The 57,671-nt window shown below is 64.6% G+C and carries 44 protein-coding genes and 1 tRNA gene (2 of these 45 running past the window's edge); 13 read left to right on the top strand and 32 right to left on the bottom strand.

Features of this window, described 5'->3' with window-relative positions; translation table 11 throughout:
- From NX862_RS16070 to NX862_RS16060, 3 genes are all read right to left on the bottom strand, one after another.
- Nucleotides 1–750, bottom strand: partial view of an HlyD family type I secretion periplasmic adaptor subunit gene (locus NX862_RS16070; protein ID WP_264494951.1) — the 5' portion only. 549 nt of this gene lie to the left of the window's left edge; 750 of the gene's 1,299 nt are visible here — the first part of the coding sequence; the start codon lies at nt 748–750; its stop codon lies beyond the left edge, outside the window.
- A complete protein-coding gene (locus NX862_RS16065) occupies nt 747–2,906 on the bottom strand; it encodes a peptidase domain-containing ABC transporter (protein ID WP_264494950.1) in 2,160 nt (719 codons plus the stop codon). Before NX862_RS16065 ends, NX862_RS16070 begins: the two co-directional genes overlap by 4 nt.
- 84 nt (nt 2,907–2,990) lie before the next feature.
- Complete coding sequence (locus tag NX862_RS16060; protein ID WP_264494949.1) at nt 2,991–5,642, bottom strand: glycoside hydrolase family 2 protein; 2,652 nt, start codon at nt 5,640–5,642, stop codon at nt 2,991–2,993.
- Between the two features lie 86 nt (nt 5,643–5,728).
- Here NX862_RS16060 and NX862_RS16055 point away from each other — a divergent pair, with 86 nt between their 5' ends.
- On the top strand, nt 5,729–6,721 hold the full coding sequence (locus tag NX862_RS16055; RefSeq protein WP_264494948.1) for a LacI family DNA-binding transcriptional regulator: 993 nt from the start codon (nt 5,729–5,731) through the stop codon (nt 6,719–6,721).
- Here the strand turns inward: NX862_RS16055 and NX862_RS16050 are convergent.
- The 4 genes from NX862_RS16050 to NX862_RS16035 form a co-directional block, all read right to left on the bottom strand.
- Nucleotides 6,718–10,842 carry a two-partner secretion domain-containing protein gene (locus tag NX862_RS16050; protein WP_264494947.1) on the bottom strand — a complete coding sequence of 1,375 codons (4,125 nt, stop codon included), beginning with the start codon at nt 10,840–10,842 and terminating at the stop codon, nt 6,718–6,720. The two genes, NX862_RS16055 and NX862_RS16050, sit on opposite strands and share 4 nt — an antisense overlap.
- A 90-nt stretch (nt 10,843–10,932) precedes the next feature.
- Complete coding sequence (locus NX862_RS16045; protein WP_264494946.1) at nt 10,933–11,427, bottom strand: invasion associated locus B family protein; 495 nt, start codon at nt 11,425–11,427, stop codon at nt 10,933–10,935.
- Complete coding sequence (locus tag NX862_RS16040; RefSeq protein ID WP_264494945.1) at nt 11,427–13,157, bottom strand: ShlB/FhaC/HecB family hemolysin secretion/activation protein; 1,731 nt, start codon at nt 13,155–13,157, stop codon at nt 11,427–11,429. Before NX862_RS16040 ends, NX862_RS16045 begins: the two co-directional genes overlap by 1 nt.
- Before the next feature lie 146 nt (nt 13,158–13,303).
- Entirely contained in the window at nt 13,304–14,533 is a 1,230-nt protein-coding gene (locus NX862_RS16035; RefSeq protein ID WP_264494944.1) for an acyl-CoA dehydrogenase, read from the bottom strand.
- Between the two features lie 87 nt (nt 14,534–14,620).
- On the opposite strand from NX862_RS16035, the gene NX862_RS16030 reads away from it, so the two are divergent.
- Both NX862_RS16030 and NX862_RS16025 read left to right on the top strand, forming a co-directional pair.
- Entirely contained in the window at nt 14,621–15,490 is an 870-nt protein-coding gene (locus NX862_RS16030; protein WP_264494943.1) for a LysR family transcriptional regulator, read from the top strand.
- A gap of 250 nt (nt 15,491–15,740) precedes the next feature.
- Nucleotides 15,741–17,117: an NAD(P)/FAD-dependent oxidoreductase gene (locus tag NX862_RS16025; protein ID WP_264494942.1), complete on the top strand. Its 1,377-nt coding sequence runs from the start codon at nt 15,741–15,743 to the stop codon at nt 17,115–17,117.
- A gap of 323 nt (nt 17,118–17,440) precedes the next feature.
- On the opposite strand, the gene NX862_RS16020 is transcribed toward NX862_RS16025, so the two are convergent.
- The 4 genes from NX862_RS16020 to yajC are packed head-to-tail and all read right to left on the bottom strand — an operon-like array spanning nt 17,441 to nt 20,731.
- A complete protein-coding gene (locus NX862_RS16020) occupies nt 17,441–17,797 on the bottom strand; it encodes an Mth938-like domain-containing protein (RefSeq protein ID WP_264494941.1) in 357 nt (118 codons plus the stop codon).
- A gap of 12 nt (nt 17,798–17,809) precedes the next feature.
- Nucleotides 17,810–18,784 (bottom strand): protein translocase subunit SecF, encoded by a 975-nt coding sequence (secF, locus tag NX862_RS16015; RefSeq protein ID WP_264494940.1) that lies wholly within the window; start codon nt 18,782–18,784, stop codon nt 17,810–17,812.
- 3 nt (nt 18,785–18,787) lie between these two features.
- Complete coding sequence (gene secD / locus NX862_RS16010; RefSeq protein WP_264494939.1) at nt 18,788–20,455, bottom strand: protein translocase subunit SecD; 1,668 nt, start codon at nt 20,453–20,455, stop codon at nt 18,788–18,790.
- Nucleotides 20,456–20,458: 3 nt separating this feature from the next.
- Nucleotides 20,459–20,731, bottom strand: coding sequence for a preprotein translocase subunit YajC (gene yajC / locus NX862_RS16005; RefSeq protein WP_264494956.1), 273 nt, complete (start codon nt 20,729–20,731; stop codon nt 20,459–20,461).
- 235 nt (nt 20,732–20,966) lie between these two features.
- Between yajC and serS the strand changes: the two genes are divergently transcribed.
- On the top strand, nt 20,967–22,259 hold the full coding sequence (gene serS, locus NX862_RS16000) for a serine--tRNA ligase (RefSeq protein ID WP_264494955.1): 1,293 nt from the start codon (nt 20,967–20,969) through the stop codon (nt 22,257–22,259).
- A 402-nt stretch (nt 22,260–22,661) separates the two neighbouring features.
- Here serS and tdh read toward each other — a convergent pair whose 3' ends face one another.
- The 8 genes from tdh to pdxH all read right to left on the bottom strand — a co-directional run bounded on the left by tdh (nt 22,662) and on the right by pdxH (nt 29,321).
- The gene (gene tdh / locus NX862_RS15995; RefSeq protein ID WP_264494938.1) at nt 22,662–23,687 is read right to left on the bottom strand and encodes an L-threonine 3-dehydrogenase; all 1,026 of its coding nucleotides are present in this window, start codon (nt 23,685–23,687) and stop codon (nt 22,662–22,664) included.
- Nucleotides 23,687–24,886 (bottom strand): glycine C-acetyltransferase, encoded by a 1,200-nt coding sequence (locus tag NX862_RS15990; protein ID WP_264494937.1) that lies wholly within the window; start codon nt 24,884–24,886, stop codon nt 23,687–23,689. Before NX862_RS15990 ends, tdh begins: the two co-directional genes overlap by 1 nt.
- Nucleotides 24,887–25,027: 141 nt before the next feature.
- The gene (locus tag NX862_RS15985) at nt 25,028–25,585 is read right to left on the bottom strand and encodes a helix-turn-helix domain-containing protein (protein WP_264494936.1); all 558 of its coding nucleotides are present in this window, start codon (nt 25,583–25,585) and stop codon (nt 25,028–25,030) included.
- Nucleotides 25,586–25,676: 91 nt separating this feature from the next.
- Entirely contained in the window at nt 25,677–27,053 is a 1,377-nt protein-coding gene (locus tag NX862_RS15980) for a protein adenylyltransferase SelO (protein WP_264494935.1), read from the bottom strand.
- 203 nt (nt 27,054–27,256) lie between these two features.
- Nucleotides 27,257–27,333, bottom strand: a tRNA-Pro gene (locus NX862_RS15975).
- Nucleotides 27,334–27,530: 197 nt separating this feature from the next.
- Nucleotides 27,531–27,917 (bottom strand): DUF192 domain-containing protein, encoded by a 387-nt coding sequence (locus NX862_RS15970; RefSeq protein ID WP_319800890.1) that lies wholly within the window; start codon nt 27,915–27,917, stop codon nt 27,531–27,533.
- A gap of 92 nt (nt 27,918–28,009) precedes the next feature.
- Entirely contained in the window at nt 28,010–28,534 is a 525-nt protein-coding gene (locus NX862_RS15965) for a cold-shock protein (protein WP_264494933.1), read from the bottom strand.
- A gap of 160 nt (nt 28,535–28,694) precedes the next feature.
- Nucleotides 28,695–29,321, bottom strand: coding sequence for a pyridoxamine 5'-phosphate oxidase (gene pdxH / locus NX862_RS15960; protein ID WP_264494932.1), 627 nt, complete (start codon nt 29,319–29,321; stop codon nt 28,695–28,697).
- A gap of 87 nt (nt 29,322–29,408) precedes the next feature.
- Between pdxH and fabI the strand changes: the two genes are divergently transcribed.
- The 4 genes from fabI (at nt 29,409) to NX862_RS15940 (ending at nt 32,873) form a co-directional block, all read left to right on the top strand.
- A complete protein-coding gene (gene fabI / locus NX862_RS15955) occupies nt 29,409–30,230 on the top strand; it encodes an enoyl-ACP reductase FabI (protein WP_264494931.1) in 822 nt (273 codons plus the stop codon).
- On the top strand, nt 30,227–30,844 hold the full coding sequence (locus tag NX862_RS15950; protein WP_264494930.1) for a LysE family translocator: 618 nt from the start codon (nt 30,227–30,229) through the stop codon (nt 30,842–30,844). The genes fabI and NX862_RS15950 overlap by 4 nt, the downstream gene beginning before the upstream one ends.
- A gap of 12 nt (nt 30,845–30,856) precedes the next feature.
- Nucleotides 30,857–31,375 carry a xanthine phosphoribosyltransferase gene (gene gpt / locus NX862_RS15945; protein WP_264494929.1) on the top strand — a complete coding sequence of 173 codons (519 nt, stop codon included), beginning with the start codon at nt 30,857–30,859 and terminating at the stop codon, nt 31,373–31,375.
- A 403-nt stretch (nt 31,376–31,778) separates the two neighbouring features.
- Complete coding sequence (locus NX862_RS15940; protein WP_264494928.1) at nt 31,779–32,873, top strand: pyridoxal phosphate-dependent aminotransferase; 1,095 nt, start codon at nt 31,779–31,781, stop codon at nt 32,871–32,873.
- A 42-nt stretch (nt 32,874–32,915) separates the two neighbouring features.
- Here the strand turns inward: NX862_RS15940 and NX862_RS15935 are convergent, their stop codons facing one another.
- The 5 genes from NX862_RS15935 to NX862_RS15915 form a co-directional block, all read right to left on the bottom strand.
- Complete coding sequence (locus NX862_RS15935) at nt 32,916–33,389, bottom strand: DUF4177 domain-containing protein (protein ID WP_264494927.1); 474 nt, start codon at nt 33,387–33,389, stop codon at nt 32,916–32,918.
- A gap of 102 nt (nt 33,390–33,491) precedes the next feature.
- Nucleotides 33,492–34,436, bottom strand: a complete 945-nt coding sequence (locus tag NX862_RS15930; RefSeq protein WP_264494926.1) for a transglutaminase family protein — start codon at nt 34,434–34,436, stop codon at nt 33,492–33,494.
- A complete protein-coding gene (locus tag NX862_RS15925; protein ID WP_264494925.1) occupies nt 34,433–36,847 on the bottom strand; it encodes a circularly permuted type 2 ATP-grasp protein in 2,415 nt (804 codons plus the stop codon). Before NX862_RS15925 ends, NX862_RS15930 begins: the two co-directional genes overlap by 4 nt.
- Entirely contained in the window at nt 36,847–40,152 is a 3,306-nt protein-coding gene (locus tag NX862_RS15920; protein ID WP_264494924.1) for a transglutaminase family protein, read from the bottom strand. The genes NX862_RS15925 and NX862_RS15920 overlap by 1 nt, the downstream gene beginning before the upstream one ends.
- 100 nt (nt 40,153–40,252) lie before the next feature.
- Nucleotides 40,253–41,155: a DMT family transporter gene (locus tag NX862_RS15915; protein WP_264494923.1), complete on the bottom strand. Its 903-nt coding sequence runs from the start codon at nt 41,153–41,155 to the stop codon at nt 40,253–40,255.
- A 150-nt stretch (nt 41,156–41,305) separates the two neighbouring features.
- On the opposite strand from NX862_RS15915, the gene NX862_RS15910 reads away from it, so the two are divergent.
- Nucleotides 41,306–42,493, top strand: coding sequence for an NAD(P)/FAD-dependent oxidoreductase (locus NX862_RS15910; protein ID WP_264494922.1), 1,188 nt, complete (start codon nt 41,306–41,308; stop codon nt 42,491–42,493).
- A gap of 234 nt (nt 42,494–42,727) precedes the next feature.
- Here the strand turns inward: NX862_RS15910 and NX862_RS15905 are convergent, their stop codons facing one another.
- The 6 genes from NX862_RS15905 to NX862_RS15880 all read right to left on the bottom strand — a co-directional run bounded on the left by NX862_RS15905 (nt 42,728) and on the right by NX862_RS15880 (nt 48,818).
- Nucleotides 42,728–43,711 carry an aldose epimerase family protein gene (locus NX862_RS15905; protein ID WP_264494921.1) on the bottom strand — a complete coding sequence of 328 codons (984 nt, stop codon included), beginning with the start codon at nt 43,709–43,711 and terminating at the stop codon, nt 42,728–42,730.
- 7 nt (nt 43,712–43,718) lie between these two features.
- Nucleotides 43,719–44,708, bottom strand: coding sequence for a potassium channel beta subunit family protein (locus NX862_RS15900; protein ID WP_264494920.1), 990 nt, complete (start codon nt 44,706–44,708; stop codon nt 43,719–43,721).
- A gap of 1 nt (nt 44,709) precedes the next feature.
- Nucleotides 44,710–45,741: an ABC transporter ATP-binding protein gene (locus tag NX862_RS15895; protein ID WP_264494919.1), complete on the bottom strand. Its 1,032-nt coding sequence runs from the start codon at nt 45,739–45,741 to the stop codon at nt 44,710–44,712.
- A 3-nt stretch (nt 45,742–45,744) separates the two neighbouring features.
- On the bottom strand, nt 45,745–46,587 hold the full coding sequence (locus NX862_RS15890) for a carbohydrate ABC transporter permease (protein ID WP_264494918.1): 843 nt from the start codon (nt 46,585–46,587) through the stop codon (nt 45,745–45,747).
- The gene (locus NX862_RS15885; protein WP_264494917.1) at nt 46,584–47,462 is read right to left on the bottom strand and encodes a carbohydrate ABC transporter permease; all 879 of its coding nucleotides are present in this window, start codon (nt 47,460–47,462) and stop codon (nt 46,584–46,586) included. Before NX862_RS15885 ends, NX862_RS15890 begins: the two co-directional genes overlap by 4 nt.
- A gap of 81 nt (nt 47,463–47,543) precedes the next feature.
- The gene (locus tag NX862_RS15880; RefSeq protein ID WP_264494916.1) at nt 47,544–48,818 is read right to left on the bottom strand and encodes an extracellular solute-binding protein; all 1,275 of its coding nucleotides are present in this window, start codon (nt 48,816–48,818) and stop codon (nt 47,544–47,546) included.
- Between the two features lie 378 nt (nt 48,819–49,196).
- Between NX862_RS15880 and NX862_RS15875 the strand changes: the two genes are divergently transcribed.
- The 4 genes from NX862_RS15875 (at nt 49,197) to NX862_RS15860 (ending at nt 56,023) form a co-directional block, all read left to right on the top strand.
- Complete coding sequence (locus NX862_RS15875) at nt 49,197–50,153, top strand: ArsR/SmtB family transcription factor (RefSeq protein ID WP_264494915.1); 957 nt, start codon at nt 49,197–49,199, stop codon at nt 50,151–50,153.
- A gap of 78 nt (nt 50,154–50,231) precedes the next feature.
- The gene (gene arfA / locus NX862_RS15870; protein ID WP_264494914.1) at nt 50,232–51,746 is read left to right on the top strand and encodes an arabinosylfuranosidase ArfA; all 1,515 of its coding nucleotides are present in this window, start codon (nt 50,232–50,234) and stop codon (nt 51,744–51,746) included.
- Between the two features lie 123 nt (nt 51,747–51,869).
- Nucleotides 51,870–54,611 (top strand): PAS domain-containing methyl-accepting chemotaxis protein, encoded by a 2,742-nt coding sequence (locus NX862_RS15865; RefSeq protein WP_264494913.1) that lies wholly within the window; start codon nt 51,870–51,872, stop codon nt 54,609–54,611.
- A complete protein-coding gene (locus NX862_RS15860; protein WP_264494912.1) occupies nt 54,611–56,023 on the top strand; it encodes a chemotaxis protein CheW in 1,413 nt (470 codons plus the stop codon). Before NX862_RS15865 ends, NX862_RS15860 begins: the two co-directional genes overlap by 1 nt.
- On the opposite strand, the gene NX862_RS15855 is transcribed toward NX862_RS15860, so the two are convergent.
- Both NX862_RS15855 and NX862_RS15850 read right to left on the bottom strand, forming a co-directional pair.
- Nucleotides 56,011–56,694, bottom strand: coding sequence for an ABC transporter ATP-binding protein (locus tag NX862_RS15855; RefSeq protein WP_264494911.1), 684 nt, complete (start codon nt 56,692–56,694; stop codon nt 56,011–56,013). The two genes, NX862_RS15860 and NX862_RS15855, sit on opposite strands and share 13 nt — an antisense overlap.
- Nucleotides 56,687–57,671: the 3' portion of an ABC transporter permease gene (locus NX862_RS15850; protein ID WP_264494910.1), read on the bottom strand. 293 nt of this gene lie beyond the right edge of the window; 985 of the gene's 1,278 nt are visible here — the last part of the coding sequence; its start codon lies off the right edge, out of view; the stop codon is at nt 56,687–56,689. Before NX862_RS15850 ends, NX862_RS15855 begins: the two co-directional genes overlap by 8 nt.

The raw sequence follows: 57,671 nt of genomic DNA, 5'->3' as shown, positions 1-57,671 counted from the left end.
CGCATCGGAATCGAAGGCGGCCAAGCCCGCCTCGGCCGCGGCCAGGCGCGCGGTCAGCTCCTTGAGCCGCGCCTCATGGGCGGCAAGCGCTTCTTCGCTGGCGATCCGGTCCGCCTCTGCCTGCAGTTGCGCGAGGCGCGAGCCGGTTTGGCGGGCGGCCAATTCGTTGCGCATCGCCTCGACTTCGCGTGTGATATCAAGACGTTGCGCCAGACCGGGGCCTGCGAGCCTTTCGGCCGCCAATGCGTCACGGGCGGCCGCGCGCACCGCCAGCGCTTCATCCCGGCGGGCCTGGGAAAGGGCGTTCTCCTCGGCCTGAACCAAAGCCTCACGCCCAAGCGCCGGAGTGGCGGCCGCCAAGGTCGCGCCATCCAGGTCGGCCTGCAGTCGGGCGGCAGTGGCGCGCAAGGCCTCGGTCTGGGCGCGCAAGGCGGCGAGGTCGGCTGCGGGCAAGGTCGCATCAAGCCGCGCCAGCACCTGACCGGCCACGACCTGATCCCCGGGCCGCACCAGAAGTTCGCGCAGCACGGCCCGCGACATCGGCGCCAGGATCGTGGGGGGCACATCAGCAGCCAATCGCCCCTGTCCCGTCACCACGATATCCAGCCGCACCAGGGAGGCGACCGTGACAAGGGCCACGAAAAGCCCCGCCGCGAGATAGGGCCAAAGCCGCAGCACAAAGGGCGGCGGCTCTGCCACCAGCGCCACGAGATCGGGTTGAAAATCAAGGGTTGAGCGGTCGATCTTCATGTCAGATGCTCGGTCTGTTGCGCCCAAAGATGGCGGTAGATCTCACACCGGTCCAGCAGCGTCGCATGGGGCGCCATGTCGACCACGCGACCCTGGTCCAGCACCAGAATTGCATCGGCGCGCACCAGGGACGACAGGCGGTGCGAGACCACAATCACCGTCCGCCCCTTGGCAATCGCGGCCAAGTTGCGGTTCACCACGGCCTCTGATTCGGGGTCAAGCGCCGAGGTCGCCTCATCAAAGACCAGGATGCGCGGCGCGCTCATCAGGGCGCGGGCGATGGCCAGACGCTGACGCTGTCCGCCCGAGAGGTTGGCGGCGCCTTCTTCGACGGCCGTATCCAGACCCTTGGGCAGGCGCTGGATGAACTCTTCGGCGCCGGCAAGCTTGGTGGCGATCATCACCTCTTCGAGGCTGGCTTCGGGGCGCGCCATGCAGATATTGTCGCGAATCGTGCCGCGGAAGAGCAGGTTTTCTTGCAAGACCACACCCAGGGACCGGCGCAAATGGTCCAGGTCGATCTGGCGGATATCGACGCCGTCGATCTGGATCAGCCCGGATTGCGGCACCTCTATCCCTTGAACCAACCGCGTCAGCGTCGTCTTGCCAGAGCCGGAACGACCAACGACGCCAATCACTTGGCCCGGCGCAATCTCGAAACTGACGTCTTTCAGCGCGGGGGTCGCGGCGCCGGGATAGGTGAAACCCACCGTGTCGAATTTAACCCGTCCCTGGATTGTGTGACGCGCCGGTCGCGCGGTCGTCCCGCGTTCGGGCTTTTGGTTCAAAAGCCCGCCCAGCATCTTGAGCGACAAGGCCGCCTCTTGATATTCGTTGATCAGGCCGACGATCTGCAGCAAAGGCCCCGTCACCCGACCCGACAGCATGACAAAGGCCACCAGCGCGCCGGTGGACAAGCGCCCTTCAAGCACAAGCGCCGCACCATAGCCTATCACGCTGATTTGCATCAGCTTTTCCAATAGCCCCGTCGCCGAGGCCGCAAAAGCCGCCACCCCGCCCACATCCCATTGCCGGCGGATCATGCTGGCCAAGCTGTCATCCCAAGAGCGGCGCCGCGCGGGCTCCAGCACCAGGGACTTCACCGCGCGCATGTTGTGCAGGGTTTCGACCAGTTGCGCCTGACGCAAGGCTTCGGCCTGATAAAGCGCGTTCAGGCGCTTTTGAAACATCGGCAGCAAGAGGCCGATCACCCCGGCAATCGCCAGGGCAAAGCCCAAGACAACGGCGGTCAAAGGCGCGCAAAGCAGCACCAGAACGCCCAAAAGCAGGGGCAGAAAGGCCGCGTCCAACAGGGTCTGAAACAGCCGCCCCGTCAGGAAATTCCGTATCTTTTCCGTCTGTTGCAGGTTGCGCGCCAGAACGCCCGCCGGTGTCGTTTCAAACACCGACAGCGGCAGCGCCATCAGATGCGCAAAGGCCCGCGCGCCTGTCACCGCATCGACCTTGCCACCCGCAATCAGCATCAGCCTTTGCCGCGTATAGGTAAAGCCCGCGTCAAACAGCGCCATGACCACGTAAATCGCCACGATGGCGATCAGCGTGTTCCAGGCGCCGTGGCTGATGACCCGGTCGATCAGGACCTGAAACAGCAGGGGCAGCGCAAAGGCGATCAGGTTGCCCAGGATCACCGCCAGCGCGACGCCCCCCAGAAGCCGACCCTGCGCGCGCAAGGCGCCCCAAAACCAATGCAGACCAAAGGCTTGATCCTCGACCCGAACCCGGGGCCGCGCAAGGATCAGACGCCCGTCCCAATCGGCCATGAACTCTGCCGCAGGGGCGCTTTGCACGCCCTTGGCCTCTTCGGCGGGGTCCAGGAACGCCACGGCATCGCCGGGCATCAGCGCCACGATGATGACCCAGGACCCATCCGGACGCCCCGCCATCGCAGGCACCGCGGCCCCAAGGCCCGCAATCGTCTTCCACCGCGCCTTTTCGATCAGCTTGGCCTGAAAACCCGACTCCCCCAGCGCCTTCATGACCGAGGGCGTGATATCGCCCTCGACCAGGCGCGGCAAATCCTCTGCCCGCAGCGCAACACCGTGGTGGGCCGCAATCAGGAAAGTCGCGCGCAAAGCCGTCAGCTGACGGTCACGCGCCGCCAGTTCGCTGGCCAATCTGGGGTCCGAAACGCTCATGCCGGACCCTAGGCCGATCGGCCTTAACGCAAAGTGAAGCCGCGCGAGGCAAAACCCCGCGCGGCATCTTTTTTCCGCCACAATTTAGGCTTGCGGCGCGTAAGCCTCGATGACCAATGCATCAAAAAGCGCGTCGGCCAGCGGATCATCCGCCCCCATCAGCCGATAGGTCGAGGCCAGCATGTCGCCCTCCCCCACTTTCCGCCGCCCGATCATGACGGCGGGCTTGTGCACCCAGCCCACCACGACGGCCGAGATCACCGGCCCCGCGAACTCCCATTGCGCCCAGCCGTGCATGATGTGGCGCGGCACGACACCGGACCAGGCGACATCCAGCAGGGGCCCGCCGGGGATGGCGGCAAAGGCGCCCTCGCGGCGCAGCCAGGTGAAGCCCGCGATCCAGTCGCCGCGCCACATCGACCCGTGACGGGGCTGATGCGTGATGTTCGGCAGCGGGAAAATCGGCCCCACCGGCACGCCGGGCGTGTCGTCGACCACCTTGATGAAGGGCTGTTCGCGGCCCCGCGCCTCGGTCCGCAGGTTGCCGCGCGTCGGCACCGTGCCATCGGCCAGCACCAGATACCGCGCCCCCGCCTGCATGGCGCGGATATCGGGATCGGACAGCGCATGGGTCACGGTGATGTCAGCGTGATCGACGACCTGATACCCCAAGGCCCGCGCCCGGTCCGCCAGCGCACCCGTCGCCCGCACCGTAACCCTGGGCTTTGCACGCGGCGCAAAGACCAGGATTTCCAAGCGGTTGACCTGCACCACCTGACCGCCGATCACCAGCTCCAGCACCAGGGTTTCGACGCGGTTTTCCGTGGCGGTTATGGGCAAGGCGACCTCGCCCAGCGACACGACCTCCAGGGGTCCCTGCCCGGCAAAGTCCAGGCTGCCGCCCTGCCAGCGCAAAACGCCAGCCCCAAGCGTCATTTCGCCCGAGGCCACCTTGACCTGAAACCGGAAGACCTCGCCGTGACGCGCGGAATAGCGGGCGATTTCGGGAATGATGGCCACCGCGCCATTCACCTCCGGGAACCGGTCATGGAACACCCGCGGATTGCGGTTCATGTCCAAAAGCCCGTTGCTCTCCCAATGGACATCGGTGATCTCGGTGATCACATGGCCCATGATCGCGGGTTCCGCCCGCATCCGCTCGATTTCATATTTCAGGTTGCCGAACTGATACCACTGGGCGGCCGTCACAAAGGCCTCCAGCGAGCCGAAGACCCGGTCCATCCCCAGACCCGCAAAGCGATGCGCCATGCCATGCGGATAGGCCGCGCCATCGCCCCACAGCGCGCCCGTCTCCATCCACCAGGGCTCTGCCCCGTCAATTTGCACCTGCGCGGGCTGCGGCAAGCCCCAGACACCGAATTCGGAACAGATCTTGACCTCGTCGCCCTTGCGCACGCCGTCACCAAAGGGCGTCCAGGTCCAATGCGCCCCCGCGCCATGTTCGCGCACCAAGGCATCCCATTCGTCGCGCCGTTCCGGGATGGACCGGTAATAGTGGAAGTCGTCCAGATCGCCCTTCACATGGAAATTCCCCTGACAGGGCGAGTTGTCGCAGACCAGCCGCGTCGGATCGGCCTCTTTCAGCCAGTCGACCATGCCCGCCAGCCAGGCGCGGTGGGCGGGATCGTCGCAAAGACGGATGCCCCAATCCTCGTTGATCAGCGTCCAGATGATGATCGAGGGATGGTTGCCATCGCGCGTCAGCATCCCGGCCATCGTCTCTTTCAGCCGCCGCTTGCTGGCATCGGTCAGGCGGCCCGGATTGGGCAGGTCATACCAGATCGTCATGCCAAGGCGGTCGGCGACCTCCAGATACCGCGGATCGGGGACCTTGATGTGATAGCGCAGATTGTTCAGCCCCAGCGCCTTGGCCTTGCGGAACTGGTCCTCCAGCGCCTCCAGCGAGGGGGGGGTGGCGATGCCCTCGGGCCAATAGTCCTGATCCAGGGCCGAGCGCAGGTGGAAGGGCGCGCCGTTCAGATACATCTTGCCGCCCCGCGCCGTGAAAGAGCGGAAGCCGAAGCTGTGGGTCGTGACATCCTCGCCCAGCGTCACCGTCAACTGGTGCAGGTTGGGCGCATCGGGCGTCCACAGCGTCGGCGCGGGATGGGTCAGGGTCGCGGTCAGGCTCTCGGCGCCCGAGAAGGTGGCCGTCGCGGGACCGGCCTTCAGCGTCACGGGCAGGCCGCGGGCCTCGGGCGACAGGTGCAGGGTGACATGGATCGTGCCATCGGGCGCGGCCTGGATCGCGCAATGGATCAGATGCGCCGCGGGCCGCGTCTCGATCCGCACCGACTGCCAGATGCCGCCGATGGGACCATACCAGCTTTGCTTGCCATGCGGGATATCGGCAAAGTCGATGCCGCGGTCATTGGGGCGGGCATCGGGCAAGAGAACCCGCACCTCGACCTCGTTTTCCGCCTTTAGCAGACCCTCGGGCAAGGGAAACTCAAAGGGCAGATAGCCGCCCTCGTTTTCGCCAAGGCTCTGGCCGTTCAGGAAAACCTCCGACAGGTAGTTGACCGCGCCGAAGTGGATCACATGGGACCCCGCCCCCGGATGCGCGAAATGCCGGCGATAGACCGCCCGCCCCGAGGTCTGGCGCAGGTCGGCACAGGTGGCCTGCCAAGGCGCCGGAACCGTCACCTGCCGCCATTGGTCATCGGTTTCGTGACGGAACTGCCAGAACCCATCCAGGGAAATCGTCGGTCGCATCTTGGTCTCCTCCTGCCTGCTAATAATATTAGCGTATGGGATTACCACCCCATTGGCAAGAGGCCAAAGCCGCGCCATAAGGGGGCATGACCAAGAAACCGACGATGAACGATATCGCCATGGCGGCGGCGGTCAGCCAGGCCACGGTGTCCCTTGTGCTGAACGAGGTCGCCAATGCCCGCATCGCGCCCGAAACCCGCGCCCGGGTGCTGGAGGCCGCGACCGCGCTGGGATATGCGCGCCGCGCCGGGCGGTCCGAAGGGCAAAGGCTGATCGGGCTGATGATCGACGATGTCAGCTATACGCCCTTTGCCGCGCCCTTTCTGGAGGGGGCGCGGGCCGAGGCCCAGGCGGCGGGCGCCCTGGTCATGGTCGTGGTCACGGAAAACGACCCGGGCCAGGAAGAGGCCGCCTTGCGCCAGTTTGCCGCCATGGGCGCCGAAGGGGTGATCCTGGCCAGCCTTCTGACGCGGGAAATCACCCCGCCGCCGGGCCTGTCGCGCCTGCCCGCGATCCTGTTGAACGGCCATGACGCGGGCGGGGTCTTTGCCTCGGTCGTGCCGGGTGATGTGCTGGGGGGCTTTGCCGCGACCGAGGCGCTGATCAAGGCGGGCCATCGCCGCATCGCCCATATCCCCGGCGAAAGCTGGGGCGAGGCCAGCAATGACCGCTTCGAAGGCTATCGCCGCGCGCTGGCCAGCCATGACATCCCCTATGATCCGGCGCTGGTGTCGGAACCCGCCTGGACCATGTCGATTGCCCGGGCGCGGATGGCGGGGCTTCTGGCTGCGCGGCCAACGGCGGTCTTTTGCTTTTCCGACCGCGTGGCCTTTGGCGCCTATGGCGCGATCGAGGCCGCGGGGCTGCGGGTCGGGCGCGACATCTCGGTCGTGGGCTTTGACAATGACGATCTGGCGCAGCACATGGCGCCGCCCCTGACCACGGTCATCCTGCCGCATGAGGACATGGCGCGGTGGGCGGTGGCGCGGCTGTTGGAGCGGACCGGCCCCCTGCCCGCCACGCGGATGAAGATCGACTGCACCTTGGTGGAACGCGCCTCGGTCGGTGCGCCCCCCTAAGAGGCCCGCAAAAGGACGGTCGTCGTCCCAAGCACCTGACCCACCTGCGAAAACGCCACGCGGCGGCGTTCCGAACTGGCGGTTGACCGCAACAGCACCAGTTGCGTGTTGGCGATGATCGCCGCCGCCTGGGCATTGGCATCGGCCAAAAGTGCGGCATCGACCGGGGTCAGGGGCCGCGCCGTGGTCTGGCCCGCATCGCCCCGGCCAACCGACCGCGACAGGGCCTCCGAGGCGTTTTGCACCGCCAGCGCGTGAAGGTTCGCGGCCGCATCCTCCAGCGCGGCGCGGACCTCGGCATATTCGCCGGTCGCCGACAGCCCGTCGGCCACCGATTGCAGCCGGTCCGACAGGCAGTCGATGGCAAATTCCGCATCGACGAATTCACGGCAGAAACTGGTGCCGGCCTGGATATCCTCCATGATCCGGCCCGTCGTTTCGGTGTTGACCAGTTCCAAGGTGCCGCGCAGGGCCGGGGGTTCGGGGTCGGTCGGCTCTTCTTCGGCCGTCGGCGTCACCACCGGGGGCTCTTCGGGGGCCAGGATGGGCGCAGGCGCCAGGATCACGCCCGGGCCGCTGGCCTCCAGGTCCAGGACATAGTTGGCCAGGTCCGTCGCTCCCTCGGGCGCATAGGAAAACCGGGTCAGCGCCGCGGTCAGCGTCTGCGTGCCGGGATCAAGGGCGGCATAGGTCGCGGGGCCCGGGGTCAGGGTCACGGCCTCTCCGGGTGCAAGCCCCGTGACGGTGTAATTCGCGGCCGTCAGTGTCGCCGAAGTCGTGCCGTCATACAGCTTGGAGGGCGTGCCGGTGATCGACACCACAAGCGTCGCCCGGTCGATCTGCCCGCTGCCAAGGGCCAGGGTCGGCAGGCTGTAATTGGCAAAAGCCCCACCCCCGCCAAAGGCGAGATTGGCCGGGATCGACAGATCGACGCTGACCGTCCGTTCCCCGGCCCCCGCCGCATCATAAAGCCCCTGGGTCTGCAGGATGGTCAGGCTTTCGCCCGCAATCAGCCCCTGGACCAGGTAATCCGAGGCGGTCAGCACCGCAGCCCTTGTGCCGTCATAGGTCTTGGTCAGGGTGCCCGGCAGGCTGATCGTCAGCGCGGCCGGGTCGATCACCAGATCGGCGCCGCCCTCAAAGACCACATCGTAATTGCCGCTGCTGTCCAGCGCCGACAGGATCGACACCAGGTAAGACCCCGCATTGCGCCCCGATCCATCGCCGCCTGCATAGTCATAGGTCAGCGTGATCAGGCTGTCGTCATCGGTGCCCACAAAGCCCTCATAGCCCAGACTGCCCTGATAGGCCTGGCCGTCATAGGTCTTGGTCTGGTCGCCCAAAAACACCTGCAAAGTCGCGCGGTTGACGGTAAAGGTGCCGCGATCCTGCGCATAGCCCAGCACCTGCCCCGCCCCGGTGGGCGCGACCGAGGAAAACAGCGCATCGGCAAAAACCCCCGCCGCGTTGAACCCATCGGCCGTGATCGGCAAGCCGGTATAGTCGATCTCGGGCTGGACCACGAAGCCGAAGGTCGCGGCATCGACCTCGACGCCCGCCACCAGGACATGACTGGCGGTGTCCACGATGATCTCGCCATAAGTCATCGTGCCGTCATCGGTCAGGATGGTCGGTGTGACGCTGTAATACACCAGATTGCCAAGTGCGGCATTGGGGCCAAAGGGGCTGGCAGGGGCATAGGTCACGCCGTAGACCAGCGCATCGGGGTCCAGGGCGCCGATGACCTGGCTGTCCTGATCGGGCCGCGTGGCATAGATCGCCCAGCCGCCGCCGATGGGCAAAAAGGCCCCCGACCCCGCCTGATTGTCGACCGAGGCCCCCGCCAGCACCAGCCCGCCCGTCCCGTCGTTGCCATAGAAAAACAGCTCGTCCAGTGTCAGCGCGCCCGAGGTCTGCACGATCAGATCCCCCGCCGAGGTGATCGCAGGCCCTTCGGTGTCGATCAACTCGGTCGAGCCCAAAAGGCGCAGATCGCTGGCCGTGACCGTCAGCCGCACATCCCCGAAATGGGTCAGGTCGGCCCAGTCCCGGATATCAATATCCGACACCCCGTTGCCAAAGCCGATGGCATCCTCGATCTCTCCGGCCGTCACCGTGACCGGCGCGGCCGTGATCGTGCCGCCCCCCGTCGCATGGCCGATGGCGGCCACAGCCCCCGAGGCCACGCCCGGCTCGATGGCCAGCACGCCCGCCGTCAGCGTGATCGCCCCGCTGCGGTCGCCGTCCTGGATGTCGCCGAAAGGGTCGCGGTTGCCATGGCCGATCATCGCATAGGCGCCGACATCGGCCGGGTCCTCGCTGCCATGCACCCACAAAAGCCCGCCGGCATCGACCCGGATATCTCCGCCCAGGTTGACCGTGCTGGGGACCGAGAAGCCCACCGCCTCATTGCCGCCATTGCCAATCAGGGCATAGGAATTCGGACCCGAGGCGCCGCGGACCTCGATGCGCTGGACGGCGCGGACCAGGATAGAGTTCTGGACCGTGCCCAGATCGCCGCCACCAAAGCTGTGAAAGCCGATCTGGCCATGGGGGTGAAAGCCGGGATCGGCCGATCCGAAGCCGAACATCGACCCCATGACAAAGACATTCTGCCCCAGCACCGACACATCGCCAAAACGGCTGCCAAACGCGGCGCCATCCATGCCGATCAGGTTCGAGGCAACGATGATGTTGCCCGAGGCGATGACGGGCGAGGGATAGCCCGCAAAGCTGAAGCTGACCCCGGTCGCATTGCCGAACAGCGTCGTCGTGGAAAGGTCGGTGGCTGCGAATGTCGCCCGGTCCCAGGCCGTCGTCCCGTCCCACCCCGCCACCGCCGCAACAGCGCCAGTGGAGTCGTTTTGCACATTGGCCACGATATAGATATCGCCCATGGCCAAAAGCGTCAGGTCGTTCGGGCTGCTGTAAATCAGGTCCGAGGTGACAAGGATCGTGCCCGCATGACCGGTATCCGGGGTCGACGTGTCCAGGATCACATCCCCCGAGGCCAAAAGCGTCGCAATGTCGGAGGTGGTAAAGACCGTGGCATCCGACAGCATGGCCGAGCCGCGATCGGTGATCTCGATGTTGTGGGGGTCGATCAACAGCGTGCCGCCGCCCAGGTCGATCCTGCCGTCATAGGTGATATGGCCGCCCGACAGTTCGACAAAGCCGCCCGGGGTCTGGATCATGCCGGTAAAGGTCGTCTCGTCCACAGCCTTGATCGTGACGTCGGGCGCGCTGACAGTGCCAGACAGGTCGATGTCCTGGCCCGTCACGGTGACGGCGTCACTGGCATCGACCGGCTTGGCCAGCGTGACCTTGCCGCCCTCGGCGGTCAGAAAGATGCGGCCCGCGCGCTTTTCGACGCCGGTGGCGCGGGTCACGGCGCTTGTGTTGCCGGCCAGGGCCAGGACATTGCCACCCTTGGCGCGCAGCTCTGCCGCGGCGGCGGTGATGGCGCCGCGGTCCGTGACATCGCCGCCGCCCACCAGGACAGAGATCAACCCGCCCTCGACCGCCTGATCGCGCAACAGCACCTGCCGCCCCGCCGCCAGCGCCACCGTGCCACCAGGCGCCGCAAGGGCGCCCGCGTTCAGCACATCGCCCGCAATCAGTGCGACATCCCCCCCCATCGACCCCACGGCGCCCAGGTTCACCACGACACCGCCCGCCCCCGCAAAGGTCAGATCACCGCCGTCCAGGAAATCGGCATCGGCCACATCCAGGCTGGAGCCTACAAAGCGCCCGCCGGTGTTGACCCGTCCCCCAGGCCCGATCACCAGACCCTGGGGGTTGACCAGATAGACCGAACCCGTCGCCGTCAGCGTCCCATCCAGGCGCGAGGGCATGGGCCCCGTCACCCGGTTCAAGGTCGCCCCTGCGCCATTGTCAAAGGCCACCACGCCGCCCGCGCCGATGCCAAAGCTGTCCCATTCGACGATGCCAAAAGCCCCGGTCTGGGTCACATCGACCCGGCCCGACCCTTGGGTCATTGTTACATCGCCCGCCACGACCTGCCCGCCCGAGGGCAGCTCTTGCGCCCGCAGGGGCAGGACCGCCGCCCCCAAAAGCAGGATCGCCAGCCGCGAAAGACCCAAGTGCCGATTGCGCGCCATTCTTGTCCCTTTCCGGGGAGAGAGGGCCCCGAACCCCGCCTTCTGCGCCAAAGCCCCGGCAAACCAAACCCGAAACAGGTTACGGAAGTCTTACTTCAGCCCCGAAACCGCATCGCCAAACCCGATCAGAGACACCGGCACACGCGCCACCTTGCCGCCCTCGAACAGGGTAAAGCTGATGTCCATCGCCTCGGCCTTGACCATCTGCGCCACAAGGTCATCCGAGGCCAGCGTCTCGGCCAGGCAAAGCCCCGGCCCGCAGGTCAGATAGGTAAAGACCGCCAAAGGGTCCTGCCCCTCGACGCCCGACCCATCCAGTCGCGCCGCCGCCCGCAGATCGACCCCCGGCGGCAGCTCCAGCCGCAGGGCCCGCCCGCCCTCGCCCGACAAAAGCGCCAGCGCCAACAAAGGCCGCAACTGGCCGTCCTGGCCCTTGACGTTCAACCGCGTGACGATCTGGCAGGCCTGAACCTCGCCGCGCATCTCGCAGCCCAGGGTCCAGTTGCCATAGGTCGCGGTCGTGGCTTGGGGGGATTCGGCAACCGCTTGGGTCGCAAGCAGGAAAGACAGGATCAAAGCGCGCATCAGAACCTCGCTATCAAACGCAGGGCGACGGAAATGTCGCCGGATTTCACCTCGCCCGCGGCTTTCAGCGCATCGGCAAGGGTAAAGGAGGTCTCCCAGCTTTCGCCAATCGAGACCGTGCCGCCGATGCCCACCGAAGCGAGATCGGCGGCGGGCGTCACATCGGTCGCCGCCGCATGACCAAGGTCAAGGAAAGCATGGGGCCGCAGTTTCGCAGCCTGGCCGGCCAGCGGAAAATCCAGCGGCCGCAAGCGGTATTCGACGGAAAGGCTGGTGGCCGAGGCAGCAGAGACCGCATTGGCCGCATAGCCCCGCACCGTGCTGGCACCGCCAAGGCCCAACTGATCGATCGGATGCAGCGGGCCTTGCGCCTTTTGCCCCGACAGGCGCAGCGCGATCTGCTGGCCGCCCTGAAGCCCGATGTCCTGAGTGATCTTGAACTTGACGAAGCGGTAATCGTCCGCGCCGTCCTGATGCCCCGCCACGACGGAAACATCGACATCGCCCTGGGTCGGCCGCCCGAAAAGCCGCCCGTTCAGGGACGAGCGGAAGCCCAGCTCGACATGGGACAGCTCTGCCGCCTCTTGCGCATAATCCAGCCCGCCGAACAGCTTGCGGCTGGCGAAGGCGTTGTGTTCCAGGCCAAGGTAAAGCTCGGGGACCAGAACCCAAGCCCCGGTGCGGCGCGGCAGGGGGAAGGCCAGCTCGAAGCTTTGGCCATCCGTCGTCGTGCCCGTGGCGAAATCGCCGCTGACGGCAAAGCTGGACACATGGGTCAGCCCCGCCGTCGCCTTGAACCGCAAACCGTTGCCCAAGGTGATCGGCGCAAAATATGTCAGGCCGTGGCTGATATAGCCCTTTTGGCCAAAGGTGTCCCACAGCCCCCGCGACTCGGGCGAGATGTTGATCTGATAGGACAATTGCTGATCCTGCCAGGGCAGAGCCGACACATTGAACCCCGCCATCAGCCGCGCCATGCCGGTTTCCTGCGACCCCGCGTTGGATATCCCGGCATAGGCCGACCAAGGGCGCCTGGACTGGACCTGCAGCGTCAACAGCGTGCCATCGGCCGCCTGCCCCGGCTCGAAGGCCACGGCGACCTGGCGGAACGGGTTCAGGTTCAGCCAGGCCACATCCTCCATCAGGCGGGCGGTGTCGACCTCTTGGCCGGGCGTCAGGCGGATCTGGGCGGTGACATGAGCCGCATCGGTGGCATCGCCCACCAGCCGCGGCGGGGCCTCCAGGCGAAAGGTGTTGACGTTGACTTGCAAGACGCCCGCGGTGATCTCTTGGGGCGGAACCGAGACCAGGACCAGCGCCCGGCCGTTCTCGCGGTAATGCCGGGTGATGGCGGCCTCGATGGCGGCAATGGCCTTGTAGGACAGGGGCTGGCCGACAAAGGGCGCCAAGGCGGCCTGTAGCCCACTGGCCACGGGACCCGCCCGGGTCAGGTCGATGCCGGTTCCGGTCTTTGTCGGGGCGCCGTTTTTTGTCTGGGCCGCGGCGCCTTCATGGGCATCAACCACCATCAGCCCCGAAAGGTTCACCCCAAAGGGCGTCGCATCGGTTGACCCACGCAACAGCGCCCCGGCCTCCAGCTGCGTCAGGGCAGGCCCATGCAGGATCGGCGCCGGATGCTCCTCGATGGCCTGAGATTGCGCCACATGCGCGCCAAGGACGGCACCGCCGAGGCTAAGGCTCATGCGCAGGAAAAGGCGGCGCGCGGTCATGGGCAATCTCCAGCGGCGTCAAATCGGAAGGGCAAAGCCTTCATAGCCCGGAGCGCGCCGCCCGACAACCTCGGCCTGTGCCGAAGCCGGCGGGTTCGCCTGAAAGGCGGCAAGGCCCGGGACAGCGCCGGGCCTTGCCAGTGATGTCAGAAAAACGCCTGAACGCCAGTGATGGCCCGGCCCAGGATCAGGGCGTGGACGTCATGCGTGCCCTCATAGGTGTTCACGGTTTCCAGGTTGACCATGTGGCGCATGATCTGGAAATCCTCCTGGATGCCGTTGCCGCCGTGCATGTCGCGCGACAGGCGCGCCGCATCCAGCGCCTTGCCGCAGTTGTTGCGCTTGATGATGCTGATCATCTCCGGCGCGGCCTGGGCCTGATCCATCAGGCGGCCCACCTGCAAGGCGGCCTGCAGGCCAAGGCTGATTTCGGTCATCATATTGGCCAGCTTCAACTGGTAAAGCTGCATCCCGGCCAAGGGCTTGCCGAACTGCTTGCGGTCCAGGCCATAGGTGCGCGCGGCGTGCAGGCAGAACTCTGCCGCCCCCATCACGCCCCAGGCGATGCCATAGCGCGCGCGGTTCAGGCAGCCAAACGGCCCCTTCAGACCCTCGACATGGGGCAACAAGGCGTCCTCGCCCACCTCGACATTGTCCATGACGATCTCGCCGGTGATCGAGGCCCGCAGCGAGAGCTTGCCGCCAACTTTCGGCGCGGAAAGCCCCTTCATGCCCTTTTCAAGCACAAAGCCCTTGATCTTGCCGCCATGGGCCTCGGATTTGGCCCAGACGACGAAAACATCAGCGATGGGGGCGTTGGAAATCCACATCTTTGCGCCGTTCAGCACATAGCCAGTCGCGGTCTTTTTCGCCGTGGTCTTCATGCCGGCGGGATCGCTGCCCGCATCGGGCTCGGTCAGGCCAAAGCAGCCGATCCATTCGCCGGATGACAGTTTGGGCAGGTATTTCCGCCGCTGCTCCTCGGTGCCATAGGCATAGATCGGATACATGACCAGGGAGGACTGCACCGACATCATCGACCGATAACCGCTGTCGACGCGTTCGACCTCACGCGCGATCAGGCCATAGGCGACATAAGAGGCGCCAAGGCCGCCGTATTCCTCGGGGATCGTGGCGCCCAACAGGCCCATGGCGCCCATCTCGCGAAAGATCTCCGGGTCGGTCGTCTCGTTGGCATAGGCCTTGATGACCCGGGGTTGCAGCTTGTCTTGCGCATAGGCGCGGGCGGCCTCGCCCAACATGCGTTCCTCTTCGGTCAGCTGATCGGCCAGCCGAAAGGGATCGGTCCAGTCGAACTTGCCCAGATCGGGGGCGTCTTTGGGCTTCAGGGTCGGACGGGGGGCGGGGGCGTTCATGGCTTCACCTCATGGATTTCGCTGACTTTGCCACGAAACCCTGCTAGCTTCCAACAAAACCTTCTCCACCCCCCATGAGGAAAACTCATGCTGCCGCGCCGTTTTCTGCCCTCCCTGCCCTCGCTTCTGGCGCTGGAGGCGCTGGACCGCCTTGGCACGGCCTCGGCTGCGGGGGTGGAACTGAACCTGACGCAATCGGCGGTGTCGCATCAACTGACGACACTTGAGGCGCAATTGGGCGTTGTGCTGTTGCGGCGCGAAAGGGGGCGGCTGACGCTGACACCGGCCGCTCAGGACTTCGTGGCCGAGGCGCGGGCGGCGCTGCACCGGATCGCGCAGGCCTCGCTGACCTTGCGGGCCAATCCGACCGGGGGGACGCTGTCGCTGGCCATCCTGCCCGCCTTTGGGATGCGCTGGCTGGCGCCAAGGCTGGCGGGGTTTGCCAAGGCGCATCCAGAGGTGACGGTGAACCTGTCGACGCGGCTGAAACCCTTTGACTTTGCCACCGCCCCCTTTGATGCCGCCATCCATTATGGCCGCGAGGACTGGCAAGGCGCGGCCTATCTGAAGCTGATGGACGAAGAGATCCTGGCCGCAGCCAGCCCCGCCTTCACGGCCCAAACCCCCGATGAGGTCCTGACCCTGCCGCTTTTGCAACTGGAAAGCCGGGCGGGCGATTGGCACCGCTGGTTTGCCCATCACGGGCGCCCGGGCCTGCGGCCGCCCGCCATGCTGTTCGACCAATTCGCCACGATGCAACAGGCGGCGGTGCATGGGCTGGGGGCCGCGCTTTTGCCCCTGTTCCTGATCGAGGACGACCTTGCCGCGGGCCGGTTGCAGCCGCTGTGCGGTCCCGCCATCCCGGCCGCGGGCAGCTATTACCTCGTCTGGCCGAAAGACCGCCCGCAACGCGCGCCGCTTGCGTCCTTTATCGCCTGGCTGCGGGACAAGCCCTGATCCAATGGAGCGGCTGCGCCGCAAGATTATTGCTCGCCTGCGGGTCTGCATCCTGTGGCACGGGAATTGCCTCTGACGGGGATATTCATGAACAGATGAAACGCCGGGCTGGCACCGCGCGCAGGCTTTGGCTTTTGTCATTCATCTGGTCCTAAATATCCCGGGGGTGAGGCGGCAGCGCCCCTCACTTGCGTTTGATCAAATCCCGGACCAAGTTGGCGCAACCCTTCTGGCCCAAACAGGTGCTGACATGAAAATCGGAGACGTCTCCTTCTGGTATGCCGATATCGGCCTGCCGCAGACCCGCAGGCCGCCCCTGCCCGGCGATATCTCGGCCGATGTGGCGATCATCGGCGCGGGCTTCACCGGGCTTTGGGCGGCCTGGTATCTGATGCGCGAGGCGCCGGGGCTGAAGGTTGTGGTGCTGGAGCGGGAATTCGCCGGCTTTGGCGCCTCGGGGAGGAATGGCGGCTGGTGCATGGGAACGCTGGCCTGGGACCATGACCGCTATGCCGCGACCCATGGCACGGATGCGGTGCTGGATATGGCGCGGCATCTGGAGGGCACGGTGGACGAGATCATCGCCACCTGTGCCGACCAGAACATCGACGCCGACATCCTGCGCACCGAGATCCTGATGTTCGCCCAGAACAAAGCTCAGATGGCGCGGCTGAAAGACTCCGTCGCGCACCAGGCCAAATGGGGCCAGGCGCATCGCACGCGTGAGCTTTCGGCCGCGCAGGTGGCGCAGCGCATCTCGATCCCCGGGGCGCTTGGCGGCATGGCGATATCGGGCGTGGCCCGGGTGCAGCCGGCGAAACTGGTGCGCGGCCTGGCCGAGGCGGTCGAACGCGCGGGCGCGGTGATCCATGAGGACACCGCCGTGATTTCCTATGCCAAAGGAGAGGTCCTCACCGACAAGGGCCGCGTCAGCGCGCCCATCATCCTGCGCGCGACCGAAGGCTTTACCGCGGGCCTTCCCGGCCATGAGCGCGACTGGATACCCCTGAACTCGGCCCAGATTGCCACCCCCGTCTTGCCACCCGAGGTTTGGGCCAAGATCGGCTGGGAGGGCGCCGAATTGGTCGAGGACGCGGCCAATGCCTATTGCTATTGCCAAAAGACGCGTGAGGGCCGCATCACCGTCGGCGCCCGCGGCGTGCCCTACAAGTTCGGCTCCAAGATGGACCAGAACGGCGAGCCGGATGCCGAAACGATCCGCCGCCTGACCGAGGTCCTGCACCGCCACTTCCCCGAGGCCGCGCCCTACGGCGTCGAACATGCCTGGTGCGGGGTGATCGGAGTGCCGCGCGACTGGTGCGCCACCGTGGGGCTGGACCGCGAAACGGGGCTCGGCTGGGCGGGGGGCTATGTTGGCGTGGGGGTCTCGACGGCCAACCTTGCCGGGCGGACGCTTGCCGATCTGGCCCTGGGGCGGGATACCGATATCACCAGGCTGCCTTGGGTGAACCGCCGCGTCCGCAAATGGGAGCGCGAGCCCTTCCGCTGGCTGGGCATCCACCTGATGTATGTGCTTTTGCGCATCGCCGACCGCCGCGAGGACCGCCTTGGGATCGCGCCTTCCCGGTTCGCGGCCTTTGGCAATTGGCTGACGGGCCGGCATTGACAGGTTGTCCTTGCGGCACCCCCGGGGAGGCTGTCTGCCTCCCCGGACCCCTCCGAGAATATTTGTGTCAATGTGAAAGACCGAGAAAAGCAAACGCCCTTGGCGGGGTGAACATCTCTCGTCGGACCCTCTGCGCACATCGGTTTCTCTGCGCAGGTCGGACCCTCGGCGCAACACCGCAAAACGCCCGTGACACGCCCTGCGCCTTGCGCTTTCATACTGACATAAATATTCCCGCCGGAGGCCCTTCCGAGCCGGTTGATGCGTCAGCATCAGAGGCGAGATGAAAATCTTGCGGCGCAGCCGCTCCTTTGGGTCAGGTGTCAGTCGACGGGCAAAAGGCAGGCCACGATGCGGCGGCCTTCGGACAAAAGCACGTTATAGGTGCGCGCAGCGGCAGCTGAGGACATGACATCGACGCCCAACCCCGCCTCTTCCAACGCGGCGCGGAATTCGGGCGGGGGATGGGCGATGTCGCGGCCCATGCCCAAAAGAACAACGTCGATCTTGTCGCGCAGCGCAAGCACCGCCGCGACATCGGACAGGCCGCCCCAGGGGCCGGCCTCCCAGGGCGTCACCAAAAGCGCGCCGCGCAGCACATGGCCGCCGACGCGGAAGAAGCCCGGCCCATAGCCCTCGATCGGCTGGGCCGTGCCGTAAGTGATCTCTGTCAGGGGCATGGCTTCCTCCGGTCAGGCGTCGATATTGGCGAATTCGTGGTCAGACCCCTTGCCACCCTTGGGCTTTTCGCTGCGATCCAGGCCGATGAACAGCACCAGGTTCTTGGCGACATAGACCGAGGAATAGGTGCCCAGGATGATCCCCATGAAAATCGCGAACGAAAATCCGCGGATCACGTCGCCGCCAAAGACCAGCATCGAGCCCACGGCCAGAAGCGTCGTCATCGCCGTGGCCAAGGTCCGCCCCAAGGTCTCGTTCACCGAAAGGTTCATCACATCCCGCAAGGGCATCTGCTTGTATTTGATCAGGTTTTCCCGCAGTCGGTCAAAGACCACCACGGTATCGTTGATCGAATAGCCCAAGGTTGTCAGCAGCGCCGCCACGATGGTCAGGTCGAACTTGATCTGAAAGACCGCGAAAATCCCCACGGTGATGATCACGTCATGCAACAAAGCCACGACGCCGCCCACCGCGAACTGCCATTCGAACCGCATCCAGATATAGGCGAGGATCCCCAGCGACGTCACCGCCACCGCCAACAGTGACGAGGTCACAAGCTCGCCCGAGACCTTGGGGCCCACGGTTTCGGTCGAGATGACCTTCAAACCGGGCTCCATCGCCACAAGGGCGCCGCGCACCGCGTCCAGCTGCGCTTCGGTCAGCTGGTCACCCTCCTCGGCCGAAATCCGGATCGAGGCGACATGCTGATCGGCGCCGAAGGCCGGGTCAAAGACCTCGGAGACGGCGATATCGCCCAGGCCCAGCCCCTCAAGCGCGGCGCGATAGACGCCGGTGTCGATGGCCACCGTGCTTTCGGTGCGCATCGTCGTGCCGCCCTTGAAGTCGATGCCGTAGTTCAGCCCCATCACAGCCCAAGCCACGATGGACAGCACCATCAGCGCCGCAGAGCCGCCAAAGGTCAGCCATTGCGCCTTGAAGAAGTTGATATTGGTCTTTTCGGGAGCCAGCCGCAAACGCCAAGCCATAGGTCACACCACCAGAGTTTTGGGCTGTGCCCGGTTGATCCAAAGTTCGATGATCAGGCGCGTCACATAAAGCGCGGTGAAGACCGAGGTGATGATGCCGATGAACAGCGTCACGGCAAAGCCGCGCACCGGACCCGAGCCGAAGTAAAACAGCACGATGGCCGTGATCATCGCCGTCACATTGGCGTCGACGATGGCGGACATGGCGCGTTCATAGCCCAGTTCGATGGCGCGGGCGGCGGATTTCGCCAACCGCAATTCCTCACGGATGCGTTCATAGACCAGGACATTGGCATCGACCGCCGTCCCGATGGTCAGCACAAGGCCCGCGATGCCCGGCAAGGTCAACGTGCCGCCGATCAGCGACAGGATGCCAAAGATCATGCCCAGGTTGATCAAGAGCGCGATATTGGCAAAGACGCCAAAGAGCCCATAGCTGGCGATCATGAAGATCGCCACGGCGACCAGGCCGATCACCGCAGCCGTCCGGCCCGCGTCAATCGAATCCTGACCCAGCTCGGGGCCGACGGTCTTTTCCTCAAGGAACTTCATTTCGGCCGGCAAGGCGCCAGCGCGCAAGAGAACGGCCAGGTTGGTTGATTCCTCGACCGTGAAAGACCCGGTGATGATCCCCGACCCGCCCGTGATCGCGGTCTGGATCGTTGGGGCCGAAATCACCTTGTCATCCAAGAGGATGGCAAAGGGCGCCCCGATATTGGCGCCGGTGTATTCGCCGAACTTGCGCGCGCCGGTCGTGTCAAAGCGGAAAGACACTGCGGGCCGGCCGTTCTGGTCGAACGAGGGTTGCGCGTCGACCAGGTTGTCGCCCGACACCACAGGCGTCGCGTCGAGGATGAAATACAGCCCCTCACGCTCGCCATCGGCGGCCAGGATATTGCCCGGGCCAGGGTTGGCCTCGGCGTCCTGGGTCGTGCCCACCACGGTGTTGAAGCTCAGTTTGGCCGTGGTGCCGATCATGGTCTTCAGCTCTTCGGCGGAACCGACGCCGGGGACTTCGATCAGGATGCGGTCGGCGCCCTGACGCTGGATCGAGGGTTCGCGCGTGCCCGCCGCATCCACCCGCCTGCGAATGATTTCAAGGCTTTGTTGCAAGGTTCGCGCATCGGTCGCGGCCTTTTCGGCCTCGGACAGGGTGATGACGATGTCCTGACCATCGGCCACGATGTCATAGTTCGACGACCCTGCCCCGGTCAGGCTGACCACGGGCGAGGCCAGAGGCCGCAGGGCCTCCAGCGCAGCTTGCACGCCATCGGCATTGGCGATCGCGATGCGCAAGGTGCCGTCCGGGCTTTGGGCGCGCTTGACGCCGCCCGTGGCCTCGCGCGCGGGCTTCAGCGCGTCGCGCGCCTCGGGCCACAGGCTGTCCATGCGCTGTTTATACACATCGGCCAGCTGCACTTCGGCCAGAAGATGCGCCCCGCCCCGCAGATCAAGGCCCAGGTTCACCAGGCTGGAGGGCGCCCAGGCGGGCCAGCTTGCCACCGCGGCCTCTTGCTCGGCCGTGGCCGTCCCCCCCGATTTCGCAATCGCGGACTGGGCGTCGTTATGGCTTTCGACCCGGGCGTAAAACAGGTTCGGCGAGGCCAGAACCAGCCCAAGCACAACCGCGGCCCAGATCAGCAGCCGCTTCCAAAGGGGGGTGTGCAGCATCGGTTACGCCACCGGTTCGGTCTTGGACAGGACCTGGGTGATCGTGGCCTTGACGACCTTGACCTTGACGCCCTGGGCGATCTCGATCTCGACCGTGTTGTCCTCCTCGACCTTGGAGACCAGGCCGATGATGCCGCCGGCGGTCACGACCCGGTCCCCACGACGCAGCGCGCCGATCATGGCCTTCAGGTCGCGCATCTTCTTTTGCTGCGGACGGATCAGCAGGAAATACATGATGCCGAAGATCAGCACCATGGGAAGGATGCCGCCGATCATCGAGCCGGTGGTGGCAGGGGCAGCCTGGGCATAGGCCGGAGAAACGAAAAGCTCTGTCAGGGTCATTCCATGGTCCTTTTGCGGGGGATTTACCCCGGAATTTGCGCCGCACCCTACAGATGGGCAGGACCAGACGCAAGGCAAGGGGGAAAGGGACGGCTTCCCCCTTCACCAAGACGTCAGTTTGCGGCATATGGGGGGCGGAACCCGCGTTCCCATGCAAGAGGACACAGCCATGCACGACATCCGCGCCATCCGTGAGAACCCCGCCGCTTTCGATGCGGCCCTGTCTCGTCGTGGACTGTCGGGCCTGTCGTCGGGGATCCTGGCGCTGGATGCGGACCGCCGGGCCAAGATCCTTGCGGCCGAAACCGCGACCGCCGAGGCCAATGCGCTAAGCAAGAAGGCAGGTGCGGCCAAGGCTGCGGGGGATAACGCGACCTTTGACGCGATCCGCGCGGAAGTGGCCGAGAAAAAGGCCGCCATCGCCGCCCTGACCGCCGAGGCGGAGGCGCAGGACGTGGCCTTGCGCGCCCAGCTCATGTCGATCCCGAACCTGCCCCTGGACGTCGTCCCCGATGGCGCCGACGAGGATGGCAACATCGAGGTCCACCGCTGGGGCGCTCCGCGGAATTTCGACTTCACCCCGGTTGAACATTTCGACATTGCGGGGGTGAAACCCGGGATGGATTTCGAGACCGCCGCCAAGCTCTCCGGCAGCCGTTTCGTGGTGCTGAAGGGCGCCGTGATCCGCGTCCACCGTGCGCTGTCGCAACTGATGCTGGACACCCATGTCGACGTGCATGGGTTGCAAGAGACCTGGACCCCGGTCCTGGTCAAGGAAGAGGCGATGTATGGCACGAACCAACTCCCGAAATTTGCCGAGGACAGCTATCAGACGACCAATGGCTGGTGGCTGATCCCGACCTCGGAAGTGACGCTGACCAACACGGTGGCGGGCGATCTGCTGGAGGAAAGCGCCCTTCCGATCCGCATGACCGCCCATACCCAGTGCTTCCGGTCGGAGGCCGGGTCTTCGGGCAAGGACACGACGGGGATGCTGCGCCAGCACCAATTCGAAAAGGTCGAGATGGTGACGATCTGCACCCCCGAAACCGCCTTGGACGAACAGGAACGCATGCGGCGCTGCGCGGAAGCGATCCTTGAAAAGCTGGGCATCCCCTATCGCACCATCGTGCTTTGCACCGGTGACATGGGCTTTGGCGCGCAAAGGACCTATGATCTGGAAGCCTGGCTGCCGGGGCAAAACAAGTTCCGCGAGATCTCCTCGGTCTCGACCTGCGGCCAGTTCCAGGCGCGGCGGATGAACGCGCGCTATCGGCCCGCGGGTGGTGGGAAGCCCGACTTCGTGGCGACGCTGAACGGCTCGGGCCTTGCGGTGGGGCGCTGCCTGATCGCGGTGCTGGAAAACGGCCAGGAGGCGGATGGCTCTGTCACCCTGCCCGCGGCGTTGCATCCCTATCTGGGTGGCAAGACCCGGATTTCGACTGAGGGTCAGTTGGTCTGAAGGGACGTCCGGTCACGAAGCTGTGGGCTTTCGCCCTTGTCCGTGACCGGATGACGCGGGGGCTCATGCCACTTGTTTCTCGAACCCGTGGCGAAACAAATGGCATACCCCCGCACCCCCGCTTCAAGGGGCCACGGCCCCCTTGAAAATCCCCGTGGATACTTGCGCCAGTGTGAAAGGCGTTAAGTGTAGGAGATTGGGCCCTCACAAGGTGCGCGTTATCTGCGCCTCGACTGAAGAAGATGCTTAAGCCAAGTCGAAAGACCGGGGCGCGGCAATGTGCCCGGCGCGCCCCTTCATGTCACACTTGCCCAAGTATCCCCGCCCGAAGCTGAGCGCGGCCCCCGAGCCGGTTGGCCGCAGGCCAGAGGCGAGATATAATCTTGCGCGCCAGCGCTCCGTCTAGCTCCAGTCCAGCACGACCTTGCCCGAGACACCAGAGCGCATCACTTCGAACCCCTTCTCGAAATCGGCGGCCTTGAAGCGGTGGGTGATCACCTTGCGCACATCCAGACCGTTTTCCAGCATGGCGATCATCTTATACCAGGTCTCAAAAATCTCGCGGCCATAGACGCCCTTGATCGTGATGGCCTTGAAGACGATGCGGCTCCAGTCGACCGGGGATTTCCCCGGCGGGATGCCCAGCATGGCGATGCGCCCCCCCATCACCAGGTTCTCGACCATCTGATCCAGCGCTTGCTGGTTGCCGCTCATCTCCATGCCGACGTCAAAGCCCTGCGCCAGCTTCAGCCGGGATTTCACAGCCGCCAGATCCTCGACCGCCACATTGACCGGGGTGACATCAGCGACCCGGCCGGCCAATTCCAGCCGCGCCGGGTTCACATCGGTGATCACCACATGACGCGCCCCCACATGCCGTGCCACCGCCGCCGCCATGATGCCGATGGGACCGGCCCCGGTGATCAGCACATCTTCGCCCACAAGGTCAAAACTTAGCGCCGTATGAACCGCATTGCCCAGGGGATCAAGGATCGCGCCCACCTCATCGTCGATGCTATCCGGCAAGGGCACGACATTGAAGGCCGGAAGCCGCAGATATTCGGCAAAGGCGCCGGGTTCATTCACCCCGATGCCGCGCGTCGCCGGGTCCAGGTGGAACCGCCCTGCCCGCGACTGGCGCGACGCTCGGCCTATCAGATGCCCCTCGCCCGAACAGCGCTGGCCGATCTCCAGCCCCTCGACCAGCGCGCCTTTGGCCACGATTTCGCCCGCGAATTCATGGCCCGTCACCAGTCCCACCGGCACCGTGCGCGCGGCCCAGTCGTCCCAGTTCCAGATATGGATATCGGTGCCGCAGATGCCGGTCTTGCGCACCTTGATCAGCACATCTTCCGGCCCGATCTCGGGCACGGCCCGCGCATCGGCCCAAAGCCCGACCTCTGCCTTGGTCTTTGCCAGAACCCGCATCAAATCACCCCCAAGGCTTTGCCCACCCGGCCAAAGGCCGCCAGGGCGAAATCCAGATCCTCGCGGCGCAGGGCCGCATTCATCTGCGTGCGGATACGCGCGCGCCCCCTTGGCACCACGGGAAAGAAAAACGCCGAGACCAGGATGCCCTCTTCCCCCAAAGCCCGGGCAAAGGCCTGGGCCAGGGGCGCATCGCCCAGCATCACCGGAACGATGGGGTGATGTCCGGGCAAAAGCGTGAAGCCAAGCGCCTCCAGCCCCGCGCGCCAATGGGCGGCATTTTCGGCCAAACGCGCGCGCAGGTCGGAGGCCACCTCGGCGATGTCGATGGCAGCCAGCGCGGCCCCCACCACGGCCGGCGGCAGGGCGTTGGAAAACAGATAAGGCCGGGCGCGTTGGCGCAGAAGGTCGATCACCGGTTGCGCCCCCGCGACATAGCCGCCAAGCGCGCCGCCCAGGGCCTTGCCGAAGGTCCCGGTCAGGATGTCGGCAGAGACCCCCGCCTGCGCAGGCGTGCCTTTGCCCTTGGGGCCAATGAAACCCGTCGCGTGGCAATCATCCACCATCATCAGCGCGCCATATTGGTCACAAAGCGCGCGCACCGCGCCAAGGTCGGCAAAGGTGCCGTCCATCGAAAAGACGCCATCCGTCGCCACCATGATGAACCGCGCGCCCCCCGCCCGGGCGGCCTGAAGCTGCGCCTGCAGGTCGGCCATGTCGCCATTGGCAAAGCGGAACCGCCGCGCCTTGCACAGGCGGATGCCGTCGATGATGCTGGCATGGTTCAGGCCATCGGAAATCACCGCATCCTCTTCGCCCAAAAGCGGCTCGAAAACCGCGCCATTGGCGTCGAAACAGGCGGCAAAAAGGATCGCATCGTCATGGCCCAACCAAGCGGCCAAGCGACGCTCCAGCGCGCGGTGCAGGTCGGTTGTGCCGCAGATGAAACGGACCGAGGCCATGCCATAGCCATGGCTGGCGGTGGCCTGCGTCGCCGCCGCAATCAGGCGCGGGTCGTCGGCCAGGCCAAGGTAATTGTTGGCGCAAAGGTTCAGCATCCGCCGCCCCGGTTCGCCAGGCTGGGCAACCGTCACCCAAGCGCCCTGCGGCGAGGTGATCTCGCGCTCGCGCTTCATCAGCCCCTCGGCCTCGATCCCCGCAAGGACCGCGCCGACATGATCCAGAAAACCATCCGCCATCACAGAACTCCATCCGTTTTGGCGGATAATACCCCGCAACGCCCCAAAGTCAAGATAACGGATATCCATCCGCCAAGACGGATATCCCTTTCATACTGACCCAAATACTCCGGGGGTCCGGGGGCAGCGCCCCCGGCGGGCTCAGCTGTCCTGCACGATCAGAAAGGCGCGCGCGGCCCCGATGGCGCGGATCGCATGGGGCCGGTCGGCCGGGTAATGCGCGGTGTCGCCCGGTCCCAGCTCCTCGACCTCGTCGCCCGATCCGACCGACAGGCGCCCGGAAATCACCGTCAGATGCTCGCGGCAGCCAGGGGAATGAGGATCAGAGACCAAGGCGCCCCCCGCCTCGAACTCCAAGTCATAGACCTCGTGCTTGCCGGCGGCTTCGGGTGCGGAAAGGATGCGCAGCCGCAATCCCACACCATGCCCCGCGATGACCGGCGCCGCCTCGGCGCGCACCACCGCGATGCCCGGGGCTACCTTGCCTTCCATGAGGCCCGCGAAGTCGACTTGCAGCGCCTGGGTCAGGTTCCACAGCGTCGCCACCGTGGGCGAGCTTTCGCCGCGCTCGATCTGGCTGACCATCGACCGGCTGACGCCCGAAAGCTTCGCCACCGCATCCAGCGAAAGCCCCCGCGCCTTGCGGGCGTCGCGAAGAGAGGCGGCCAGGCGGTCGTGGATATCGGAACGCGGGTTCATCGGGGGATCAAAGCGCCTGTCGGGTCAAAGGTCAATGCGGGGGGCCAGGGTCGGAGCCTCCGGCGGGAATATTTGGATCAGTATGAAAGGGTCAGGTGCCGCAGAAGGTGACATGGCGGGGCGCATCCGGGGGCGCGCTTTGGGTGAAGCGGGCGGGATGATCGGCATAGGGGGTCTGGCAGGCGGCCAGCAGCGCGTCAAAGGGGGCCATGTCGCCTGCCGTGGCGGCGGTCAGCGCCTCTTCGACCAGATGGTTGCGCGGGATCACGGCGGGGTTTGCGGCGCACAGGCGGTCGGCATGGTCCGGCAGGCGGTGCTTTTGCCAGGCCGCGTGCCAATCGCCGAGCCCGGGTTCCTCTGCCAGCCCCCGCAGCGTCGCGGTCCAATCCCGGCCCTGCACCGCCGAAAGGAAACCCGCCGTCAGCGCCGCATCCGGCCCCGGCAGCGCCAATTTGCGCGCCATGACCTGCAGGAAAGCCGCTTCATAGGCCGGGGCAATCGCCTCCAGCCTTTCGTTCAACAGGCCCACGACCTTGTCCGGCGCCCCAGGGATCAGCGGGATCAAGGTCTCGGCGAGGCGGGAGAGGTTCCAGGCGAGGATCTTGGGTTGATTGTCCAGCCGGTAGCGGCCCTGACGGTCGATGGAAGAGTAACAGGCCAAGGGGTCATAGGCGTCAATGAAGGCACAGGGGCCGTAGTCGATGGTTTCGCCCGACAAGGCCATGTTGTCGGTGTTCATCACGCCATGGACAAAGCCCAGGCCCATCCATTCGGCGATCAACCGCACCTGGCGCGCCGTCACCCGGTCAAAGAGCCCCAGCGCATCGTCGGGCGCCAGATCGGGATCATGGCGGGCAATGGTATGGGCCAGAAGCGCGCGCAGCTTGTCTTCCTCGCCGCGGGCCGAAAAGAACTCGAAACTGCCGACGCGGATATGGCTTGCGGCCAGGCGCACAAGGATGGCGCCGGGCAAGGGCCCCTCCTGGCGCAAGATCGTCTCTCCGGTGGCCACCACGGCCAGAGAGCGCGTGGTGGGGACACCCAAAGCCGCCATGGCCTCGGAGATCAGGTATTCGCGCAGCATCGGCCCCAGCGCGGCCTTGCCATCGCCGCCGCGCGAAAAGCCGGTGCGGCCCGAGCCTTTCAGCGCCAGATCCAGCCGGCCCAGGGGGGTGACGATCTCGCCCAGAAGATGCGCGCGGCCATCCCCCAGCGCGGGCGAGAAGTTGCCGAACTGGTGGCCGGCATAGGCCAGCGCCACCGGATCGGCTCCGGGGGGTGGGGCGCCTGCGAACCACTCCGGATGGGCTTGGAGCTGATCAAGGTCCAAACCCAGACGGGCGCCAAGCGGGCGGTTCAGCGCGACGTAACGCGGCGCGGGGGCCACAAAGGGCGCCTGGCGCAGGAAGGTCCCGGGCAGGTCGCGGGTCCAGGTGGTGTCGAAGGTGAACATGGCCGGGCCGATCATGGGGGATGGGGCTGCAACTATCGGAGTTGCGCGCTGCGGGGGCAAGGGGGGGCATGACGCTTGGGACGCGGGTCGCAACGCAGGAAGACTGGTCGCAACGCAGGAAGACTGGTCGGCCAAAAGACCTCAGGCGCTCTGCCGCGGATCGGCCAAAGAAAGACCATTCCCGCGCTGGGGGCCGCGATTTCAAGATGACTGGCTGATGGTCGGGGCGAGAGGATTCGAACCCCCGACCTACGGTACCCAAAACCGTCGCGCTACCAGACTGCGCTACGCCCCGACGGGTTTCGTTTACAAGGCAAGCGGGCGGAAGGAAAGCCCCCTGTTTGCCGGCGACCCTTGTTTACCGCCGCCGCCGTTTGTCCGCAGCCGCCGCTTGTCCGTGGTCTTTCCCGCGGTGATGCTCGCAGCGTTTGGCGCCCCCCATCAGGGCGCTGTGTTCCTGCACGTCCGTCAGGTCTCTCGGGTCAGGTCGTCTTAGTTGCAGGGCGCGGCCGGATCGGTCAGCCCGCTCCAGCGCATCGCCTGGCCCGGAGCGATCCCCACGGCCTTTGCCAGGCCGCCGTTGATCTCCAGCACATATTGCACCCCCGGGCCGCCGTCGATGGCGGTCTCGTCCAGGGGGACGGCGTTGGAATGAACCCTCGTCACCACCCCGTCCGGCGCCAAGAAGATCATGTCCAGACCGATCAGCGTGTCCTTCATCCAGAAATGCGGATGGCCGGGCGCGTCATAGACGAAAAGCATCCCCTGCCCCGAACCCATCGCCGCGCGGTTCATCAGGCCCGTCGAACGCTCGGGCGCGGTATCGGCAATTTCGACCGTGAAGCGCGCCTGGGAGCCGAACTCGACTTGGTCGGGCAAGCATGCCGCTTGGGCACCCGTCACCTGCGCCCAAAACCCAAGGAGGAGCGCCAGCCGTCTCATGTCCGGCCCGTGCTCATTGACGACGGCCCTCATTTGCGAACCGCCATTTCCCAGGAGTTGATCAGCACCGCCATCCGCCCGCGCTTGCCCTCGACCGCCTTCAGACCGATGGCTTCGCCCGCCTGCAGATCGGCAAAGCCGGACACACGCAGCACCTCGACATGGACAAATATATCCTCGGGACGGCCAAAGGCATTGGCAAAGCCAAAGCCCTTTTCCTTGTCGAACCACTTCACCCGGGCGGGCTCCAGCGGCAAATCGTCGTGATCTTGCGGCAAGGGGTCGCCGTCGTCCGACAGGTTCAGCATCACCCCTTCGGGCGGCGAGATGGCCAGCACCTCGGTGGCCTGCCGACCGCGCGCGGTCTGCTGCACCCGCACCTCGATCAAGGCGCCATCCGACACCGAGCCCTGACCGAAATTCCGCAGCACATTGGCATGCAGCAGAATATCCGTCCCGCCCTCGTCGGCCAGGATAAATCCAAATCCCTTGCCGGGATCGAACCATTTGACACGACCCTGAAGGGTCAGGGTCGGAGTGACGTCTTCTGCCATGTCCAAGGGAATTCTCTCAAAGTCTCGCGGCTTTATGGATGAGGGAAAAACCTTTGCCTGCGCAAGTCCTAAGTTAATAAAAAGTTGTCCGACTGTCCAAAGGTATAGGTGGAAAATGGCCGATGCGCGGATGGGTGAACCCGCGCAAAGGCTTTTTCAATCAGGGATTTAGACGCTGAACATCCCAAGGTTGCGCGGTTTCGGCCCGGCTCCATCGAAAGCGGTCATGCAGGCGGAAAGCCCCGTCGGCCCAGAACTCGATTTCCAGCGGCGTGATGCGAAAGCCGCCCCAGAAGGGCGGGCGTTTGGGGTTCAACCCCTGGGTGGCCGTGACCTTGGCCACCTCGGCCATCAAGGCGCTGCGCGAGGACAGGGGCTGGCTTTGCGCGCTGGCCCAGGCCCCCAGCCGCGACTTCAGAGAGCGGCTTTCGTAATAGGCATCGGCCTGCGCGCCCTCTTCGCGCGAAACCAGGCCGCGGACCCGGATCTGACGGCGCAAGCTCTTCCAATGCATGACGAAAGCCGCCTTGCCGCTGGCGATTTCCTGCGCCTTTTTCGACCCGTAATTGGTGTAAAACACAAAGGCCCCATGTCCTTCAGAGGGCACCTCGATATCCTTCAGCAGGACCATGCGCACATTGGGCAGGCCATCGGGATCGACCGTGGCCAGGGCAATCGCATTGGGATCGTTCGGCTCGGACTTTTCGGCCTCGGCCAGCCAGGACCGGGCGATCTGGAAGGGATCTTCACCGGCAAAGATGCCGGAACGATCAACGGATAAGCTCATGGGGTCCTCCAATGACGCCGCGTCACTTGAAGCGGCTTGAGCGATGGCCTAAACCTGCGTCTCGGATAGGTGGATGGGGAAGAACGAATGTCAACCGGACTGATGAACGGCAAGCGCGGGCTGATCATGGGGCTTGCCAATGACAAGTCTATCGCCTGGGGGATCGCAAAGACCCTGGCGGATCATGGCGCAGAGATCGCCTTCTCCTATCAGGGCGAGGCCTTGAAAAAGCGGGTCGAGCCGCTGATCGCCTCGATCGGCATGGACGAGATGGTGGAATGTGACGTCGCCTCCGAGGAGTCGATGGACGCGCTGTTCGCCCGTCTGGCCGAGAAATGGGGCAAGATCGACTTCCTGGTCCATGCGATCGGCTTCTCGGACAAGGCCGAGTTGCGCGGGCGTTACGTCGACACCAGCCGCGCGAATTTCGCCATGACGATGGACATCTCGGTCTATAGCTTTACCGCTGTGGCGCGGCGGGCGGCGGCGATGATGGGGCCGGGTGGCAGCCTGCTGACGCTGACCTATTATGGCGCCGAAAAGGTCATGCCGCATTACAATGTGATGGGCGTGGCCAAGGCGGCCCTTGAGGCTTCGGTAAAATACATGGCCGAGGATCTGGGCAAGGATGGCGTGCGGGTCAATGCGATCAGCGCGGGGCCGATCAAGACGCTGGCCGCCAGCGGCATCGGCGATTTCCGCTACATCATGAAGTGGAACGAGCTGAACTCGCCCTTGCGCCGCAATGTCGATCAAGAAGAGGTCGGCAAGGCGGCGCTTTACCTGCTGTCGGATCTGGGCTCGGGCACGACGGGCGAAAATCTGCATGTCGATGCCGGGTATCATGTCGTCGGCATGAAGGCGGTGGATGCGCCCGATATCGACGTGGTGACGGGACGCAAGGAATGACGCTGGCGGCCTTCATCGCGGTCTTCTTCGTCCATCTGGCGGCGGCGATTTCGCCCGGGCCTGCGGTGGTGATGGCGGCGCGCACGGCCCTGACGCAGGGCTTTGCGCGCGGCAATTGGCTGGCGGTCGGCATCGGGCTTGGCGCCTGTTTCTGGGCGGTGGCGGCGCTGTTCGGTCTGGCGATCCTGTTCAAGGTGGCGCCGACGCTGCTTTTGGTGCTGAAATTCGCCGGCGCCGCCTATCTGATCTATCTGGCGGTCAAGATGTGGCGCCACGCGCCCGAGCCGCTGGACCAAAGCGCCAGCCCCGCCGATGCGGCCCGCGGGCCGCTGGGCCTCGTCTGGCAGGGCATCGCGGTGCAGCTGTCGAACCCGAAACCGGCGGTGTTTTTCGGGACGATCTTCTTGACCTTCGTGCCGGCCGATGCGCCGCTTTGGGCGCTGGCCGTGGTGCTGCTGATCGTTTTCGTGAATGATGCGGGCTGGAATGTGATCGTGGCGCGGATTTTCTCGCTGGACCGCACCCGCCGCGTGTATCTAAGCCTGAAGACCGTGATCGACCGCGTGTTTGGCGGGCTTTTGGCGCTGTTGGGCGCGAAACTGGCCCTAAGCTGAAGGACTGATGCCATGATTGACCGTTTGCCGCATGAAAAAGGGTTCCACGTCAGCTGGGACCAGATCCACCGCGATGCCCGCGCGCTGGCCTGGCGCCTGGATGGCAAGGGGCCGGACAATGGCGCCTGGAAGGCCGTGGTGGGCATCACCCGCGGCGGGTTGGTGCCCGCGATGATCGTCGCGCGCGAGCTGGACATAAGGGTCGTCGACACGATCTCGGTCAGGTCCTATCACTCGGGCGGCGGGGCGGCCGATCAGCGCTCCGAGGCGGTTGTGACCAAATCGCCGCAGGCCGATCTGATGGGCGATGGCACCGGCATCCTGATCGTCGATGACCTGGTGGACAGCGGCAAGACGCTGGAGCTGGTGCGCAGCCTTTACCCCAAGGCGCATTTCGCGACGGTCTATGCCAAGCCCTCGGGCAAGCCGATGGTTGACAGCTATATCACCGAGGTCAGCCAGGACACCTGGATCTTCTTTCCCTGGGATATGGCGTTGCAATATGTCCAGCCCTTCCGCGGCCAGGACTGAGACGGGGTCCCTTTGGTTTCAAAGGCATGAAATGCCCTTGAAACCAAAGGGAGGACGCGGGGGGCTGCGCGCCCCCCGCCCCCCTGCGCCAAAGGGGCCCACGGGCCCCTTTGGAAACCCCGTGAGTATTTGGGCCAGTATGAAAGCGCGGCCGGTTGCAGCGTGTTGCGGAAGGGTCTTGAGGGCAGCGGCAAGCCGAGCATTTGGGCAAGTATGAAAGCCGTCTTCCAGCGCACCGCCTTTCATGACGCCGCCTTTCGATTTCATCTGTTCGAAAATATCCCCGCCGGAGGCATCCCGAGCCGGTTGGCCGCAGGCCAGAGGCGAGATGAACATCTTGCGGCGCCAGCCGCTCAATTTGGCAAGTGTTGCACGCGGCGGACCAGTTTGGCACTCTGGCGCCATGATCGCCCTTGCCCCCCTCCCCGCCTCTCTCCCTGATACCGTCCCCTTCACCGGGCCCGAGACCCTGGAACGCCGCCGCGGCGCGGCCTTTGCCGCCCGGCTTGGCGCCAACGAAAGCCTGTTTGGCCCCTCGCCCAAGGCGCTTGCCGCCTTGACGGCCGCCGCCCAGGACATCTGGATGTATGGCGACCCCGAGGCGCATGACCTGAAAGCCGCCATCGCCGCCCATCACGGCGTCACCCCGGCCCATGTCGTCGTCGGTGAGGGGATCGACGGGCTTTTGGGTCTGATCACAAGGTTGATGATCGCGCCGGGCGATGCGGCGGTGACGTCGGAGGGCGCCTATCCGACCTTTGGCTTTCATGTCACGGGCTTTGGCGGTGTGTTGCACCGCGCGCCTTACCGCCGCCATCACGAGGACCCCGAGGCGCTGGTGGCCTTGGCCCATCGCACAGGGGCGCGGTTGCTGTATATCGCCAACCCCGACAACCCGATGGGCTCGCATCACCCCGGAGCGACCCTGGCCGCCCTGCCCGACCATTTGCCGCCTGACTGCCTGATGCTGCTGGACGAGGCCTATGTGGACCTTGCCCCCGAGGGCACGGCGGCGGCCATCGACAAGGACGACCCGCGGGTGATCCGGTTTCGCACGTTTTCAAAGGCCTATGGGCTGGCGGGGCTGCGGCTGGGCTATGCGCTATGCGCCCCCGACCTTGCCCGCGCCTTTGACCGGGTGCGCAACCATTTTGGCCTGGGGCGCATGGTCCAGGCGGCGGGGATCGCGGCACTGGCCGATCACGACCACCTGAGCGCGGTCCGTGCCTGGGCCACGGCCGCGCGGCGCGACCTTGCTGCGCTTGGCACGGCGCAGGGGCTGATCCCCCTGCCCTCGGCCACCAATTTCGTGACCTTTGACACCGGGCGCGACGGCGACCATGCCCGCGCCCTGCTGGCGGCGCTGGGTGATGAGGGGATCTTTGCCCGGATGCCGGGGGTGGCGCCTTTGGACCGCTGCATCCGCATCAGCCTGCCCGATGCCGCGGGGCTGCGGGCCTTGGAACAGGCCCTGCCCCGCGCGATCGGCAGGCTGTAATCAGCGGTTTGGGATCAGCGGTTTGGGATCAGCCGCCCGGCTTCAGTCCGAGACCAGCTCGGGTTTGGCGGGCCCCAACGCCGGGGCGGCCGAGGGCGCCTTGACATCAGCGGGCTTGACCGCAGCCCCCAAGGCCGGCGCGAGAGAGGCCGCAAGGTCCTCGGGCTGCATGGCATCGGGGCGGGTGGTGTCGGGACGCGCGATCAGCACCCGGTCCCCAAACCTGTCCCCAATTCTGTCCCCCATCCGGTCCATCGTGGCGATCGACTCGCAGTTCTGGGCGGCCAACACGCGGCGGAACACCAGCATGTTCTGATAAGTCGTCTTGGTCCCGGTCAGCCCCACCCGCTCGTCCACCGGCAGGGTATCGGCGCGCTGGTATTCCCAGCCCTCGCGGCCCAGCTTGTTCATCAGCTGCGTCAGGGCAAGGGCGAAGCGCTCTTCGGTGGTCTTGACCCCGCGTGCCTTTTCTCCACGGCGCGGCGCGGGAACGACGTGGTATTCGTAAGCGGACATGCAACACCCCAAGGCTTGAGGCCCGGGCCAAAGACCCCGACCGACAAGACGTGACCATAGCAAAGCCCGCGCCCAAGGCCAAGCGGCAGCGTTAAGAAACGGTTACTGACGCTGGGGAGGCGGGGGGACGGCGGCAGGTGAGGGGGCGGGCGGGGAGGCGGCGGACTTGGCGGACGAGGCCACAAGGTCGACGGCATGAGACCCGCGCTGGCCGCCCTCGGTGCGCAGCGACCCCACGACCGGAGCCACATCGCCGTAATCCCGGCCCTGCCCCACGATCAGGTGATCGGCCGCCACCCAACAGGCATTGGTCGGGTCATAGGCCAGCCAGCCCGCCTGCACCCCCGCCCAGGCCGCGACCCAGGCGTGCATGGCATCCGCCCCCTCCAGCCGCGGTTTTCCCGGCGGCGGCAGGGTGCGCAGATAGCCCGCGACATAGGCCGCGGGGATGCCTTGCGACCGCAGCCCCGCAATCATGATCTGCGCCAGGTCCTGACAGACCCCGCGGCGCAGGGCAAAGGCCACGGCGGGGGGGGTGTCGACCTCGGTGGCCTTGGGGTCAAAGGTCATGTGGCCATGCAGCGCGCGCCCCAGAGCCTCGATGGCGGATTGCACCGTGGGGGCCGCGGCCATGGCCTTGGCGGCAAAGGCGGCAATCGCGGCATCGGGGGCGATCCGGGGCGAGGCGGTCAGGAAATGCTGCGGCGAGGCACTGCCCAGGCGCGTGACCTCGGCCAGCTCGGTCGCCAGCGCAACAGGCGCGGGCGAGATATCAAGCCCCATCTCGGGGTCCTGACGCAGCACCCGCGCCTTCAGCGTGATCTTGCAGTCTGTCATGCCGGGGGGCAGGACCAGTTCCGTCACCTCGGTCCCCCAAAAGTCGGTGAAGCTGCGGCGTTCCTTCGGCGGGGGGGAAATGGAAATCTCATGCGACAGAAGGCTTTGCAGCCCGGGCAGGTCGGCGGGGGTGATGCGCAGATGCTGGCGTCCGCCGCCGGTGGGGCGGTCGAACTCATAGGCGATCACCAGTTTCAGGTCATAGATCACCGCAAATACGCCTCGGTTATATGGTCTGACAGCGCGCCGATCCGGCCATAAAGATCCCACAGCGCGTCTTGGGTCAGGGTCTCGGGCGCTTCGACGGCAAGTTCGGTGGTCAGGCGCAGCATGGCGCGCGACAGGGGGGAAAGCGTGCCGTGATCCGAGGCGCCGGGCAGCATGGCGACCTGTTCGCCCATCGCCTCGATCTGATGGCGGACGCCGCGTGGGTTCATCGGGTCCAGCGCCAGAAGGTCGATGATCGTCTCACGCGAGGTCGAAACGGTAAAGCGGCGACGGTGGGTCAGGACGCTGTCCCCGATCTCGATGGCCAGGTCCAGCACGCCGGGGGTCTTGCTGTCGGCCAGTGTCGCCAGCATCTCGGTCATGGCCATGGCGCGTTCCTGCAGGCGCCCCAGCGTCAGGAAACGCCAGCCCATGAAGCGATACATGTTTTCATGCACCAGACCCGTGATCCCCGCCAGCTTGCGCAACAGGGCCGACAGCGCGCGGGCCGCATCATCGCCCGCCGTCACCGAAAGCGCCATGCGTCGGGCGGTCTTGTTCAGGTCTGTCAACGAAGCCCAGGCATCGGGCGAAAAGCGGTCGCGCACCTGGCCCGCGCTGCCGATCGAGGCGGCCAGCACGTCCAGAAGCGCGCCCGGTATCCCCGGTTTGGGGTCGATGCCGCGGGCCTTGAACATCGGGTCCATCGCGGCCAGGAGGGGGGCGGCCAGGGTTCCCATCTCGGCCAGGCGGATGTTGCGGGCGCGCAAAAGCCGCACCATGACCTCGGTCCGCTCGATATAGCGGCCCAGCCAGAACAGGTTGTCGGCGGCGCGCGACGGCAGGGCGCCGGGGGCCACGCGGGTGTAACTGCCGGGCGCGGGGACCATCGACACCGCCTCGACCTCGGAGGGCGAGACGATCCAGACATCGGCGGCAGACCCGCCGCGCTGCATGGCAATCGCGGTCGGATCGGGCGAGGCGCCGATGCGGGCAAAGCCGCCGGGCATGACCTGCCAGCCCTGTTCGGTGCGCGCCAGAAACACCCGCAGCGACATGGGCCGCGGCGCCAGCTTGCCATCGACCAGCGCCGGAGAGGTCGACAGCGTCACCGCCTCTTGGGCCACAAGCCTTGCGCCGTCGCGGTCCAGAAGTGCGGCCAGCGCCTCGGGGAACAGCGCCTCGGCCGAGGTGATCGCCTCTTGCCGGTCATAGGGCAGACCGGTGGCAAAAGCGTCGGAAAGCAACAGCTTGGACGGGTCGCCCGCCACTTCGGCCCGCGCCTCGGGATCGCCGCACCACCAAGTTGCGATGTTCGGCAGTTTCAGCTTTTCGCCCAGCAGATGCCGCGACAGGGCGGGCATGAAGGCCATCAGCGCGCGGGTCTCCAGCACGCCGGACCCAAGCGCATTGACCATGGTCAGCCCCCCCGCCCGCAAGGCCGAGACCATGCCCGCAGTGCCCAGCTTGGACCCCGGGTCCAGCTCCATCGGGTCGGCCCATGACCCGTCCAAGCGGCGCCACAGCACATCGACCGGCCGCAGCCCCGCGACGGTGCGCACCATCAACCGGCCGTTTTCGACCACCAGATCCTCGCCCTGAACCAGGGTGATCCCCAGATACCGCGCGATCCAGGCATGTTCGTAATAGGTCTCGTTCAAGGGCCCCGGGGTCAGGATGGCGGCCCTTGCATCACGGTCCTGGCGATGGGCCAAAAGCGCATCGCGGAAGTCGCGGAAAAACCCCGCAAGCCGATGCACATGGCCTTCGGCATAAAGTTCGGCAAAGGCGCGTGAGGTGGCGACGCGGTTTTCCAGCGCAAAGCCCGCCCCAGAGGGCGCCTGGGCGCGGTCGGCCAGAACCCACCAATCCCCATCCGGACCGCGCCCGATTTCAAAGGCCAGAAAGTGCAGATAATGGCCGGAGTGCGGGGCGATCCCCACCAGGGGCCGCAGCCATTCGGGGTTTTGGGCCACCAGGGCCGCGGGCAAATGGCCCTCGGAAATCATGCGGTTGTCGCCGTAAAGATCGGCCATCAGGCGTTCCAGCAGATCGGCGCGCTGGATCAGGCCGGGGACCAGGTCGGCCCATTCGGCCTCGGCGATCATCACCGGGATGGGCGACAGCGGCCAGGGCCGCTCGACCGACTGACCGCCGCCGTATTGCCGGTAAAACACGCCCGAGTCGCGCAAATACTGCTCGGCCCGCATGCGGCGGCGTTCGACCTCTTCGGCCGAAAATCCGCCAAAGGCGCGGGCAAAGTCGCGCCACAAGGGGCGAAGGCTGCCGTCCGCCTCCACCATCTCGTCGGGCGTGTCTTTCAGCGGCCGATAGCGGGCCTTGGTCTTTTCCACAAAACGCTCCTCTGGCCCTTCGGCGAAACCGGGGGGTTTCTTCGGAGAGCGGGGGGCCATCAGAGCCCTGCCGGGCGGCGAAGGTCAAGCGTCAAGGGGAACTCGGGGTGACGACGTTCGGGGGGCGGGGCATATTGGCCGCCATGATGGCCAAAGGGTTGAAAGCGGGCAAGCCGGCGCGCCTCGGCCTCGTTGCCATTCACCGGGAAGGTGTCATAGCTGCGCCCGCCCGGGTGGGCCACGTGATAGGTCGCCCCCCCGATGGCCCTGCCCGACCAGGTGTCATAGATGTCAAAGGTCAGCGGCGCGTCGATCTTCAGCACCGGATGAATGGCGCTGGCGGGCGCCCAGGCCTTGAAGCGCACACCGCCCACGCCGTCCTCCAGCGGAACCTCGCGGCCATTGCATGTGACCTTGTAGCGCGCGGGATTGGGCGTCGTCAGTTTCACCTGAAGCCGTTCGGTCGAACTGTCGGTATAGCGCACCGTGCCGCCGATGGCGCCGGTTTCGCCCAGGACATGCCAGGGCTCCAAAGCCTGACGCAGCTCCAGCTTGGCGGTCCCCAGATCGACCTCGCCGCAGAAGGGAAAGCGGAATTCGGCCTGGGCCTGGAACCACTCCTCTTGCATCGCAAAGCCATGGTCGCGCAGATCGGACAGGACCTCGCGGAAATCCTGCCAGACGTGGTGCTGCAGCATGAAGCGGTCATGCAAGGTGGTGCCCCAGCGCGTCAGGTCGCCGGTGGCGGGCGTCTTCCAGAACCGCGCGATCAGGGCGCGCAGCAGCAGTTGTTGCGCCAGGCTCATGCGCGGGTCAGGCGGCATTTCAAAGCCGCGGAACTCGACCAGACCCAGGCGCCCGGTGGGGCCGTCCGGAGAATACAGCTTGTCGATGCAGATCTCGGCGCGGTGGGTGTTGCCGGTCGCATCCACCAACATGTTGCGCAAAAGCCGATCCACCAGCCAGGGGAAGGGCTGCGGGTGCTCGGGGCCGGGGATGGCGGAAAGCGCGATCTCCATTTCATAAAGCGCGTCATGGCGGGCCTCGTCGATGCGGGGCGCCTGGGACGTGGGCCCGATGAAGAGGCCGGAAAACAGGTAGGACAGCGAGGGGTGCCGGTTCCAATGCAGGATCAGCGACTTCAGCAGGTCAGGGCGCCGCAGGAAGGGACTGTCGTTCGGCGTCGCCCCGCCCACGACCACATGATTGCCGCCCCCGGTGCCGCAATGCTTGCCGTCGATCATGAACTTGTCAGCGCCCAGGCGGCATTGGCGGGCCTCGGCGTAAACGGCTTCGGTGATCGCCACGCAATCGTCCCAGGACTTGGCGGGGTGGATGTTGACCTCGATGACACCGGGATCAGGGGCCACGCGGATGACGTTCAGCCGCGGGTCCTGGGGCGGGGCATAGCCCTCGATATGGACGGGCAGACCCAGCCTTGCCGCCGCAGATTCCGCGGCGTGCAAAAGGTCCAGGTAGTCTTCCAGATTGACCACCGGCGGCATGAAGACGCAAAGCCGCCCATCGCGCGCCTCGACCGACAGGGCGGTGCGGATCGACCCATCGACCTCGGCCACCGGAGAGCCCTGCATCACCTGCGCGCCCTGCGGCCCATCGGCCACGAAAGAGGCGCGGGGTTGGGTTTTGCGCGAGGGTTCCAGCGCCGCGACCGGCGGCAGGGGCGGCTTTTCCACGGTCGGATCGGCGGGATTGTGGAAGGGATATTGCGCCGGGGAAAGCCAGGGCAGGCTTTCCAAGGGCAGGCGATAGCCCACGGGACTGTCGCCCGGCACCAGGAACATGAACCCACGCCGCAGCCGCCAGCGCTCGGTCCGCCAACGGCCTGTCGCGCGCGATTGCCAGGATTGCACCGGCAGGATGAAGCCCACCGGTTCGGTCAGACCGCGGCCAAAGACAGTGGCCAGGCGGTGACGCTCTTCGGGGTCCTTCAGCCGCGAATTGGCGGGCGAGACGTTTTCGGGCAAGTTCGCCTCTTTGACCAGCCATTGCGCGGGGTCTTCAAAGGCGGGCAGGATGCAATCTTCGTCCAGCTGCAATTCCGCCGCCATCTCGCGCAACAGCTCTTGTGCCTGCAGGGCCGTGGCCCCGGTCGCGGTTTCGCTGGCGATCAGGTCGGGGTTTTGCCAGACCGGCTGGCCATCGGTGCGCCAATACAGCGAGAAGGTCCAGCGCGGCAGGCTTTCGCCGGGATACCACTTGCCCTGACCGTAATGCAGAAAGCCGCCGGGGGCGAACCGGGTTTGCAGGCGGCGGATCAGATGATCGGCCAGGATGCGCTTGGTGGGGCCGACGGCAGCGGTGTTCCACTCGGCCGCCTCGTAATCGTCGATCGACACAAAGGTCGGCTCTCCGCCCATGGTCAGACGGACATCGGCGGCCTGAAGCGCCGTGTCGACCTTGTGACCCAGCGCGTTCAGCTGGTCCCAGGAGGCATCAGAAAAGGGCTTGGTGATACGCGGATGTTCGGCGACGCGGCGCACCTCCATCGCGAAATCGAAGCTGACATTGGCCTGACCGGCATAGCCGCCCGAAATCGGCGCCGCGCTGCGGTAATGCGGGGTGGCGGCCAGCGGGATATGGCTTTCGCCCGCCAAAAGGCCAGAGGTCGGGTCCAGCCCGATCCAGCCCGCGCCCGGAAGATAGACCTCGGCCCAGGCGTGCAGGTCGGTGAAGTCGACCTCGGTCCCCGAAGGCCCGTCCAGCGCCTTCAGATCGGGTTTCAGCTGGATCAGATAGCCCGACACAAAGCGCGCCGCAAAGCCCAGGTTGCGCAGCGCCTGAACCAGAAGCCAGGTGCTGTCCCGGCAAGACCCCGACCCGATGGTCAAGGTCTCTTCGGGGGTCTGCACCCCGGGCTCCATCCGGATCGTATAGGCGACCTTTCCGGAAATCGCCGCGTTCAGGTTCACCACGAAATCCACGCTGCGGATGCGGTCGCGGGGCACCATGCGCAAGAAGGCCTCAAGCGCGGGGGTCATGGGTTCGGGCTTGGTATAGGCCGCAAGGTCCAGGGCCAGGTCGGGGGCATAGGTGAAGGGGAAGGTCTCGGCGTAATCCTCGACGAAGAAGTCGAAGGGGTTATAGACCGTCATGTCGGCGACCAGATCGACCTCGATCTTGAATTCGGTCGCGGGTTCGGGAAACACAAAGCGCGCGAGCCAATTGCCGAACGGGTCCTGCTGGTGGTTGACGAAATGCTTTTCCGGCCAGACCTTCAGGCTATGTGAGATCACGCGGGTGCGCGAATGGGGCGCCGGACGCAGGCGGATGACCTGCGGGCCCAAAAGCACCGGCGTGTCATAGGTGTAATGGGTCATGTGGTGGATGGATGCCGTGATCGCCATGGGTGCCTCCGCGCTTGAGGTTAACGCCTAGCACTTCCCTTGGGTCGATACAGCCCCACCCAAGCGCCCCCGCGCCCTGCCCCGCAAAATCGCCCAAAACTCAGGCAATCCCGCCCAATTTCCGGGCAAGCCTGGACTGGATCAGGGGCCAGGCCCCGGCGCCCGCGCCCGAAAGCGCAATCAGCCCCATCCCCGCCAGCGCCCAAGTGTCGGGCATATGGCCAAAGACGGCAAAGCCCAAAAGGCCGGACCACACCAGTTGCAGGTAGTTGATCGGCGAGAGGCTGGAGGCCGGGGCATAGCGGAAGGCCTGGGTGAACAAGAGATGCCCCACCAGGGACAGCGCCCCCATGGCCCCCAGCGCCACAAGGTCCAGCCCCCGCGGCAAGGTCACAGCGCCCTGCCCGCTGGTGATGGCGGTAAAGATCACCGTGCCGACAAGCGCGGTCCAGAACATCATCGACCAGGATGTCTCGGTCCGCGCCAGGCTGCGCGACAGCATGTTATAGACCACCGATCCCGCCGCAGTCAGACCGGCAAAGACCACGCCCAAAGGATCAAGCCCCGACCCCGGCCGCACGATCAGCAGCACGCCCACAAAGCCGCCCGCCGCCGCGATCCAGGACATCGGCTGGACCTTTTCCCCAAGCAGCGGCCCCGCCAGCAGCGTGACGGCAAAAGGGGCCAGAAAGACGATGGCGATGGTCTCGGCCACCGGCATCCGCTGAAAGGCCAGCGCGGCAGTCAGCGACACCGCCGACAGACACACCGCCCGCAACAGCACCAGCCCGGGCCGCCCCAGATGGGCGATGCGCCGCCCCTCCTTGGGGGCCACAAGCGCCAAAAGCAGCAACAGGTTGCCCGCATAGCGCCCCGCCACGACCAAAGGCGCCGGATAGGTCGCCGTCATATGCTTGGTCAGCACATCCATGCAGGAAAACAGGAACACGGCCACAGCCATGAACAGCGCCGCCTTCAGCGGCTTGGACTTCAATTCGTTCATCGGGGGTTCCTTTCGGCCACCCTACCCCGGAGGACCGGTGACGGACAGGGGATCGACTGACATGTCAGGGTTGCAGCCGTTGCATGGCGCATTGGGGCTTGGCCTTGGCGGGGCTTGCGTTAGGTTGGCGGCAAATGACAGGAGGCAGCCATGACCCAGCACAATTCCTACGACGTCGTGATCATCGGAGGGGCGATCATGGGCTCTTCGACCGCCTTCTGGCTGACCCGCGACCCCGATTTCAAGGGCCGCGTTTTGGTGGTGGAACGCGACCCGACCTACGAATTCGCCGCGACCTCGTTGTCGCACAGTTCCATCCGCCAGCAATATTCGAACGAGGTGAACATCCGCGTCAGCCAGTTCGGGGCCGACTTCATCCAGAACCTGCCCCGGTGGATGGGCGATGAGGCGCCGCGCCTGCCGATCCGGTCCTTTGGCTATATGTATTTCGCAGGCACACCCGAGGGCGAGGCCACCTTGCGCGCCAATCACGCGGTGCAGGCCCGTTGCGGGACGCCAACGCGGTTGCTGACCCCCGATCAAATCGCGGCGGATTATCCGTTCTATAACCTGGAGGGCGTGACGCTGGGGTCGTTGAACACCCGCGACGAGGGCTATTTCGAGGGGATCACGGTCTTTGACTGGTTCCGCAAGATGGCCCGGCGGCAGGGCGCGGAATACATCCGGGACGAGGTCGTGGGGCTGACCCGCGAGGGGGGCCGGGTGACGGAGGTCATGCTTGCCTCGGGCGGCAAGGTCGCTTGCGGTGCGGTGGTCAATGCCGCGGGCACGCGGGGGGCCAAGGTGGCGGCGATGGCGGGGATCACCCTGCCGGTCGAGCCGCGCAAGCGTTACGCCTATCTGATCCAGACCGAAAAGCCCCTGATGCGCGACCTGCCTTTGACGATCGACCCCTCGGGCGTGCATGTGCGCCAGGACGGGGTGAACACCTATCTGGCGGGGGCTCAGGGGGCAGAGGACCTCGCCGCCGATCCCACGGATTTCAGCATGGACCACGGGCTTTGGATGGACTTGGTCTGGCCCACGCTGGCCACCCGCATCCCGGCCTTCGAGGCGGTAAAGGTGGTGCGCGAATGGGTGGGCCAATATGATTACAACACGCTGGACCAGAACGCGATCCTGGGCGCCCATCCAGAGGTCGCAAACTTCCACCTGATGAACGGATTCTCGGGCCATGGCTTGCAGCAAAGCCCGGCCATGGGGCGGGGCATGGCGGAATTGCTGGTGCATGGGGAGTATCGGACGCTGGATCTGTCGGCCTTTGCCTTCACCCGCATCGCCGAGGGTCGCCCCTTTGTCGAAGGCGCCATCATCTGAAGCGGGAACTTGGGCGGCAAGCCGGGGCCTCCGGCGGGAATATTTGGGTCAATGTGAAAGGGAAAGCGGATGGCGCGGTCAGAGCCTCCGGCGCGGACATCTGGGCCACACTGAAAACGGACGCCGAGAGGGGCGGATGCCCAAGGCACGCAGCCCCTGCCCTTTCATACTGACTTAAATATTCCGGGGTCTGGGGCAGCGCCCCAGTCCGACCTGTCCGACCTGTCAGACCGTTCACACTGTGTAGAAGCGGAAATTCATGATGTGGCGATAGGTTTCGCCGGGGGTCAGGGCGGCGCTGGGGAAGGCGGGATTGTTCGGGCTGTCGGGGTATTTCTGGGTCTCCAGCGTCAGGCCCGCGAATTTGCCATAGGTCGCGCCGGCGCGGCCCGGGGTGCCCTCGGGCATCATGCCACAGGTGTAGATCTGCACGCCGGGCTCGTTCGTCGTCAGGTCCAGTGCGCGGCCAGAGGTGGGTTCGGTGATGCGGACGGCAGGCGCCGCGGCCGTGTTCAGGCACCAGTTGTGGTCATAGCCATCATCGCCGGCCAGATCGCCGATGCGTGTGGGCTGGCGGAAGTCGTATTTCGTCTGTGACACCGCAGAGAGCGCGCCTGTGGGGATCAGGCCCGCGCCAACGGGCGCATAGGCTTCGGCGGCCACCGTCATCTGGTGATCCAGGATATCGCCCGCACCTTTCAGGTTGAAATAGGCGTGGTTCACCAGGTTCACCACGGTGGGGGCGGTGGTCGTGGCCTCCATCTCGATGATCAGGCGGTCGTCGCCTTCGAAGCGATAGGTGACGGAGGCTGCAAGCGCGCCCGGATAGCCCATGTCGCCGTCCGGCGAAACATGGGTCAGGCGGATATGGGAGGGACCATGGTCGGCCACCGTCCAGATCGCCTTGTCAAAGCCTCGGGTCCCGCCGTGCAGGTGGTTCGGGGCCTCGTTGATGTCCAGCTGCACATCGCCGTAACGCCCACCCGCGATGCGGTTGGCATAGCGCCCACAGGTCGCGCCGAAATAGGTCGGATGGTCGATGTAATCCTGCAACCGGTCATGGCCCAGGATGATCTCTGCCATCTTGCCAATGCGAGAGGGGGTGCGCAGCGAAATCAGCCGCGCGCCCCAGGGGATGACCTTGGCGGTCAGACCACCGGAAGAGCGAAGTTCATAGGCGGGCACGTCCTGCCCGTTGATCTGACCGAAGATATCCATGATGCCTTTAGAAACGTTGGGGCTCTGCGGGACGGTTTTGCATGACCTTTTCGATGGCGTCCAGCACATCGGGGGTCAGCTTGGCCTTGTGGTCCAGCGCTTTGAGGTTGTCTTGCAGCTGCGACAGCCGCGAGGCCCCCAGGATCACCGTCGACACCCGCGGGTTGTTCAGGCACCAAAGCAAAGCCATATGGGTCAGCGTCAGCCCTGCGTCATCGGCAATACGCCCCAGCGCGCGGGCCTTTTCGATCCGCGCCAGGCCCTTGTCCGAGGTGAACTGCTCTTTCAGCCATTCATAGCCCGGCAGGGCGGCGCGGGCGTCTTGCGGGATGCCCTCGTTATACTTGCCGGTCAGCAAACCGCTGGACAAAGGCGACCAGATCGTCGTGCCAAGGCCAAAGGTGTCATAGATCGGGCGGTAGTCGCCCTCGACCTTGTCCCGCTCGAACAGGTTGTATTGCGGCTGCTCCATCGTCGGCGGGGTGAGATTGTTCGCCTTTGCCACCAGATGCGCCTCGGTGATCTGTTGGGCATTCCATTCCGAGGTGCCCCAATAGAGAACCTTGCCCTGCGTCACCAGGTTGTGCATCGCCCGCACGGTTTCCTCGATCGGGGTGTCCACATCGGGGCGGTGACAGAAATACAGGTCCAGATAGTCGACCCGCAGACGTTTCAGCGCGGCATGGGCCGCGTCGGTCACATGCTTGGCCGACAAGCCCTTTTGCGTCGGCTTGGCGCCGCCCCAGAAGACTTTCGACGACACGATATAGCTGTCGCGCGACCAGCCAAGCTCATGAATTGCCTGACCCATGACCTCTTCGGAGCGGCCGGCCTCATAGCCCTCGGCATTGTCGAAAAAGTTGATACCGGAGTCATAGGCCGCCGTCATCAGCTCTTTGGCGGGCTGGATGTCGACCTGTTTGGCGAACGTCACCCAAGAGCCGAAAGAAAACTCGCTGACCCGCAGGCCAGATTTCCCAAGTCGCCGATAGTCCATGTTACACCGCCATTCCATTGCTGTCGAAGACATGGGACTTGGTCAGGTCCGGCACAAGCCCCACCTGGTCGCCCGCCTTGAGGCCCGCATTGTCCGCCTCGACCACCAGAGGGCCATGGGCGGTGTCGATATAGGCGTAAGACGTGTTGCCAAGGTATTCGACAACCGAGGCGCGGCCGCGGATCGGGCCATCGGTCGCGATGGTCAGATGTTCCGGCCTTATCCCGAATTCCACGGCGCCCTGCGCGGGTTTGGCAAGTTCGGTGCCATCGGTCAGGCGGATCATGGCGCCATCGCCCTGCCCTTTCAGGAAGTTCATCCCCGGAGACCCGATGAAGCCCGCGACAAAGCGGTTGGCGGGGCGGTTATACAGCTCCCAGGGGGTGCCGGCCTGTGCGATCTTGCCCTTGTCCAGCACGACGATCAGATCGGCCAGCGTCATCGCCTCGACCTGGTCATGGGTCACATAGATCATCGTGGTCTTCAGGTCGTTGTGCAGTTTCGCAAGCTCCAGCCGCATCTGGACGCGCAAGAGGGCGTCCAGGTTGGACAGCGGCTCGTCGAACAGAAAGACCTTGGGGTCGCGCACCAGCGCCCGACCGATGGCAACGCGCTGGCGTTGGCCGCCGGACAGGGCCGCGGGGCGCCGGTCCAGAAGATGCGTCAGCTGCAACATTGCGCCGATGCGCTCTGCCGCCTCGCGCTGTTTGGGTTTGGACACCCCGGCCAGCGACATCGAAAAGGTGATGTTCTGCGCCACGGTCAGGTGGGGATACAAAGCGTAGCTTTGAAAGACCATCGCCACGCCGCGCGACTTGGGCGCCGCATGGGTCACGTCATCAGCGCCGATATGGATCGTGCCATCGCTGACCTCTTCCAGCCCGGCGATCATCCGCAGCATGGTGGATTTGCCGCAGCCCGAAGGCCCCAACAAAGCGCAGAAAGACCCGTCCTTGATGGTCAGCCCCAGGTTCGAGATGACCTCGACCGCGCCAAACCGCTTGGAAATGTTGGAAAGTTCGACTTGTGCCATGATTTATCCCTTGATCCCGGCGGTCAACATGATGGCCTGCGTCACCCTGCGTTGGAACAGCAGATAGACCACCGCCACCGGCAGCCCCGCGAGCACCGCGGAGGAAAGTTGCCGGGCGTATTTCACCCCGAAGGCATCCGTCACCTGGGTGATGCCGACGGTCACATTCATCTTGTCCTCGGTCGTGATGGCCAGAAACGGCCAGAGGAAGTTGTTCCAGGCGCCGATGAAGGTGATGATCGCAAGCGCGGTCGTGATCCCCCAGTTCATCGGCAGGTAAAGGCGGAACAACAGCTGCCACTGGCTTGCGCCGTCCATCAGCGCGGCCTCGCGGAAGTCTTTGGGAACGCTGTCGAAAAACTGCTTGTAGATCATCACCGTCACCGGCGCGATCAGCTGCGGCAAAACAACCGCGGTCAGCGTGTTCAACAGGCCCAGATCGGCCATCAGCACGAAGTGGTTGATGATCAGCGCAGGGATCGGCACCATGAACGAGGCCAGGATGATCCACCACAGCGCGCGGCGGCCCGGAAAGTTCAGCTGGCTGATCGCATAGCCCGCCGCGGCCGAGGAAATCAGCACCAGCACCGTGATCGCCAGACTGGTCAGCAGCGAGTTCAGATACCACAGCCCCAGCTTGGTGTTGAACAGCGCGTTGTAATAGGCCTCGACGGTAAAGCGGATGGGCAGCCAGTCGATGCCTTCGCGGACCACGTCCTGTTCAAACTTGAAGGTCGTCACCACCGCCCAATACAGCGGAAAGGCCCAGAAAATCGCGCCCAACAGCGTCAGGGTCGTGATCACGCCCCCCGCCAGGTTCCAGCGGCGCAAGGATTGCAGGGTCATTTCTCACCTCTGGCGCGCAGCGCCTGATATTGCAGAACCGAGACGCCGACGATCAGCGCAAACAGCACCACCGCAATCGTCGCCCCATAGCCGCCCTGGTTCTTTTGGAACGCATCGCGGTAGACCAGCCAGACCAGCGACAGAACCGAGTCCGTGCGACCGCCCTGCCCGAACAGGTAAAGCTGATCAAAGATTTTCAGCTGCAAGATCAACTGGATCGTGGCCACCAGCACCGTGATCGGCCAGACAAGCGGCCAGGTGATGCGGCGGAAGGTCTGAAGCCTTGTGGCGCCGTCCAGCTCTGCCGCCTCATAGATCTCGGCCGAGATGTTGCGCAGACCCGCGATATACAGCAGCACATTGAACCCCACGAGCCACCAGATCGTGATGAAGGCCACCGCCGGCATGAACAAGGGCAAGGTGCGGAAAACCGGCACACGTTCGCCAAAGATCGCCTCGATCGGGAATTGCAGGATGCCGAATTGCGCGTCCAGCATCCAACCCCAGATGCGGTAGACGACCGAGACGGGCAGGATATAGGGCAGGAAAAACGCGGCCAGCACGGCGCTTTGGGTCCAGCCCTTCAGCCGGTTGACGCCAAGCGCGATCAGAAGGCCAAGGATGGTCGACGGAATGACCGACAGCAGGACGAAATACAGCGTGTTCCAGACGGCGACCGAAAAGAGGCGGTCCTTGAACAGCTTGATGTAATTGGCAAAACCGACCCAATCCCCCTCGCCGATCAAGGGCGATTTGGTGAAGGACAGCATCACCATCTTTAACAGCGGATAGACGAACAAAAGCCCATAGATCGCAACGAAAGGCGTCAGCAGGACAAGGGCGGTCACCATCTCTGACCGGTCATAGCGGCGCATGGGGCTTCCTCTTCTGGCAAGAAGGCCGGGGGTTGCCCCCCGGCCAGGGTTCGGGCCGGGGGGAGACCCGGCCCGGCTGCGTCACTCGACCTGGCCTTGCAGATCGTCGCGCATGCCTTCCATCGCCTCTTGCGGCTCGATCTCGCCATTGACGGCGGGCATCAGGAAGTTGCCAGCGGCGTCGTAAACCGGCGAGGCCACACCGGCCAGGACCGACGAGGGGTCAAAGACGGCGGTATCGGCCAGCTTGGCATAGGCGGCGTTCGGCTGCATCGCCTTGAACTCGTCGTTCTCGCGGGCGGCGTTATAGGCCGGCAGGTGGCCAGCAGTCGCCCAGAAGGTCGAATTCTTGTTCATCCATGCGATGACTTCCAGAACGGCTTTCTTCTTTTCAGCCGTCATTTCCTTGCCAACATTGTTCGGGATGGCGAAGGCGTGGCTGTCAGCCCAGGTGGCGGGATGATCAAAGAAGGTCGGGATCGGGATCGCGCCCCACTCGAACAGCTCGCCCTTGGCGTGCAGGTCGGTCATCGTCGGGACTTCCCAGACGCCGTTGATGTGGAAGGCGGCCTGACCGCTGGTGAACAGCGCAATCGAAGCCGGATAGTCGACCTGCGCGGGGGCAAAGCCGTTCTTGACCCAGTCCGAAATCACGGTCGTGGCCTTGACGGCCTTGTCCAGGTTGTCGCCGTCCAGGAACTTGCCATCCGCAAGGAAAGCGCCGTCCTGCTGACCGAACAGCGAATAGAAAATCCGCCACATCGAGTCGCCCGCGCCGTCATGGATCGACAGCGGTTGCGCCGTGCCACCCTCTTGCAGCTTTTTCAGCGCAGCGGTGAAGTTGTCGATTCCGTCCAGGCCGGTGGGCAGACCATCGGCGCCGATCAGACCGGCTTTGGCCAGCAAGTCTTTGTTATAATACAGAACCACGGCGTGCATGTCGAAGGGCACGGCATAGATCTTGCCATCCACCTGCGCCGCACCAAAGTTGGCCGCAGCATAGTCGCCCGGGGCCAGACCGACCGAAGCCAGGTCATCCACGGTGATCTCGGCCAGCGTGCCGGTCGAAACACCCAAGGGCAAACGCGAGAGGTGATAGGTCATCACATCCGGGCCCTCACCCACGGCGGCAGAGGTCTGCGCCTTGGTGTAGAAGGGCACGCCCCATTCCAGCGTCGTGGCCTGGATCTCGATCGTGTCGGCATGCGACGCGTTGAAATCCTCGATGAGTTTCTTCATCCGCACGCCGTCGCCGCCGCCCAGGAAGTCCCACCAAACGACGGTTTCCTTGGCCATGGCGCCACCGGCAACCATGACAAGTCCGAGCGCAGCCGCGCCCAAAAGCTTTTTCAACATATCTTCCTCCCTCGCGTTGCAGGGTCTCCCCCGGCGCCCGAACTCCTCAAGGTCTGCGAGGCGCGCGCAGACCGTTCCCCCGGGTTCCGCTCATGTCGGTGGCCCTCTGGTGAGCCGAATTATGAGGGGATGCGACAAACTGTCAATCGAGTTTTTTGATATATACCCAGAATCAGGATGCACAAAGGCTTTGCATCGGTTTTCATGCGGCGAATCGCGGGAATCGGCCGAATCGGGGGCTGTTCTGTGTCTCATGATAGCCGGATTTTCGATCTTTGCAGCATTTCTGTCGCACAACCTTTGACCAAACCTGAAAGTCTGATACACACTTCTGTCAAACCGGGGTCCTTCCCGGCCCAGCGGAGGCGCAAGACCCTGATGAGCCGCAATTTTCTGATCATCGACCCCTCCGAGGGCATCGAGACGCTGAAGGCCCTCGCCTCGCCGGTGCGTGTCGATATCCTGAAACTTCTGGCCGATCAGGGGCCGCAGAACGTCAATGCCATCGCCGCGGCCCTGGGTCTGCCGCAATCCTCGGTCTCGGCCAATGTGCAGATGCTGGAGGAAGTGGGGCTGATCCGGACCGAGACGCAGCGGGCGAAAAAGGGCAACCAGAAGCTCTGTCACACGCTGTTCGACGAGATCATGGTGATGTTCAAAAAGGACCCGGCGACGCGGGGCGGAAATACGATCGACGTGGCCATGCCGCTGGGGCTTTACACCTCGTGCGAGGTCATGGCGCCTTGCGGGCTTTGCTCGCCCGAGGGGATCATCGGGCTGTTGGATGTGCCCGATACTTTCCTGGACCCGCGGCGCATGTCGGCGGGGCTTTTGTGGTTCACCCGCGGCTATGTCGAATACCAATTCCCCAACAATGTCAGACTGATGGAGGGCGAGGTTGAACAGGTTGAATTCCAGTTGGAACTGTCCTCCGAGGCGCCGGGGACGGCGTCGAACTGGCCTTCGGACATCACCTTCCTGATCAACAATGTCGAGATCGGGACCTGGACCTCGCCCGGCGATTTCGGTGATCAAAGGGGGATTTACACCCCCTCGTGGTGGAAGCTGAAGGGCAGCCAATACGGGATGCTGAAGTCGGTTTCGGTCAATGCCGAGGGGACTTTCGTCGACGGTGTCAAGATTTCTCCGGTCAGTTTGCGCGACCTGGACTTGCCCGCGCATCGGTCGGTGCGCTTCAAGATCGAGGTCCGTGACAGCGCCCATCACCCCGGCGGCGTGAACATCTTTGGCCGGGGCTTCGGCAACTACGATCAGGATATCGTCATGCGCCTGACCGCGGCCGGTCGTGGCCCGTCACAAGCTTCCGGGGCTTGACTTCATACCCGTGTTTCTGATGTATATCCGACAAATCAGATAAGCCGGTGTCTCCGGCCCGTTCGAGGAGGGACGGAAATGAAAGCAACAGTGACCGCGCACAAGGACTTCACGATCTCGACGATCGACAACCGAATCTATTCGGCCTTCCTCGAGCATCTGGGCCGCGCCATCTATACCGGGATCCATGAACCGGATCACCCGACGGCCGACAAGAACGGGATGCGTCAGGACGTGATCCAATTGGTCAAGGATCTGCAAATTCCCTATGTCCGCTATCCCGGCGGCAATTTCGTCTCGGCCTATAACTGGGAAGACGGCGTGGGTCCGGTGGATCAACGCCCGACGCGTCTGGATTTGGCTTGGCATACGGCGGAAAGCAACAAGGTCGGCATCCATGAGTTCATGGATTGGTGCGATACGGTTGGCACGCTGCCGATGTTGGCGATCAACCTGGGCTCGCGCGGCCTGGATGATGCGCGCAATTTCGTCGAATATGTGAATGGCCCGACGGGCTCGCATTGGGGCGACCTGCGCAAAAAGAATGGCCGCGAGGCGCCTTGGGACGTCAAGATGTGGTGCCTGGGCAATGAGATGGACGGGCCCTGGCAGGTCGGCCACAAAACGGCCGAGGAATACGGCCGCCTTGCCAACGAGACCGCCAAGACCCTGCGCGCCTTCGACAAATCACTGGAGCTTGTGGTTTGCGGGTCCTCCAATGCCGATATGAAAACCTATCCCGAATGGGAAAGGATCGTGCTGGAGCATACTTACGAATCGGTCGACCTGATCAGCCTGCACATGTATTTCGCCAACCGCACCAAGAACACGGCGAATTACCTGGCACTGAATGCCAAGCTGGACGGCTATATCACCACGATCGAAAGCGTCATCAATCTGGTGAAGGCCAACAAGCGTTCCAAGCGTGATGTCCATATTTCCTTCGACGAATGGAATGTCTGGTATCATTCCAACGCGCAAGACCGCGCCATCCTGGAGGGCAATTCCGGCTGGCCCCATGCCCCGCGTCTGTTGGAGGACATCTACAACTTCGAGGACGTGCTTCAGGTCGGCTGCATCCTCAATACCTTTATCCGCAAGTCGAATGTGGTAAAGGTCGCCTGTATTGCCCAGCTGGTGAATGTGATCGCACCGATCATGACGGAACCGGGTGGCCCGGCATGGCGCCAGACGATTTACTACCCCTATTACTTCGCCTCGGTCTATGGCCGTGGCAAGGCGCTGCAATTGGCGGTGAATTGCCCGGGTTATGATGCCGATGTCGCTGACAATGTCCCCTATATCGACATTTCCGGCACTCATGACGAGGAAACCGGCACCGCGACCTTTTTTGCCATCAACCGTCATGCGACCGAGACCTTCGACCTGGACGTCGCGCTTCAGGGCTTTGGTCAGGCCACGGTGATCGACCATCAGGTCATGACCCATTCCGACCTGAACGCCGTGAATTCACTGACCAATCAGGCCGCGGTCGAACCCCGCAAGGGCTCGGGCGCACAGGTGGCCGATGGTCGTTTGCAAGCCAAGCTGCCGCCCTATTCCTGGCAAATGATCCGCGTCAAGCTGGCCTGACAGCGCTCCCTGTCACGTTTGGCGACCGAAGGGCTTCCGGGACACCGGAAGCCCTTTCGTTTTAGCAGGCCGTTAAGAATTCTGCCCTAGGCTTCGGCAAAACCACCATGGCTCGGGTAGAAAATGTCCTTCAAATTGAACCAATCCGAAGAGTCGGGACTGCTGCAGGCTTTCACGGAAAGTCATGTGATCCTGCGCGCCCGGACCAGTGATGGGGTGATCATCTCCGCCAATCCCAAGGCGTTGGAGGTGCTTTCGCGCTCTGGTCCGGCAGAGGGGCGCCACATCAGCGAACTGTTCCGCGAAAGCGACGTGATCATGGGGGCGCTGGCGCAGGGCCGCCCACAAAGTTTCGTCGCCCATGCCGCGGAAGAGAAAGGCTTTTCCACCGTGCAGGGCCATGTCATCCCCATGGGGGAGGACGCGGTGGTCGTGGTGGGTCGCGCCATGGTGCTGGACAGCGAATTGCAAGGCTGGCTGGATGCGATCAACCGCGTCCAGGCCGCGATCGAGTTCACGCCAGACGGCCGCATCCTGCGCGCGAATGACAATTTCCTGCACCTGATGGGCTATGAGATCGAAGAGATCGAGGGCAAGTCCCACGCGATCTTCTGCCGTGATTCGCTGGTGAAATCGCCGGCCTATGCCGAGTTCTGGGCACGGCTCGCCGCGGGCGAGGTCATGGATGGCGAGTTTGAAAGGCTGACCAAGAACAACCGCTCGGTCTGGATTCGCGCGAATTACAACCCGATCTTCGACGCTTCGGGTCAGGTCACGCGGGTGGTGAAATTCGCCATGGATGTAACCGCGGTCAAAGAGGCCGCGGCCGAGAATACCGGCCGACTTGAGGCCTTTGGCAAGGCCATGGCCTTTATCGAATTCGACCTGGATGGCATCGTGACCTCGGCCAATGAAACCTTCCTCGACCTGATGGGCTACAGGGCCGAGGATATCGTGGGCCAGCATCACCGGATCTTCTGTGAACCGGAATATACGCGCAGCCCCTCTTACAAGGCCTTCTGGAAAAAGCTGGGCCAGGGCGACTATGATTCGGGCGAATACAAGAGGTTGCGTTCAAATGGCCAGCCCGTCTGGTTGCGGGCGACCTATTCACCGGTCGTGGGGCCGGATGGCTCCTTGACCCGAGTCGTCAAGGTGGCGATGGATGTGACCGAAGAGCGCCGCACCGCCAATGACCGCGAGGCGCGCTGGGATGCCCTGAGCCAGGGGCGTGTCGTGGTGGAATATGCCGCCGATGGCACGGTCCGCCATGCCAGCCCCTCGCTGGCCCGCCTGCTGGACCGCCCCCTGTCCGACATCATCGGCCAAAGTGCCGCAAAGTTCTGGGTGCGCGACGGGCGCGCCACGCCGGAATTCGCCCAACTGCTGGAGGATTACCGCAAAGAGGGTAAGACTGGCATCGTTCGGCGATTTGCATCCAATATCAAGGACTTCTTCCTACAGACCACGATTGTGCCCATCAAGGATCTGGATGGCAACCTGGCCTATATCCTGGAAGTGGCCGATGACGTCACGGAAAGGCGCCGCACCCATGCCGAGAACGAGGGCAAGTTGCGCGCCATTGACCGCGCCCAGGCGGTGATCGAATTCGACCTTGAAGGCAAGATATTGACGGCGAACCAGAATTTTCTGGATTTCATCGGCTATCCGCTGGACAAGATCGTCGGGCAGTATCACTCCTTGATCATCGACAAGGCCGAGGCGGAAAGCGATGCCTACCGCTCGTTCTGGGCCAAGCTTGCCCGGGGGGAGTTTGACAAGGGCATCTACCGGCTGATTGACGCGCAGGGCCGCGAACGCTTTATCCGGGCGACGAACAACCCGGTGTTCGACATCGACGGCAAGCCCGTCAAGATCGTGAAATTTGCCACCGACATCACGGAACAACGGCTGCGCGATGCCGAATTTGAAAGCAAATTCAAGGCCATCGACCGCAGCCAAGCGGTGATCGAATTTGACCTTGAGGGCAATATCCGTTCCTCGAACGAGAATTTCCTGCGCGTCATGGGCTTTTCCGCGCGCGAAATCGTGGGGCAGCATCACTCGATGTTCTGCACCTCCGACCATGTGCGCAGCCAAAGCTACCGCGACTTCTGGCTGGCTCTGGCCAAGGGCGAGCCCCAGCAGGGCCGCTTTCACCGGGTCGGGAAATATGGCCGCGATATCTGGATCTTGGCCGCCTATTCCCCACTTCTGGATCACCACGGGCGGCCCGTCGGTGTGATCAAATATGCCCATGACATCACCGATCAGGTGCAGCTGGAGACCCTGATCCGCGAGAAGGCGGCCGCGATGCAAGGATCGGTCGACAAGCTGACCGGCTCGATTTCGCATATCAACGGCTCCACCCATCTCGCAAAAAAACTGTCCGGAGAGACGAAGAGCAACGCCTCCACCGGGTTCGAGGCGCTGAACAATGCGATTTCCGCCATTGAACTGATCGCGAAGTCCTCGTCCGAGATTTCCGACATGGTCAAGGTCGTGTCCGATATTGCCAATCAAACCAACCTCTTGGCCTTTAACGCAGCTATCGAGGCGGCGCGGGCGGGGGAATATGGGGTGGGCTTTTCGGTTGTGGCCGATGAGGTGCGCAAGCTGGCCGAGAAATCCTCGGCCGCCGCGATGCAGATCAGCCGGATGATCGGGGAAAGCACCAGCCGCGTGAACCTTGGGACCGAAAAATCGGATGCGGCGCGCCAGGCCTTTGGCCGGATCGTGGCCTCGGTCGAGGAAACGGCCCGGTCCATCGACGAAATCTCCAGCTCGGCCCAGGAACAGGAAACCGTCAGCCGTGAGGTCGTGGGACAAATTTCCACGCTGACGGCCGTCACCAAGGCGGCGTGATGGACACATCTTTCTCCGATGCACCGGTCAAGACGACGCAAGGCGCGCCGACCCCGACGACCTCGATCGCGCTGATTGAGTGTGGCGGCAAGGTGATCGGGGTCGAAGTTGCCCATGTCCGCGAGGTGATCCCCGAGCCGCCCGAGTTGCAGCCCCTGCCCTCTTCCGGTCCCGGCGTCATCGGTTGCCTCGCGCTGCGCGGTCTTGCCGTGCCTGTCGTCGATTTCTCCAACATGCTGGGTTGGCCGCCAGAGCCGCACCTGGGCATCCTCGTGGTGTTGCGGATCGACGGCTGCCTTGTCGCCTTTCGCGCCCGTGCCACCCGTCGCATCGTGCTGCGTGCCCAGATCCGCATGCAAGATATCGCAATAGCGGCGACGGGCCTCGGCGAAAGCATTTTCCCCCGTCTTGGCCTGCTGGAGGAAGAGGCCATCGCCATGTTGGACCCCAACGCTCTGATCCAATTGGGAATTCCTTCAACCCGTGACAGCCGGGTCGCAGCCAAGGCCAGCGATATATCGGAACAATACCTGCTGTTCGAAATGGGAGGTCGGGATTTCGTCCTGCCCGTTGCCCGCGTCGATGGCACTGTGCCAGAGACCGAGATCGGCGGACATACCCTGGTTTCCGGCCCCTGTGAGGGGTCGATCCGCCGTCTGGACCTGGAAATCCCGCTGATCAACCCGCTTTTGATGTGCGGCATGGCCCATGATGGCATGCGGCCGCGCGCCACCGGCGCCATCGTTCTGAAGTTCGAGGGGGAACAGCGCCTGGCCCTGCGTGCCGACCGCGTGCGCGACATTATCCAGATCAAACGCAGCTTGATCGCTCCGATGCCCCGTGTCCTCGCGCGGCGTCACGACCTGTTTCTGGGCGTCGTCCCGGTCAGTGAAAGCCATTGGTATCATGTGCTTGACCCAACGCGCCTGGCCGAGGACCCTGCCTTGCGCAACTTCGCCGCCCTGGCAAGGCGGGGCGGCGCGGCGGGGGCCACAAGCACCTTGCGCGGCCGCCGTTCAACCGGGCTCTTGTTCCGCGCGAGCGGCGATTTCGCCCTTCCCATTGAACAGGTCGAAGAGATCGTCGGCCTTCCCCCCAGCGCCTCCACCGAAGGGTTTTCAGCCCATCTGTGCACCATTTCACACCGCGGCGGGTTGCTGCCGGTCTTTTGCCTGGGGCAAATGCTGACCGGACACGCCTCGAATTTCGGTCCCTTGGCCGCCGTCATCGTCGTCCGGATCGAAGGCGAAAAGATCGGCCTTGCCGTAGAAGAGATGCTGGCCATCGAGAGGGTGGGCTTTGTCGAACACGCCGACGGGCGGCCAGAAGGCATGGTCGAACGCCAGCAAAGCGGCCGCAAGAGGTCGTTCAGCGTGGTCGAACTGGCCGAACTCGCGCCTTATGTCGTCTGAACGATCAGGCCCTGGTCCAGTCGGACCTGGCGGTCCATCCGCGCGGCCAGGTCCATGTTATGCGTGGCAATCAGTGCCGAAAGCCCGGTCTCACGCACGATTTCCATAAGCACATCAAAGACATGGGCGGCGTTCTCGGGATCAAGGTTGCCCGTCGGCTCATCTGCCAGCAACAGCCTGGGACCATTGGCCAGCGCCCGGCAAAAGGCCACGCGCTGCTGTTGGCCGCCCGACATCTCGGCCGGTCGATGCGTGGCGCGGTCCAGCACCCCCACACGTCCCAAAAGGTCGCGCGCCCGCGCCTCGGCCGCCGCGCGGGCCACACCATGGGCAAGCTGCGGCAAGACGATGTTTTCCAAGGCAGAAAACTCGGGCAAAAGGTGGTGGAACTGGTAGACGAAGCCCACCTCGCCGCGCCGCGCCGCCGTCCGTTCGCGGTCGGACAGGCCCTGCATCGCCCGCCCGCCATAGGCCACGGTCCCGGCATCGGGCACATCCAACAGCCCCGCAATATGCAACAGCGTCGACTTCCCCGCCCCCGAAGGCGCGACCAGCGCCACAACCTCTCCCGGCGGCAGCACCAAGGATGCCCCGCGCAAGACCATGATTTCCGATGGCTTTCCCCGATGATAGCCCTTTTCGATCCCCTCAAGCCGCAGCGTCTCACTCATGGCGCAGCGCCTCCACCGGGTTCATCCGCGCCGCCCTGCGGGCCGGGAAAATCGTGATCACATAGGACAGACCCAAGGCCAGCCCCGCCGCCGAAGCCACATCGCGGACCTGCAGCTTCGCCGGCAAGTTATAGATGCCGCGGATCGACGGGTCCCAGACCCCGCCGCCCGACCAGTAGTTCACAAACGAAAAGATCGGGTCGATATACAGCGCAAAGAGGCAGCCCAGCCCCACCCCCAGCAGCGTCCCAAGCGTCCCGGTAAAGGCGCCGCACAGGAAAAAGACCCGCAAAACAGACCCTTCCGTCAGCCCCATCGTCCGCAAGATCCCGATGTCGCGCCCCTTGTTCTTGACCAGCATGATCAGGCCGGACACGATATTCAGCGTAGCGATCAGCACCAGGATCGACAGGATGATGAACATGACATTGTCTTCGATCGTCAAGGCGCGCAGGAAGTTGCCGGAGCTTTGCTTCCAGCTCCACAGGTTGCCATTGGGCGAGGACGCGCCCAAAAGCGCGTCGTTCATCGCCTCGACATGGTCCGGATCGGCCACCAGAACCTCGATTTCGTCGGCCTGCCCCTCGCGGTTAAAGAAGCTTTGCGCCTCGGCAAAGGGCAGATAGACGCGGATCTTGTCGATATCGAAACGCCCGGCGGTGAAGATATAGACGACCTCATAGGCCTTGACCCGCGGCGCCTGGCCGAAGGCGGTCTTCGGCCCATTGGGCGAGATCAGCTTGACCTTGTCCCCCACCCCAACGCCCAGAATCCGCGCAAGCTCTGACCCAAGCGCCACACCGCGGTCGAAATCGGCCAAAGAGCCCTGCGCCTTCGACCCGGTCCCGATCCGCGGCAGGGCCGCGACATCGGCCGTATTCATGCCGTAGACATCGCCCCCCGTGACCTGATCGAAGGCCGAAACCATAACCTGGCCACGCACCATCGGCGCGGCATAGGTCACGCCCGGCACGGCG

Origin of the sequence: Stagnihabitans lacustris, assembly GCF_025950525.1 — a bacterium.
Lineage (GTDB): Bacteria > Pseudomonadota > Alphaproteobacteria > Rhodobacterales > Rhodobacteraceae > Stagnihabitans.
This window is presented reverse-complemented; position numbering and strand designations above follow the sequence as displayed.

Excerpts from the sequence above, each read along its gene's own strand:
- NX862_RS16065 (WP_264494950.1), bottom strand. The coding sequence starts at position 2,906 with ATGAGCGTTTCGGACCCCAGATTGGCCAGCGAACTGGCGGCGCGTGAC.
- NX862_RS16060 (WP_264494949.1), bottom strand. The coding sequence starts at position 5,642 with ATGCGACCGACGATTTCCCTGGATGGGTTCTGGCAGTTCCGTCACGAA.
- NX862_RS16055 (WP_264494948.1), top strand. The coding sequence starts at position 5,729 with ATGACCAAGAAACCGACGATGAACGATATCGCCATGGCGGCGGCGGTC.
- NX862_RS16050 (WP_264494947.1), bottom strand. The coding sequence starts at position 10,842 with ATGGCGCGCAATCGGCACTTGGGTCTTTCGCGGCTGGCGATCCTGCTT.
- NX862_RS16045 (WP_264494946.1), bottom strand. The coding sequence starts at position 11,427 with ATGCGCGCTTTGATCCTGTCTTTCCTGCTTGCGACCCAAGCGGTTGCC.
- NX862_RS16040 (WP_264494945.1), bottom strand. The coding sequence starts at position 13,157 with ATGACCGCGCGCCGCCTTTTCCTGCGCATGAGCCTTAGCCTCGGCGGT.
- NX862_RS16035 (WP_264494944.1), bottom strand. The coding sequence starts at position 14,533 with ATGAACGCCCCCGCCCCCCGTCCGACCCTGAAGCCCAAAGACGCCCCC.
- NX862_RS16030 (WP_264494943.1), top strand. The coding sequence starts at position 14,621 with ATGCTGCCGCGCCGTTTTCTGCCCTCCCTGCCCTCGCTTCTGGCGCTG.
- NX862_RS16025 (WP_264494942.1), top strand. The coding sequence starts at position 15,741 with ATGAAAATCGGAGACGTCTCCTTCTGGTATGCCGATATCGGCCTGCCG.
- NX862_RS16020 (WP_264494941.1), bottom strand. The coding sequence starts at position 17,797 with ATGCCCCTGACAGAGATCACTTACGGCACGGCCCAGCCGATCGAGGGC.
- secF (WP_264494940.1), bottom strand. The coding sequence starts at position 18,784 with ATGGCTTGGCGTTTGCGGCTGGCTCCCGAAAAGACCAATATCAACTTC.
- secD (WP_264494939.1), bottom strand. The coding sequence starts at position 20,455 with ATGCTGCACACCCCCCTTTGGAAGCGGCTGCTGATCTGGGCCGCGGTT.
- yajC (WP_264494956.1), bottom strand. The coding sequence starts at position 20,731 with ATGATCGGCGGCATCCTTCCCATGGTGCTGATCTTCGGCATCATGTAT.
- serS (WP_264494955.1), top strand. The coding sequence starts at position 20,967 with ATGCACGACATCCGCGCCATCCGTGAGAACCCCGCCGCTTTCGATGCG.
- tdh (WP_264494938.1), bottom strand. The coding sequence starts at position 23,687 with ATGCGGGTTCTGGCAAAGACCAAGGCAGAGGTCGGGCTTTGGGCCGAT.
- NX862_RS15990 (WP_264494937.1), bottom strand. The coding sequence starts at position 24,886 with ATGGCGGATGGTTTTCTGGATCATGTCGGCGCGGTCCTTGCGGGGATC.
- NX862_RS15985 (WP_264494936.1), bottom strand. The coding sequence starts at position 25,585 with ATGAACCCGCGTTCCGATATCCACGACCGCCTGGCCGCCTCTCTTCGC.
- NX862_RS15980 (WP_264494935.1), bottom strand. The coding sequence starts at position 27,053 with ATGATCGGCCCGGCCATGTTCACCTTCGACACCACCTGGACCCGCGAC.
- NX862_RS15965 (WP_264494933.1), bottom strand. The coding sequence starts at position 28,534 with ATGGCAGAAGACGTCACTCCGACCCTGACCCTTCAGGGTCGTGTCAAA.
- pdxH (WP_264494932.1), bottom strand. The coding sequence starts at position 29,321 with ATGAGCTTATCCGTTGATCGTTCCGGCATCTTTGCCGGTGAAGATCCC.
- fabI (WP_264494931.1), top strand. The coding sequence starts at position 29,409 with ATGTCAACCGGACTGATGAACGGCAAGCGCGGGCTGATCATGGGGCTT.
- NX862_RS15950 (WP_264494930.1), top strand. The coding sequence starts at position 30,227 with ATGACGCTGGCGGCCTTCATCGCGGTCTTCTTCGTCCATCTGGCGGCG.
- gpt (WP_264494929.1), top strand. The coding sequence starts at position 30,857 with ATGATTGACCGTTTGCCGCATGAAAAAGGGTTCCACGTCAGCTGGGAC.
- NX862_RS15940 (WP_264494928.1), top strand. The coding sequence starts at position 31,779 with ATGATCGCCCTTGCCCCCCTCCCCGCCTCTCTCCCTGATACCGTCCCC.
- NX862_RS15935 (WP_264494927.1), bottom strand. The coding sequence starts at position 33,389 with ATGTCCGCTTACGAATACCACGTCGTTCCCGCGCCGCGCCGTGGAGAA.
- NX862_RS15925 (WP_264494925.1), bottom strand. The coding sequence starts at position 36,847 with ATGGCCCCCCGCTCTCCGAAGAAACCCCCCGGTTTCGCCGAAGGGCCA.
- NX862_RS15920 (WP_264494924.1), bottom strand. The coding sequence starts at position 40,152 with ATGGCGATCACGGCATCCATCCACCACATGACCCATTACACCTATGAC.
- NX862_RS15915 (WP_264494923.1), bottom strand. The coding sequence starts at position 41,155 with ATGAACGAATTGAAGTCCAAGCCGCTGAAGGCGGCGCTGTTCATGGCT.
- NX862_RS15910 (WP_264494922.1), top strand. The coding sequence starts at position 41,306 with ATGACCCAGCACAATTCCTACGACGTCGTGATCATCGGAGGGGCGATC.
- NX862_RS15905 (WP_264494921.1), bottom strand. The coding sequence starts at position 43,711 with ATGGATATCTTCGGTCAGATCAACGGGCAGGACGTGCCCGCCTATGAA.
- NX862_RS15900 (WP_264494920.1), bottom strand. The coding sequence starts at position 44,708 with ATGGACTATCGGCGACTTGGGAAATCTGGCCTGCGGGTCAGCGAGTTT.
- NX862_RS15895 (WP_264494919.1), bottom strand. The coding sequence starts at position 45,741 with ATGGCACAAGTCGAACTTTCCAACATTTCCAAGCGGTTTGGCGCGGTC.
- NX862_RS15890 (WP_264494918.1), bottom strand. The coding sequence starts at position 46,587 with ATGACCCTGCAATCCTTGCGCCGCTGGAACCTGGCGGGGGGCGTGATC.
- NX862_RS15885 (WP_264494917.1), bottom strand. The coding sequence starts at position 47,462 with ATGCGCCGCTATGACCGGTCAGAGATGGTGACCGCCCTTGTCCTGCTG.
- NX862_RS15880 (WP_264494916.1), bottom strand. The coding sequence starts at position 48,818 with ATGTTGAAAAAGCTTTTGGGCGCGGCTGCGCTCGGACTTGTCATGGTT.
- NX862_RS15875 (WP_264494915.1), top strand. The coding sequence starts at position 49,197 with ATGAGCCGCAATTTTCTGATCATCGACCCCTCCGAGGGCATCGAGACG.
- arfA (WP_264494914.1), top strand. The coding sequence starts at position 50,232 with ATGAAAGCAACAGTGACCGCGCACAAGGACTTCACGATCTCGACGATC.
- NX862_RS15865 (WP_264494913.1), top strand. The coding sequence starts at position 51,870 with ATGTCCTTCAAATTGAACCAATCCGAAGAGTCGGGACTGCTGCAGGCT.
- NX862_RS15860 (WP_264494912.1), top strand. The coding sequence starts at position 54,611 with ATGGACACATCTTTCTCCGATGCACCGGTCAAGACGACGCAAGGCGCG.
- NX862_RS15855 (WP_264494911.1), bottom strand. The coding sequence starts at position 56,694 with ATGAGTGAGACGCTGCGGCTTGAGGGGATCGAAAAGGGCTATCATCGG.